The organism is Streptomyces colonosanans (assembly GCF_001866645.1).
Lineage (GTDB): Bacteria > Actinomycetota > Actinomycetes > Streptomycetales > Streptomycetaceae > Streptomyces > Streptomyces colonosanans.
Window position 1 is genome coordinate 1 of sequence record NZ_MLYP01000015.1, and the last position, 46103, is coordinate 46103.

The 46103-nt window shown below is 71.3% G+C and carries 39 protein-coding genes, 1 rRNA gene and 1 pseudogene; 30 read left to right on the top strand and 11 right to left on the bottom strand.

The annotated features are described in order from the left end of the window. Nucleotides 1–113 precede the first annotated feature (113 nt). Nucleotides 114–230, top strand: a 5S ribosomal RNA gene (gene rrf / locus BIV24_RS06690). 1320 nt (nt 231–1550) lie between these two features. Continuing rightward, entirely contained in the window at nt 1551–2342 is a 792-nt protein-coding gene (locus tag BIV24_RS34780; RefSeq protein WP_218149290.1) for a tetratricopeptide repeat protein, read from the top strand. A 78-nt stretch (nt 2343–2420) separates the two neighbouring features. Here the strand turns inward: BIV24_RS34780 and BIV24_RS06700 are convergent, their stop codons facing one another. Beyond that, nucleotides 2421–3710 carry a DUF1015 domain-containing protein gene (locus tag BIV24_RS06700; protein WP_071365236.1) on the bottom strand — a complete coding sequence of 430 codons (1290 nt, stop codon included), beginning with the start codon at nt 3708–3710 and terminating at the stop codon, nt 2421–2423. A 70-nt stretch (nt 3711–3780) separates the two neighbouring features. Here BIV24_RS06700 and BIV24_RS06705 point away from each other — a divergent pair, with 70 nt between their 5' ends. Then, complete coding sequence (locus tag BIV24_RS06705) at nt 3781–4809, top strand: HAD hydrolase-like protein (protein ID WP_071365237.1); 1029 nt, start codon at nt 3781–3783, stop codon at nt 4807–4809. Nucleotides 4810–4911: 102 nt separating this feature from the next. On the opposite strand, the gene BIV24_RS06710 is transcribed toward BIV24_RS06705, so the two are convergent. Next, complete coding sequence (locus BIV24_RS06710) at nt 4912–5259, bottom strand: sterol-binding protein (RefSeq protein ID WP_071365238.1); 348 nt, start codon at nt 5257–5259, stop codon at nt 4912–4914. 147 nt (nt 5260–5406) lie between these two features. On the opposite strand from BIV24_RS06710, the gene BIV24_RS06715 reads away from it, so the two are divergent. The 6 genes from BIV24_RS06715 to BIV24_RS06740 all read left to right on the top strand — a co-directional run bounded on the left by BIV24_RS06715 (nt 5407) and on the right by BIV24_RS06740 (nt 11380). Beyond that, nucleotides 5407–5688, top strand: coding sequence for a hypothetical protein (locus BIV24_RS06715; RefSeq protein ID WP_071365239.1), 282 nt, complete (start codon nt 5407–5409; stop codon nt 5686–5688). A gap of 7 nt (nt 5689–5695) precedes the next feature. After that, the gene (locus tag BIV24_RS06720; RefSeq protein ID WP_071365240.1) at nt 5696–6511 is read left to right on the top strand and encodes a TlyA family RNA methyltransferase; all 816 of its coding nucleotides are present in this window, start codon (nt 5696–5698) and stop codon (nt 6509–6511) included. Continuing rightward, nucleotides 6508–7413: an NAD kinase gene (locus BIV24_RS06725; protein WP_071365241.1), complete on the top strand. Its 906-nt coding sequence runs from the start codon at nt 6508–6510 to the stop codon at nt 7411–7413. Before BIV24_RS06720 ends, BIV24_RS06725 begins: the two co-directional genes overlap by 4 nt. Nucleotides 7414–7772: 359 nt before the next feature. Beyond that, nucleotides 7773–9491: a DNA repair protein RecN gene (recN, locus tag BIV24_RS06730; RefSeq protein WP_071365242.1), complete on the top strand. Its 1719-nt coding sequence runs from the start codon at nt 7773–7775 to the stop codon at nt 9489–9491. 51 nt (nt 9492–9542) lie between these two features. Next, a complete protein-coding gene (locus tag BIV24_RS06735; RefSeq protein ID WP_071365243.1) occupies nt 9543–9932 on the top strand; it encodes a cupin domain-containing protein in 390 nt (129 codons plus the stop codon). Between the two features lie 305 nt (nt 9933–10237). Next, the gene (locus BIV24_RS06740) at nt 10238–11380 is read left to right on the top strand and encodes a glycosyltransferase family 4 protein (protein ID WP_071365244.1); all 1143 of its coding nucleotides are present in this window, start codon (nt 10238–10240) and stop codon (nt 11378–11380) included. 1 nt (nt 11381) lies between these two features. On the opposite strand, the gene BIV24_RS06745 is transcribed toward BIV24_RS06740, so the two are convergent. The 3 genes from BIV24_RS06745 to BIV24_RS06755 form a co-directional block, all read right to left on the bottom strand. After that, a complete protein-coding gene (locus tag BIV24_RS06745; protein ID WP_071365245.1) occupies nt 11382–13022 on the bottom strand; it encodes a PucR family transcriptional regulator in 1641 nt (546 codons plus the stop codon). Nucleotides 13023–13074: 52 nt separating this feature from the next. Next, on the bottom strand, nt 13075–14448 hold the full coding sequence (locus tag BIV24_RS06750) for an FAD-binding oxidoreductase (RefSeq protein ID WP_071365246.1): 1374 nt from the start codon (nt 14446–14448) through the stop codon (nt 13075–13077). 172 nt (nt 14449–14620) lie between these two features. After that, complete coding sequence (locus BIV24_RS06755) at nt 14621–16423, bottom strand: glycoside hydrolase family 15 protein (RefSeq protein ID WP_071365247.1); 1803 nt, start codon at nt 16421–16423, stop codon at nt 14621–14623. Nucleotides 16424–16905: 482 nt separating this feature from the next. Here BIV24_RS06755 and BIV24_RS06760 point away from each other — a divergent pair, with 482 nt between their 5' ends. The 13 genes from BIV24_RS06760 (at nt 16906) to BIV24_RS06820 (ending at nt 32670) form a co-directional block, all read left to right on the top strand. Then, entirely contained in the window at nt 16906–18555 is a 1650-nt protein-coding gene (locus BIV24_RS06760; protein ID WP_071365248.1) for a CTP synthase, read from the top strand. 83 nt (nt 18556–18638) lie between these two features. Next, the gene (locus BIV24_RS06765) at nt 18639–19265 is read left to right on the top strand and encodes an NUDIX domain-containing protein (RefSeq protein ID WP_071365249.1); all 627 of its coding nucleotides are present in this window, start codon (nt 18639–18641) and stop codon (nt 19263–19265) included. A 191-nt stretch (nt 19266–19456) separates the two neighbouring features. Next, the gene (locus tag BIV24_RS06770) at nt 19457–21526 is read left to right on the top strand and encodes a tetratricopeptide repeat protein (protein ID WP_071365250.1); all 2070 of its coding nucleotides are present in this window, start codon (nt 19457–19459) and stop codon (nt 21524–21526) included. Nucleotides 21527–21692: 166 nt separating this feature from the next. Beyond that, nucleotides 21693–22817: an alanine dehydrogenase gene (gene ald / locus BIV24_RS06775; RefSeq protein ID WP_071365251.1), complete on the top strand. Its 1125-nt coding sequence runs from the start codon at nt 21693–21695 to the stop codon at nt 22815–22817. A gap of 410 nt (nt 22818–23227) precedes the next feature. After that, entirely contained in the window at nt 23228–24361 is a 1134-nt protein-coding gene (locus tag BIV24_RS06780; RefSeq protein ID WP_079168049.1) for a ParA family protein, read from the top strand. Next, nucleotides 24346–24918, top strand: a complete 573-nt coding sequence (locus BIV24_RS06785; RefSeq protein WP_071365253.1) for a hypothetical protein — start codon at nt 24346–24348, stop codon at nt 24916–24918. The genes BIV24_RS06780 and BIV24_RS06785 overlap by 16 nt, the downstream gene beginning before the upstream one ends. 20 nt (nt 24919–24938) lie before the next feature. Next, nucleotides 24939–26057 carry a segregation and condensation protein A gene (locus tag BIV24_RS06790; protein WP_079168050.1) on the top strand — a complete coding sequence of 373 codons (1119 nt, stop codon included), beginning with the start codon at nt 24939–24941 and terminating at the stop codon, nt 26055–26057. Then, complete coding sequence (scpB, locus tag BIV24_RS06795) at nt 26054–26725, top strand: SMC-Scp complex subunit ScpB (protein ID WP_071365254.1); 672 nt, start codon at nt 26054–26056, stop codon at nt 26723–26725. The genes BIV24_RS06790 and scpB overlap by 4 nt, the downstream gene beginning before the upstream one ends. Next, nucleotides 26725–27789 carry a pseudouridine synthase gene (locus BIV24_RS06800; RefSeq protein WP_071365255.1) on the top strand — a complete coding sequence of 355 codons (1065 nt, stop codon included), beginning with the start codon at nt 26725–26727 and terminating at the stop codon, nt 27787–27789. The genes scpB and BIV24_RS06800 overlap by 1 nt, the downstream gene beginning before the upstream one ends. Before the next feature lie 177 nt (nt 27790–27966). Next, complete coding sequence (locus BIV24_RS06805) at nt 27967–29472, top strand: arsenate reductase/protein-tyrosine-phosphatase family protein (protein ID WP_079168051.1); 1506 nt, start codon at nt 27967–27969, stop codon at nt 29470–29472. A gap of 4 nt (nt 29473–29476) precedes the next feature. Beyond that, on the top strand, nt 29477–31084 hold the full coding sequence (locus BIV24_RS06810) for a type I 3-dehydroquinate dehydratase (RefSeq protein ID WP_079168052.1): 1608 nt from the start codon (nt 29477–29479) through the stop codon (nt 31082–31084). Nucleotides 31085–31127: 43 nt separating this feature from the next. Continuing rightward, on the top strand, nt 31128–31454 hold the full coding sequence (locus BIV24_RS06815) for a hypothetical protein (protein WP_071365258.1): 327 nt from the start codon (nt 31128–31130) through the stop codon (nt 31452–31454). Continuing rightward, nucleotides 31444–32670, top strand: a complete 1227-nt coding sequence (locus BIV24_RS06820) for an acyl-CoA dehydrogenase family protein (protein ID WP_071365259.1) — start codon at nt 31444–31446, stop codon at nt 32668–32670. The genes BIV24_RS06815 and BIV24_RS06820 overlap by 11 nt, the downstream gene beginning before the upstream one ends. Nucleotides 32671–32717: 47 nt before the next feature. Here the strand turns inward: BIV24_RS06820 and BIV24_RS06825 are convergent, their stop codons facing one another. Continuing rightward, nucleotides 32718–33125, bottom strand: a complete 408-nt coding sequence (locus BIV24_RS06825; RefSeq protein WP_071365260.1) for a Rieske (2Fe-2S) protein — start codon at nt 33123–33125, stop codon at nt 32718–32720. Between the two features lie 216 nt (nt 33126–33341). Between BIV24_RS06825 and aroH the strand changes: the two genes are divergently transcribed. The 5 genes from aroH to der all read left to right on the top strand — a co-directional run bounded on the left by aroH (nt 33342) and on the right by der (nt 37855). Next, nucleotides 33342–33704: a chorismate mutase gene (gene aroH, locus BIV24_RS06830; protein WP_071365261.1), complete on the top strand. Its 363-nt coding sequence runs from the start codon at nt 33342–33344 to the stop codon at nt 33702–33704. Then, nucleotides 33701–34795, top strand: coding sequence for a prephenate dehydrogenase (locus tag BIV24_RS06835; protein ID WP_071365262.1), 1095 nt, complete (start codon nt 33701–33703; stop codon nt 34793–34795). Before aroH ends, BIV24_RS06835 begins: the two co-directional genes overlap by 4 nt. Before the next feature lie 164 nt (nt 34796–34959). After that, nucleotides 34960–35655 carry a (d)CMP kinase gene (gene cmk, locus BIV24_RS06840; protein WP_071365263.1) on the top strand — a complete coding sequence of 232 codons (696 nt, stop codon included), beginning with the start codon at nt 34960–34962 and terminating at the stop codon, nt 35653–35655. Continuing rightward, nucleotides 35652–36311: a lysophospholipid acyltransferase family protein gene (locus tag BIV24_RS06845; protein WP_071365264.1), complete on the top strand. Its 660-nt coding sequence runs from the start codon at nt 35652–35654 to the stop codon at nt 36309–36311. Before cmk ends, BIV24_RS06845 begins: the two co-directional genes overlap by 4 nt. A gap of 62 nt (nt 36312–36373) precedes the next feature. Beyond that, complete coding sequence (gene der / locus BIV24_RS06850; RefSeq protein ID WP_071365265.1) at nt 36374–37855, top strand: ribosome biogenesis GTPase Der; 1482 nt, start codon at nt 36374–36376, stop codon at nt 37853–37855. Nucleotides 37856–37918: 63 nt separating this feature from the next. Here der and BIV24_RS06855 read toward each other — a convergent pair whose 3' ends face one another. Then, nucleotides 37919–38302 carry a hypothetical protein gene (locus tag BIV24_RS06855; protein WP_071365274.1) on the bottom strand — a complete coding sequence of 128 codons (384 nt, stop codon included), beginning with the start codon at nt 38300–38302 and terminating at the stop codon, nt 37919–37921. Nucleotides 38303–38401: 99 nt separating this feature from the next. Further along, on the bottom strand, nt 38402–39175 hold the full coding sequence (locus tag BIV24_RS06860; protein WP_071365266.1) for a hypothetical protein: 774 nt from the start codon (nt 39173–39175) through the stop codon (nt 38402–38404). A gap of 540 nt (nt 39176–39715) precedes the next feature. On the opposite strand from BIV24_RS06860, the gene BIV24_RS06865 reads away from it, so the two are divergent. Then, the gene (locus BIV24_RS06865; protein ID WP_071365267.1) at nt 39716–40402 is read left to right on the top strand and encodes a LysM peptidoglycan-binding domain-containing protein; all 687 of its coding nucleotides are present in this window, start codon (nt 39716–39718) and stop codon (nt 40400–40402) included. A gap of 62 nt (nt 40403–40464) precedes the next feature. Here the strand turns inward: BIV24_RS06865 and BIV24_RS35065 are convergent. Further along, a pseudogene (locus BIV24_RS35065) lies at nt 40465–40695 on the bottom strand (aa3-type cytochrome oxidase subunit I); the annotation flags it as partial. A 546-nt stretch (nt 40696–41241) separates the two neighbouring features. On the opposite strand from BIV24_RS35065, the gene BIV24_RS06875 reads away from it, so the two are divergent. Beyond that, nucleotides 41242–41457 carry an I78 family peptidase inhibitor gene (locus BIV24_RS06875; RefSeq protein ID WP_071365269.1) on the top strand — a complete coding sequence of 72 codons (216 nt, stop codon included), beginning with the start codon at nt 41242–41244 and terminating at the stop codon, nt 41455–41457. 98 nt (nt 41458–41555) lie between these two features. Here the strand turns inward: BIV24_RS06875 and BIV24_RS06880 are convergent, their stop codons facing one another. Together BIV24_RS06880 and BIV24_RS06885 are read right to left on the bottom strand one after the other, a co-directional pair. Beyond that, nucleotides 41556–42581 carry a phosphatase PAP2 family protein gene (locus tag BIV24_RS06880; protein WP_071365270.1) on the bottom strand — a complete coding sequence of 342 codons (1026 nt, stop codon included), beginning with the start codon at nt 42579–42581 and terminating at the stop codon, nt 41556–41558. Between the two features lie 236 nt (nt 42582–42817). Continuing rightward, on the bottom strand, nt 42818–43984 hold the full coding sequence (locus BIV24_RS06885; RefSeq protein ID WP_071365275.1) for a glycosyltransferase family 39 protein: 1167 nt from the start codon (nt 43982–43984) through the stop codon (nt 42818–42820). Between the two features lie 261 nt (nt 43985–44245). Here BIV24_RS06885 and BIV24_RS06890 point away from each other — a divergent pair, with 261 nt between their 5' ends. Continuing rightward, nucleotides 44246–45856 carry an MFS transporter gene (locus BIV24_RS06890; RefSeq protein ID WP_071365271.1) on the top strand — a complete coding sequence of 537 codons (1611 nt, stop codon included), beginning with the start codon at nt 44246–44248 and terminating at the stop codon, nt 45854–45856. Nucleotides 45857–46103: the final 247 nt, after the last annotated feature.

Sequence of the window (46103 nt, forward strand, 5' to 3'; positions counted from 1 at the left end):
CTTGTCCTCAGTTGCTCGCGTCCACTGTGTTAGTTCTGAGACAACGATCCGTTGTCGGTTCAGAGCAGAACATCAATTGAAGAGTGTGCTTGTTCGCTCGAAACCATTAGGGTTTCGGTGGTTATAGCGTGAGGGAAACGCCCGGTTACATTTCGAACCCGGAAGCTAAGCCTTACAGCGCCGATGGTACTGCAGGGGGGACCCTGTGGGAGAGTAGGACGCCGCCGAACAATCTTTGGAGGACCTTTGGTCCCAGCGACTCGCTGGGACCAAAGGTCCTTTTTTGTTTTTCCACTGCGCGCCGGGTACCCGGATGCGCGAGAATGACTTTGCAGTACCGAAGACAGGAGTCACCGATGTCCCCCAACCCTGCCGACGAGCGTCCTGAGCGCGACCAGCGCCGACGGGACAGTGGTGACCGAGGCGGCTACCGCGGGGGGCCGCGCCGCGGCGACGACCGCGCCGGCTACGGGGACCGCGGCGGCTACGGCCGTCGTGACGACCGCGACCGGGGCTTCCGCCGCGACGAACGTCGCGATGACCGCCGCGAAGGCGATCGCGGTGACCGCGGTGGTTTCCGCCGCGATGACCGGTCCACCGGCCCGCGCCGTGACGACCGGGACAGGGGCTTCCGGCGCGACGGCGACCGTCCCTCCTACCGGCGCGATGACGAGCGCGACGGGTACGGACGTCGTGACGACGACCGCGGTGGTCACGGTCGCCGCGACGACGATCGTGGTGGCTATGGCCGTCGTGACGACCGACGCGGCGACGACCGCGACCGGGGCTTCCGGCGCGACGACCGCGGTGGCTACGGCCGTCGCGACGACCGCCATGACGGCGCCCGCGGTGACCGTGGCGGCTTCCGCCGTGAGGACGGCCGTGGCGGCGAGCGCGGTGGTTTCCGTCGCGAAGAAGGCCGTGGCGGCGAGCGTGGCGGTTTCCGCCGTGAGGACGACCGCGGTGACCGTGGCGGTTTCCGCCGCGAAGACGCCCGCGGTGACCGTGGCGGTTTCCGCCGCGAGGACGGCCGTGGCGAGCGCGGTGGGTTCCGTCGCGAAGAAGGCCGTGGCGGCGAGCGTGGCGGTTTCCGCCGTGAGGACGGCCGTGGCGAGCGCGGTGGGTTCCGTCGCGAAGAAGGCCGTGGCGGCGAGCGTGGCGGTTTCCGCCGTGAGGACGACCGTGGTGACCGTGGCGGTTTCCGTCGCGAGGACGGCCGTGGCGGCGAGCGTGGCGGTTTCCGTCGCGAAGAAGGCCGTGGCGGTTTCCGTCGCGAGGACGACCGTGGTGACCGTGGCGGTTTCCGTCGCGAGGACGGCCGTGGCGGCGAGCGTGGCGGTTTCCGTCGCGAAGAAGGCCGTGGCGGTTTCCGTCGCGAGGACGACCGCGGCGAGCGCGGCGGCTTCCGAGGACGTGACGATCGTGGCTTCCGCGGCCCCCGTCGCGACGACCGCGGTGGTCGCCCCGGTGGGTTCCGTGGAAGCGACGACCGGCGCGGCGGCGGCCGGTTCCGTGAGGAGCGGGACCGCGACCGCGAGCCGATCAAGCGGCTGCCGATCCCCGAGGACGTCACGGGCGAGGAGATCGACAAGGACGTACGGCAGGAACTGCAGAGCCTGCCCAAGACGCTCGCCGACGACGTCGCCAAGAACCTGGTGATGGTCGCCAGGCTCCTCGACGAGGACCCCGAGGGCGCGTACGGGTACTCCAAGGTGGCGCTGCGCCTCGCGTCCCGCGTGGCCGCCGTGCGTGAAGCGGCCGGCTTCGCCGCGTACGCCAACCAGAAGTACAGCGAGGCCCTCGCCGAGTTCCGTGCGGCCCGGCGCATGACCGGCGACGTCGACCTGTGGCCCGTCATGGCCGACTGCGAGCGCGGCCTCGGCCGACCCGAGAAGGCGCTGGACATGGCCGGTGCACCTGAAGTGCACAAGCTCGACAAGGCCGGTCAGGTCGAGATGCGGCTCGTCGCGGCCGGCGCGCGCCGCGACATGGGGCAGCTCGACGCCGCCATCGTGACACTGCAGAGCCCGGAGCTGGCCTCCAACTCCGTGCAGCCGTGGACCGCGCGACTGCGGTACGCGTACGCCGACGCGCTCCTCGCCGCCGGACGGGAAAGCGAGGCACGCGAGTGGTTCGCCAAGGCCGTCGAGTCCGACAAGGACGGCAGCACCGACGCTTCCGACCGGCTCGCTGAGCTGGACGGCGTGGAGTTCGTCGACGCGCTCGACGAGGACGCCAACCACGAGAGCACCCAGGACCCGGCCGGCGGAGCCTCGCCGGAAACGGTCACCGAGGACACCGAGGACACCGAGGACGGCGACTCCGACGACGACAAGAGCTGACCCTCACACGTGAACGGGGGGCGGGATCCCGGCCGGGATCCCGCCCCCCGTTCACGTTCCCGGGACGCGCCGAGCACGTCAGGACGTCAGCGCCCGCAACACCAGCCCCGACGCCGGCTTCGGACCGAACGACGTCGACTTGCGCGGCATCGTCACACCCTGGCGGGCCAGCTCCCGTACGACCTCCTCGCGGACCGGGTGCATCAGCACAGCCGTGCCGCCGTCACGCTCCGCCTTCTCGACCGCGGCGGCCGTGTCGTGGATGTAGGCGATGTGCTCCGGCGAGTCCTCGGGGATGCGCCACACGTGCTCCAGGAGCGTGGCGTGCAGGACCGTCGCATCCAGGGTGCGCCAGGCCTCCGGGCGGTCCGCCGGGACCGTACGCGCCAGAAGGTCCGGGCTCGGCTGGTCGACCAGATGGAAGACGCCATCGCCCGCCAGCAGGAAGGCGTTGCCGGTGCAGGCCGCGTCCGCGAGCACCTCCCGGGCCTTCGTGAGCGGGACACGCAGGTCGCGCACACGGAACAGGCCCGTGAGAGCGGACAGCGCGTCGGCCACCGGGAGGCGGTGCAGAAGGCGGTGGATCGCACGGACCCGGAGCGGATAGCGGGCGGTGTCCACCAGGAGGACCAGGCCATAGTCCCAGGGGCTGGGAGAAGCATGCTCCGCGCGTAGACGCAGATAGGTGGCCCAGCGGTGGTGACCGTCAGCGATCAGAGCCTGGTGCCCGGCGAGATCCGTCCGGATCTCGGCCAGGTCGGCCGGATCCGTGACCGCCCACAGGCGATGGCAGAAGCCGTCCTCCGTGGTGGTGCACAGCAGAGGCGTGCCCTCGGTGGTGCGCTCGATGACGGCCCGCGTACCGACGTCGGAACCGTTGCCCCGGTACGTCAGGAGAAGGGGTTCCAGGTTGGCGGAGGTCGCGCGCATCAGGGCCGCCCGGTCCGCGATCACGTGCGGCATGACGTCCTCGTGGGGGAGGACTACGCCGTCCGAGGGCTCCGAGACGCGCAGGGCTCCTATGACACCGCGCTGCAGCAGCCCCTCGCCACGCTGTTCGTAGACGTAGAGGCCGGGCTCGGCGTCGGCCGTCAGGATGCCCTCGGACAGCCAGCGGCGCAGGGTGTCCGCCGCCTGCTGGGTGCGGGCCGCCGGGGTGGTCGCCTGGGGCAGTATCAAGCGGACGATGTTGTACGGGTCCGCCGACTCCAGATGGAGCAGCCCGTCCGGGCGCACGACGACGTCGTACGGCGGAGAGGTGACCGCCGCGAGACTGCCGATGCGACGCGGGTCGTAGCGCAGCCCCCGGAAGGGGGCCAGGTCGAGGCCCGCATGCGCCGATACGTCCCTGGGAGCTGCAGTGTTCATTGATGCATCGTAAGTGTGTCGGTGCCATGAGCGATGATCGAGGAAAGCGAACGAGCGAGGAGCATGCGTAATGAGTCAGACCGTCAGGACGAGCCCCGAGGGAAGCGCCCGGCCCCTGAGCGAGGCGTACGACACGGCGCTGCTCGACCTGGACGGAGTGGTGTACGCGGGCGGGAGCGCCATCGCGCATGCCGTGGAATCGCTCGGCACCGCCCGTGCGGACGGGATGCACCTGGCGTACGTCACGAACAACGCGCTGCGTACACCGGACGCGGTGGCCGCGCACCTCACCGAGCTGGGGATACCGGCGCAGGCCTCGGACGTCATCACCTCGGCGCAGGCCGTGGCCCGGCTCATCAGTGAGCAGCTGCCCGCAGGGTCGCGCATCCTGGTCATCGGCGGCGAAGGGCTGCGCGTCGCCCTGCGGGAGCGGGGCCTGGTGCCCGTCGAGTCCGCCGACGACGATCCGGTGGCCGTGGTGCAGGGGTACGGCGGGCCCGAGCTGCCCTGGGGGCGGTTCGCGGAGGCGTGCTACGCCATCGCCCGCGGCGTGCCCTGGTTCGTGTCGAACACCGACCTGACGATCCCGAGCGCGCGCGGCATCGCCCCGGGGAACGGGGCGGCCGTGGAGGTCGTACGCATCGCGACCGGCGCCGAGCCGCAGGTGGCGGGCAAGCCCCTGCCGCCGATGCACCGCGAGACGATCCTGCGCACCGGAGCCGAGCGGCCGCTGGTGGTCGGGGACCGGCTGGACACGGACATCGAGGGAGCGTTCAACGGCAAGGTCGACTCGCTGCTCGTCCTGACGGGAGTGACCGACGGCGCCCGACTGCTTGCCGCGCCCCCGCACCACCGGCCGACCTACGTCGACGCTGACCTGCGCGGCCTGCTGAGCGGGCAGCCGGAGGTCACCCGGGCCGGCGACGGTTTCCGCTGCGGAGGCTGGACGGCCACGGCGGGGCAGGAGCGGCTGGAGCTGGCGGGCGAGGGCGAGGCCCCGGACGGACTGCGGGCGCTGTGCGCGGCGGCCTGGACAGCGGCCGGCGACGGCTCGTGCGGGCTGGACGGAGGGAAGGCGCTGGCGCGCCTCGGGCTGTGAGACGGCCGCCGGTCCCGGTGTTCGCGGCGAAGCCACGGCACCGGGACCGGCGCACACCCCTGGCGGCGCCCGCCGCACCCAGGGCACGCGCCCGCGTGGTCGCTAAAGGAGTTTCCTGAGCCGGAGCAGATCCCACAGACCGGCCTCCAGCTTCACCCGGCCCGAGCCCCAGGCCCTCGCGAAGCTCAGCTCGCCGTCGACCATCGCCACCAGGTCGTCACCGGCCATGGTCAGCCTTATCTGGGCCTTCTCGGGCGGAGGCCCCGGAAGCGTGTCGAGGACCTCGATCCGGCCGCCCCTGAGGTGGCCGACGAAGGTGATGTCCAGGTCGGTGATACGGCAGCTGAGCGAGCGGTCCAGGGCCGCGGCCGTACGTACGTCCCCGTCGGCACCGGCCAGGTTGTCGGAGAGCTTGTCGAGTGCGCTGCGGCACTCCTCAATCGTCGCCATCGGGAGTGACGGTACCTCAGCGTCCACTGTCGCTGGATGGCGTGAGCGTCGGGATTCCGGCTCGCGGTGCCGCGCGAAGGCGGGGACAGCGTGATCCGGCAACAGCGCGATCCTTCGATCTCCGCCGAGGAGCGATAGCGTCGGGGCATGAGCGAGTCTGTTCCGGAGACCGATCCTTCCCAGAACGCGGCGATGCCGGAGCCCCGGCCCGCCGCTGTGCCCTTGCACGTGCCCCGGACCCCCACGGGCCACGCCGATGTCGACGCCGGGCTGGAGCGGCTGGCCGACGCAGACCACCTCGCCACGGACGGACACCTGGAGGTGTACGAGGATGTACACAGGGGGCTGCGCGACGCGCTCACCGCGCTCGACGCCCGCCCGGGACCTCCGGCGCCCCCACGGCATCTCGGACTCGGAAACAGGAGCTGAACCGAACGTGGCAGGAGTCGCACGCCGCCGTCTCGACGCGGAACTGGTTCGTCGGAAGCTGGCGCGCTCGCGCGAGCACGCCAGCCAGCTGATCGCCGCGGGCCGGGTCACCGTCGGCAAGACCGTCGCGACCAAGCCCGCCACCCAGGTGGAGACCGCGGCCGCCATCGTGGTCGCCCAGGACGACCACGACCCCGACTACGTCTCGCGCGGCGGCCACAAACTCGCCGGTGCCCTGCAGGCCTTCGTACCGCAAGGCCTGCAGGTCGAGGGGCGGCGGGCACTGGACGCCGGCGCGTCCACCGGAGGCTTCACCGACGTCCTGCTGCGCGCGGGTGCCGCCCATGTCGTCGCCGTCGACGTCGGATACGGACAACTCGCCTGGTCCCTCCAGAGCGATGAACGCGTCACCGTCAAGGACCGTACGAACGTGCGCGAGCTGACGCTCGAAGCGATCGACGGGGAGCCCGTGGATCTTGTCGTGGGGGATCTGTCCTTCATCCCGCTCGGGCTGGTGCTGCCCGCCCTGGTGCGGTGCACGAAGCCGGACGCCGACTTGGTGATGATGGTCAAGCCGCAGTTCGAGGTGGGGAAGGAACGGCTGGGCAGCGGCGGTGTCGTCCGCAGCCCGCAGCTGCGCGCGGAAGCCGTGTGCGGGGTGGCCGAACGGGCCATGGAACTGGGGCTCGGAGTGAAGGGCGTGACGGCGAGTCCATTGCCCGGACCCTCGGGCAATGTCGAGTACTTTCTGTGGCTGCGAGCCGGAGCACCCGCACTGGACCCGGCCGACGTAGACCGTGCAGTGGCGGAGGGGCCGCGTTGACACAGAACCGAGCTCGTACTGTTTTCCTGCTCGCCCACACCGGGCGGCCCGCGGCCATTCGCAGCGCCGAACTCGTGGTCAAGGGGCTGCTGCGGTGCGGGATCGGCGTACGCGTCCTGGAGGCCGAGGCTGCCGACCTGCCGCTGCCGGAGGAGGTGGAGCTGGTCAAGGAGGCCACCCCGCAGTGCCTCGACGGGTGCGAGCTGCTGATAGTGCTCGGCGGTGACGGCACCCTGCTGCGCGGCGCCGAGTTCGCCCGCGCCTCCGGGGTGCCGATGCTCGGCGTCAACCTCGGCCGGGTCGGCTTCCTCGCCGAGGCCGAGCGGGACGATCTCGACCGGGTCGTCGACCGGGTGGTGATGAAGGCGTACGAGGTCGAGGAGCGCATGACCGTCGACGTCGTCGTGCACCGGAACGGCGACATCGTGCACATCGACTGGGCGCTCAACGAGGCGGCCGTGCAGAAGGTCTCCGCCGAGAAGCTCCTGGAGGTCGTCCTGGAGATCGACGGGCGGCCGGTGACCGGGTTCGGCTGCGACGGCATCGTGTGCGCCACCCCCACCGGGTCGACGGCGTACGCCTTCTCGGCCGGTGGGCCCGTGGTGTGGCCGGAGGTGGAGGCGCTGCTCATGGTGCCGATCAGCGCGCACGCACTGTTCGCCAAGCCGCTGGTGACCTCGCCGGACTCCGTGCTCGCCGTGGAGGTGCAGCCGGACACCCCGCACGGGGTGCTCTGGTGCGACGGGCGGCGGATGGTGGAGCTGCCGCAGGGAGCGCGGGTCGAGGTGCGCAGAGGGGCGGTGCCGGTGCGCCTGGCCCGGCTGCACCACGCTTCGTTCACCGACCGGCTGGTGGCCAAGTTCGCGTTGCCGGTGTCGGGGTGGCGGGGGCGGCCTCGCTAGGGCTGTGACCGGAAGGGTTCACCGGCTCGCGACGCCTGGCACGGCTCCCCCACGCTCGGCTTCTCCCCCACTCTCGGCTCCGCTCGAGCGGGGGGACCCCCAGCGCGGGAGGGGCCCCCACCGCCGCGTGGTCGCATCACCCGAGTACGTCCAGTACGCGGGTGATGCTCCGCCTTGCGATGTTCCCCCACTGCCTGAAGGGCGTGGGAGATGCCCCCGGCACCGGACGCCGCGAGCTTTCCGGCAATCCTTTCCGGTCACAGCACGAGCTTCGGGGGCCCGGTTACCTCCCCAGGGTGACAAGGGCCGCTCGCACATCCCCCGCCCGACCTCGTAAGGTCTTCTCCGTGTTGGAGGAGATGCGGATACGGTCACTCGGAGTCATCGACGACGCGGTCGTCGAGCTGTCGCCCGGCTTCACCGCCGTGACCGGCGAGACGGGTGCGGGCAAGACCATGGTCGTCACCAGTCTCGGTCTGCTGCTCGGCGGGCGCGCGGATGCGGCGCTCGTACGGATCGGGGCGAAGAACGCGGTCGTGGAGGGGCGGATCGCCATGCGCGAGGACGCCCCCGCCGTCGCACGCGCCGAAGAGGCCGGGGCCGAGCTCGACGAAGGGGCCCTGCTCATCAGCCGTACCGTTTCCGCCGAGGGGCGCTCACGGGCGCATCTGGGCGGGCGTTCCGTGCCCGTCGGCGTGCTCGCCGAGCTGGCCGACGAACTGGTCGCGGTGCACGGTCAGACCGACCAGCAGGGGCTGCTCAAGCTGTCCCGGCAGCGCCAAGCGCTCGACCGGTACGCGGGGGACGCCGTCGCCGTGCCGCTCGCCACGTACACGGAGGCCTACCGACGGTTGCGGACCGTGTCCGCCGAGCTGGAGGAAATCACCACCCGCGCGCGTGAGCGGGTCCAGGAAGCCGACATGCTGCGCTTCGGGCTCGACGAGATCGCGGCCGTGGAACCGCGCGCGGGCGAGGACGTGGAGCTGGCCGAGGAGGCCGAGCGACTCGGGCACGCGGAGGCGCTCGCGTCCGCCGCGACCGCCGCGCACGCCGCCCTCGCGGGCAATCCGGAGGACCCCGAGGGCGTCGACGCGGCCACGCTGGTCGCGGGCGCGCACCGGGCCGTGGAAACGGTGCGATCGCACGATCCGGCGCTGGCAGGCCTCGCCGACCGGATCGGGGAGATCGGGATCCTGCTCGGTGATGTCGCCGGTGAGCTGGCCGGGTACGCCGATGACCTGGACTCCGATCCGCTGCGGCTGGCCGCCGTCGAGGAGCGACGGGCCGCGCTCACCGCACTGACCCGGAAGTACGGGGAGGACGTGGGCGCCGTCCTCACCTGGGCCGAACAGAGCGCCGCACGGCTGACCGAGCTCGACGGCGACGACGAGCGGATCGAGGAGCTGACCGCCGAGCGGGACACCCTGCGCGGCGAACTGGGCGGCCTCGCACAGGCGTTGACGGACGCGCGCACGGACGCGGCCGAACGGTTCGCCGCCGCTGTGACCGCCGAGCTGGCCTCGCTCGCCATGCCGCACGCACGCGTGTCGTTCGCGATCCGGCAGACGGAGGATCCCGACGGCGTCGAGGTCGGCGGGCGTACGGTCGCGTACGGGCCGTCGGGCGTCGACGAGGTCGAGCTGCTGCTCGCCCCCCACCCCGGTGCGCCGGCGCGGCCCATCGCCAAGGGCGCCTCCGGCGGTGAGCTCTCGCGCGTGATGCTCGCCGTGGAGGTCGTCTTCGCGGGGACGGACCCGGTGCCGACGTATCTGTTCGACGAGGTCGACGCGGGTGTCGGCGGCAAGGCGGCGGTCGAGATCGGACGCCGGCTGGCCCGGCTCGCGCAGACCGCACAGGTCGTGGTCGTCACCCATCTCCCCCAGGTGGCGGCGTTCGCCGATCGCCAACTGCTGGTGGAGAAGACGAACGACGGGTCGGTGACACGCTCCGGGGTGAAGGTCCTGGAGGGCGAGGAGCGGGTCCGGGAGCTGTCCCGGATGCTGGCCGGCCAGGAGGACTCGGAGACGGCCCGGGCACACGCGGAGGAACTGCTGGCGACGGCGCGGGCGGATGGGTAGTAGCCCGCCCGGCCGGTCCTCCTGCGAGAGCAGTTGCTAGCGTCCGACCATATGAACGACAGCGTGTACGTGGGCAACGCGGGCAAGGATGCGGCACTGGACCGGGGATGGCTCCTCGGGCACTTCAAGGACACCGACGACCCGCGCCACAGCGAGGACGTGGAGATCAAGTGGGGTGTCCACCCCCGTGGCGATGAGCGGTTGGAGTGGGTGAGGGGCGAGGAGCGCACAGCTCTCCTGGTGCTCGTCAGCGGCCGCTTCCGCGTCGAACTCCCCGGCCGCAGCGTTCTTCTTGAACAGCAGGGGGACTACGTCGTGTGGGGGCGCGGAGTCGACCATTCCTGGTTCGCGGAGGAGGAGTCGGTGGTGCTGACCGTTCGCTGGCCGTCCGTGCCCGGCTACGCAGTGGCAGAGAAGGGTCAGGCGGGACTGCGGACCTGACCGCGAAGGGGGCGACGCCATGTGCTGATCGCGGGGACGCGGACGGTCGTCTCGCAGCCGACCGCTCGGCCGGCCGGAGGGCGTAGTCGGTCGAACTCGTTACGCCCCTCGCCCGTGTGGGTGACCTTGTCCGTCCGGGGCCACCCGGTCCGCTGTCGTCGCGCATCCCGCCGGTGCCGCAACACCCGCGCGTCCTGGCATGCTTGAGTCATCCGCGGAGCACCTCGCGCGGTCCACCCCCACCGCACGATCCTTCTGTACGTTTCTTCGTGACCGTCCGACGCCGAACCAGGAGCCCCGGCCACGTGAGCCTTGCGAGCAGCCTCCCACCGCACGGCCGGTCGCCGCTGCACACCGTGCAGGTGCTCGGCGGGGGCAGCGCGGGCAGCAGCGCGCATGTGCGGTCGCTGGCCTCGGGACTGGTCGCTCGGGGCGTGCGCGTGACCGTGTGCGCCCCTGCTGAGGCCGAGCACATCTACGATTTCACCGGTGCCGGCGCCCAGCACATCCCCGTGCCCCGCAGCACCGAGCCCGTCTGCCTGACCGCACTCCGCTTCGCGTGCGCCGACGCAGACCTGGTGCACGCGCACGGGTTGCACGCCGGCCTGCGCGCCGCCCTCGCGCTCAGCGGGCGCCGCACTCCCCTCGTCGTCACCTGGCACATCCGTGGACACGCCGAGGGCGCCCGCGCCCGTCTCCTGCGCGTTCTCGAACGGCGTGTCGTCAAGGCCGCGTCCGTGGTGCTGGGCACGTCGTCCGACCTCGTCGACCGGGCTCGCCGCCGCGGAGCCCGCGACGCCCGGCTCGCCGCCGTCGCCCTGCCGACGCCCCGCAAAGCCGTCGAACACGACGACCCCGACCGGCTGAGGCCCAAGCTTCGCGCCGAAATCGGCGCCATGGACCGGCCGCTGCTCATGGCCGTCGGCGCCCTGGACCGCCACCGCGGGTACGACGTGCTGCTCGACGCCTCCCGCGCCTGGCGCCACCTCGACCCGGTACCCCTGGTCGTGATCGCGGGGGAGGGGCCGCTGCGGGCGGAGATCCAGCGGCGCATCGAGGACGAGGAACTGCCCGTGCGGCTGCTCGGGCGGCGCGACGACGTCGGTGAACTGCTCGCCGCCGCCGACCTTGCGCTGGTGCCGGGCAGTTGGGAGTCCCGGTCCGTCCTCGCCCAGGAGGCCTTGCACGCGCGCGTGCCGCTCGTCGCCACCACCGTCGGCGGTATGCGCGAACTCGTCGGTGACGCGGCCGAACTGGTCCCGTGCGGGGACGCGGACGCGCTCGCCGGCGCCGTCGTACGCCTCCTCGACGACCCCGTGCGCCGGGACCAGCTGAGAGAGAAGTGCGAACAACAGGCCGCGACCTGGCCGACGGACGACGAGACCGTTGCTCAAGTGCTCAGCATCTACGACGAGTTGACCCGGATGTGTCCGCTTACCCAGGCCTGATCTACGGCACGTGTCGGCGTGCCCGCAGGGCCAGGCTGAGGGCCAGGACCGTCTGCGGGTCGTCGAGGTCCGTGCCCAGCAGCTCCCCGATCCGGGCCAGCCGGTTGTAGAGCGTCTGCCGGTTCAGGTGCAGTTCGCGGGCAGTCTCCGCCTTGCGGCCCGCGTGCGCCAGATACGTCTCCAGCGTGGGCAGCAGCGGCGGCCGGGAGCGGCGGTCGTGGTCGCGCAGCGGGCCGATCGCGCGGTCCACGAACGCCGCCAGGTCCGGGTGGTCGCGCAGCCGCCACAGCAGGAGGTCGATGTCGAGGCGGCGGGCGTCGTACCAGGGCAGCTCCGGCAGTCCCTGCGCCGCCGCCGCCGTCTCCGCCGCGTGCCGCAGCCCCGCCGACGCCGCCGCCCAGCCGCCCGCGACACCGACCACCACGACCGGTGGCGGCGCGCCCGGCCGCTGCAGGCCGGCCCGCTCCACACCCGCCCGCAGCGCAGCGGCCACCCGGTCCGCGACCGCCGAACGCTCCGACTCCGAGCGCAGGCCCAGCAGCAGCGGGACCCGGCCCTCCACCGGACGTACGCCGAGCAGGACCGGTACGCCCACCGACGCCAGCTTCTCCGCGACCGCCCGCGCCAGGACCGCCCAGCCCCCACCACCCGGCGACAGCCCGTCCGCGAGCCGCATCACCACCGGCAGCAACGGGCTGCTGCCCGGCTTGAAACCCAGCACCCGGGCCTGCGCGGGCGCGTCCTCGGCGGCGATCCGGCCCTCGGCGAGGTCGGAGAGGAAGTCGCCGCGCCCGCGCGCCGCCAGCTCCTCCTCCTGCCGGGCCTGCATCAGCACCACGGCGAGGATGCCGGCGGCCCGCTCGGCGGCTATCCGGTGCACCGGCGCCACCGGCGCACTGACCGGCAGCAGCACCAGCCGGGCCCGTACGGAACCCGAACCGGGTCCGCCGCCCGGCACGTCCACGAGGGTCGTCCCGGCGGGCGGCTCGTTCTTGTGCTGACCGCGCAGGCCCTCCCACACCTGGAGCGGGTCCGTGTCCGCCGGACCGGCCCCGGCGGCGTACAGCAGCTGCCCGTCGGCGGTCTCCAGGAACACCGGGTTGCCGCTGAATTCGGCCAGGATGCGCAGGACCTGGGGCACCCCTCCGCCGCCGAGCAGCGCCTGCGTGCAGCGGCGGTGCACCTCCTCGGCCCGTTGGAGCAGCGCGTAGTGGCCGTTGACGATCTCGGTGTGGATCTCCTCGGTGACCGCCACGAACGGCACCTCGCGGTGCAGCTGGACAAGCGGCAGTCCGGCAGTCCGGGCCGTCTCGATGAGGGCGGCGGGCAGCCGGGCGAAGCGCGGGCCCAGCTCCACGACCAGGGCCGCGATGCCGCGCTCGGCCAGCGTGCGGACGAACGCGCGCTGGTCGGCGGGCCGGGTGCCGAGGCCGTATCCCGTGGTCAGGAGCAGTTCGCCGCCCTTGAGCAGCGAGGCGATGTTCGGGACCTCGCCCGCGTGCACCCAGCGGATTGGGCGGTGCAGCCGGTCGGCGCCGGCCAGCACCTCCGGCAGCCCGCTGCGCAGCCCGGGTAGCTCCAGCGCCCGCTGCACGGTGATCCCGGCGCCCTGAGTGCTGTGGGGGTCGAAACGGCTGTCCATGCAGTGACGCTACAACCTGCGCGGATGCCTCGGGTGCACGGGCGGCCGCCGGTCAGCCCGGAGCAATGTTGTGGTTGTACCGGAACACGTTGTCGGGGTCGTACCGCCGCTTCACCCGCGCCAGCCGGTTGAGGCTCTCCGCGTCCAGGCCGCCCACCACCCGGTCCCTTCCCTGGTCCCCGATGAGGGGCATACACACCACGCCGGTGCGCCAGGGCCGGACATCGGCACGCGCGTGCTCGACCCAGCTCAGGACCCGGTCGTCGTCCGACGGGTCCGCCCAGACGCCGCAGGGGTGCACGGCCCAGGGCGCGTCCCCCCGGGGGACGGGGTAAGCGGAGGTGACCGCGCCACCGAACGGGAACAGCATGTACCGGCAGCCGGTGGGGACGGGCATGGTGCGAGCCCGGGCGCAGAAGACGTCGACCAGTCCATCGGGCAGGGCGGTCAGATACTCGGCCGACCCGTGGTTCCGCATCCCGGACGGGGTGTCGAGCAGGCACTGGACGTCCGCGTACGGCAGCGCGGCGATCACCTCCGACTCGTGCGGCAGCTCCAGCAGCGGCCGGGCGAGCCCGCGCAGGCGGTCCGCGCCGCCGACGTACGTGATCACCACCAGGCACAGCAGGGTGCCGACCAGATACCCGGGGACGAACGGCTCGGACCGCCCGGTCAGGTACAGCACGGCTCCGCCGGCCTCCGCCGGGCCGGTGGCGACGACATCGCGGAAGACACGGATCGCGTCGGGGCCCGCCTCGGGCCGGAAGACGACCACGGCGACGGAGAACTCGGGCAGTTCATGCAGCCTGAGCGTGAGCGCGGTGGCGACGCCGAAGTTCCCGCCGCCGCCGTGCAGCGCCCAGAACAGCTCGGGGTGCTCCTCGGCGGTCGCACGGACCGTGGTGCCGTCCGCGGTCACCAGTTCGACGCCGAGGAGGCTGTCGGCGGCGGGGCCGAGGGCCCGCTCCAGCCAGCCGCTGCCGCCACCGAGGACGAAGCCCGCGACGCCGGTCGCGGAGTCACGGCCGCCGGTGGTGGCGAGGGCGTGCGGCTGAGTGGCTCGATCGAGATCGTGCATCAGGGTGCCGCCCTCGACCCGTACCGCGGCGGCCCCGGGGTGGACCGTGACCCCGCGCATCCGGCGCAGGTCGACGACCACCCCGTTGTCGTTGACGCCCATGCCGGCGACGCTGCGGCCGCCGCCGCGCACGGCGATCTTCAGATCCAGATCCCGGGCGAAGCACACCGACCGGACGACATCGGCCTCGCCCGCGCACTGCGCGATCACGGCCGGACGGCGGTCGATCCGCGCGTTGCAGACGGTGCGGGCCACGTCGTAGCCCGCATCGCCGGGAGCGAGGACCTCACCGGCCAGATCGGCACGCAGCGCGGCGAGCGCCGTGCGCGCCTTGGTGAAGGGAGCCATGACAGCTGCCCCCTTCCGGCACGGCAGCGGGGACAGGGCTGCCTTCAGCCTAGTGCTGTGACCGGAAAGGTTCACCGGCTCGCGACGCCCGGCAAACCTTTCCGGTCACAGCGCCAGGCGGGCACGACGCGCCGGTCCTGCTCGGCGCCGGTACGCGGGCGCGGCGCGGTCCTCAGCCCCCGTACGCCCCAGAAGCCGTCAGCCGCAGTGCCGTGTCGATCAGTGGCACGTGGCTGAACGCCTGTGGGAAGTTCCCGACCTGGCGCTGCAGCCGGGGGTCCCACTCCTCGGCGAGGAGGCCCAGGTCGTTCCGCAGAGCCAGCAGCTTCTCGAACAGCTTGCGGGCCTCGTCCACCCGGCCGATCATCGCCAGGTCGTCCGCCATCCAGAACGAGCAGGCGAGGAACGCGCCCTCGTCGCCCGGCAGCCCGTCCACGCCCTCGCTCCCGCCCAAGGTCGGGTAGCGCAGGATGAACCCGTCGGACGTGGACAGCTCGCGCTGGATGGCCTCGATCGTGCCGATCACGCGCTTGTCGTCCGGCGGCAGGAAGCCCATCTGCGGAATCAGCAGCAGCGCGGCGTCCAGCTCCTTGGAGCCGTACGACTGCGTGAAGGTGTTGCGCTCCTTGTCGTAGCCCTTCTCGCACACGTCCCGGTGGATGACGTCGCGCAGCCTGCGCCACCTCTCCAGCGGGCCGTCCACGTCCCCGGACTCGAGCAGCTTGATCGTGCGGTCGACCGCGACCCAGGCCATCACCTTGGAGTGCACGAAGTGACGGCGCGGGCCGCGTACCTCCCAGATGCCCTCGTCCGGCTCGTCCCAGTGCTGCTCCAGATAGCGGATGAGCTTGAGCTGGAGCAGGGAGGCGTAGTCGTTGCGGGCCAGGCCCGTCATATGGGCCAGGTGCAGAGCCTCGGTGACCTCTCCGTACACGTCCAGTTGCAGCTGGTGCGCGGCGCCGTTGCCGACCCGCACCGGCGCCGAGTTCTCATAGCCGGGCAGCCAGTCCAACTCGGCCTCGCCGAGTTCGCGTTCGCCCGCGATGCCATACATGATCTGCAGGTTCTCGGGGTCGCCGGCGACGGCCCGCAGCAGCCACTCACGCCAGGCGCGGGCCTCTTCGCGGTAGCCGGTGCGCAGCAGCGAGGACAGGGTGATCGCCGCGTCGCGCAGCCAGGTGTAGCGGTAGTCCCAGTTGCGCACGCCGCCGATCTCCTCAGGCAGCGAGGTCGTGGGCGCGGCCACGATGCCGCCCGTCGGCGCGTAGGTGAGCGCCTTCAGCGTGATCAGGGAGCGGATGACGGCCTCGCGGTACGGGCCGTGGTACGTACAGTGCTCCACCCACTCCCGCCAGAAGTCCTCGGCCGCCTCCAGCGACTGCTCGGGCTCCGGCAGCGGCGGCGGCTCCCTGTGCGAGGGCTGCCACGAGATCGTGAACGTGATCCGGTCACCCGGCGCGACCGTGAAGTCCGCGTACGTGGTCAGCGCCTTCCCGTAGGTCTCGGCCTGGGTGTCGAACCACACCGAGTCGGGCCCCGCCACGGCCACCGTGCGCCCCTCGTGCTTGTGCACCCAGGGCACCACTCGTCCGTACGAGAACCGCATGCGCAGCACCGAGCGCATCGGCACACGGCCGGAGACGCCCTCCACGATGCGGATCAGCTGCGGGGCGCCGTCACGCGGTGGCATGAAATCGGTCACTCGGACCGTGCCGCGCGGGGTGTCCCACTCGGATTCGAGGATCAGGGACTCGCCACGATAGGAGCGCCGGGTCGCCGCCGGCGGCTCGATGTCCGCCGCATGGGCGGGACCCAGACGCCAGAAGCCGTGCTCCTCTGTGCCGAGCAGCCCCGCGAAGACGGCATGGGAGTCGAAACGGGGCAGGCACAGCCAGTCCACGGTGCCGTCCCGGCAGACCAGCGCCGCGGTCTGCATGTCTCCGATGAGTGCGTAGTCTTCGATGCGCCCGGCCAATGCAACTCCAGTCGAACGGCCACGTCGCCCCGGGGAGGGCGGTTGCTTTTGCGGTCAGGGGGGGTCGATGAGAAGTCGTCGGTCACCGACCCATTCGTGAATGAAGCAGTCGATGTTCAACGAACTGACGAGCCGTTGTTGTTCCGGTGACGGGCGGGGGTGGTGCCGTTCGCCGGGAGTGCTCGGCAGCGAGTTTCCGAGCAGGATACGACGCACCTTGATGATCCGCTTGCTGCTCCGGACAAGGGAAGTGTGCCGAACGAGTGAGCCACGGGGGAAAAGCGCATGAGCATCATGCGTCCGTGGTGACGCGTGTGCGGAGTGTGGCCGGAAGCAGTCTCCCTCCGGCGCTGATACCCTGGTAGCCCGTGGACCGGTGGGCTCGAAACCCCCGAACCGCAGCGACGGCACCCCCGAAGATCCTTCGGAGGACCAGCCGTACCGCACCCCCAGACCGCGACCACGGGAGCCCCCTCTTGGCCATGCCGCCCAATTCCACGACGACCAAGCACATCTTCGTCACCGGGGGTGTCGCCTCCTCGCTCGGCAAGGGCCTGACGGCCTCCAGCCTCGGCATGCTGCTCAAGGCGCGGGGCCTGCGCGTCGTCATGCAGAAGCTCGACCCGTATCTGAACGTGGATCCGGGCACGATGAACCCCTTCCAGCACGGTGAGGTCTTCGTCACCAACGACGGTGCCGAGACCGACCTGGACATCGGCCACTACGAGCGCTTCCTGGACCGCAACCTGGACGGCTCGGCCAACGTCACCACCGGCCAGGTCTACTCGACGGTGATCGCCAAGGAGCGGCGCGGCGAGTACCTGGGTGACACGGTGCAGGTCATCCCGCACATCACCAACGAGATCAAGCACCGCATCCGGCGCATGGCCACCGACGAGGTGGACGTGGTGATCACGGAGGTCGGCGGCACGGTCGGCGACATCGAGTCGCTGCCGTTCCTGGAGACCGTCCGCCAGGTCCGCCACGAGGTCGGCCGCGACAACGTCTTCGTGGTGCACATCTCGCTGCTGCCGTACATCGGCCCCTCCGGTGAGCTGAAGACCAAGCCGACCCAGCACTCCGTCGCGGCCCTGCGCAACATCGGTATCCAGCCGGACGCGATCGTGCTGCGCTGCGACCGCGAGGTCCCGACTGCGATCAAGCGCAAGATTTCGCTGATGTGCGACGTCGACGAGGCCGCTGTCGTGGCCTGCCCCGACGCCCGCTCGATCTACGACATCCCGAAGGTCGTGCACGCCGAGGGCCTGGACGCCTACGTCGTCCGCAAGCTGGACCTCCCCTTCCGCGATGTGGACTGGACGACCTGGGACGACCTGCTCGACCGCGTCCACAACCCCGGGCACGAGGTCACCCTCGCCCTGGTCGGCAAGTACATCGACCTGCCCGACGCCTACCTGTCGGTGACCGAGGCGCTGCGCGCGGGCGGCTTCGCCAACAGGGCCCGAGTGAAGATCAAGTGGGTCACGTCCGACGACTGCAAGACCCCGGCGGGCGCCGAGAAGCAGCTGTCCGACGTGGACGCGATCTGCATCCCCGGCGGCTTCGGCGACCGCGGTGTCTCCGGCAAGGTCGGCGCCATCCAGTACGCCCGTGAGAACAGGATCCCGCTGCTGGGCCTCTGCCTCGGCCTGCAGTGCATCGTGATCGAGGCGGCGCGCAACCTCGCCGGCATCCCCGACGCGAACTCCACCGAGTTCGACGCGGCCACTGCCCACCCCGTGATCTCCACCATGGCCGAGCAGCTCGACATCGTCGCGGGCGAGGGCGACATGGGCGGCACGATGCGCCTGGGCATGTACCCGGCCAAGCTGGCCGAGGGCTCGATCGTGCGCGAGGTCTACGACGGCAAGGAGTACGTCGAGGAGCGCCACCGTCACCGCTACGAGGTGAACAACGCCTACCGCGCCGAGCTGGAGAAGAAGGCGGGCGTCCTGTTCTCCGGCACGTCCCCGGACGGCAAGCTCGTGGAGTACGTCGAGTACCCGCGCGATGTTCACCCCTACCTGGTGGCGACGCAGGCGCACCCCGAGCTGCGCTCCCGCCCGACCCGCCCGCACCCGCTGTTCGCGGGCCTCGTCAAGGCCGCGGTGGAGCGCAAGACGGGCAAGTAACACAAGAGTTGTACGGTGGCCGGGGTGCGCGTCCTGCGGGATGCGCGCCCCGGTTGTCGTAGGTGCGTGGGAGGACAGGGCAGATGACGATCAAGGACACCCCCGAGGAGTGGGAGGTCAGGGCGAGCAGGACCCCGTTCGTCGGCAACAAGACCTCCGTCCGCACCGACGACGTGGTCATGCCCGACGGCTCGGTTGCCCGCCGGGACTACCAGGTGCACCCCGGCTCCGTCGCCGTCCTCGCCCTCGACGACCGGGGCCGGGTGCTGGTCCTCCGGCAGTACCGCCACCCCGTGCGGCACAAGCTCTGGGAGATACCGGCCGGCCTCCTCGACGTCCCCGGCGAGAACCCGCTGCACGCCGCCCAGCGCGAGCTGTACGAGGAGGCGCACGTCAAGGCCGAGGACTGGCGGGTGCTGACCGATGTCTACACCACGCCCGGCGGCTGCGACGAGGCCGTGCGCATCTTCCTCGCCCGGGACCTGTCCGAGGCGGAAGGACAGCGCTTCCAGGTCGAGCACGAGGAGGCCGACATGGAGCTGGCCCGGGTGCCGGTCGAGGACCTCGTCCGCGGTGTGCTGGCCGGCGACGTGCACAACAACTGCCTTGTCGTCGGAGTCCTTTCCCTGGTCGCCGCACGGGACGGCGACGGTCTGGACGCCCTGCGCCCGGCCGAGGCGCCGTGGCCGGCGCGGCCGTTCGCGTCCTGAGGCCGCGTCGGCCCGCTTGCCCGCGGACCCCACACCCGGACGACGCCATCGGTCCTACCATCGCCTGATCCGATCGGGGGATGGGTGCGCCGTGCTCCGACGGGAGCGTCGCAGAGCGTGAACTAGGCTCTGGAAACGACCCGCCCAAGGCCCGGCGGGCCCGTGTGCGCGGTGGGACGGGAGCGTGGCCCGTGACGGATCAGGCGGTGGAGGCAGACGGCAGCGAGCTGCCGCCGGGCGATCGGCGTCCCGCCGTCACGGAGCGTCATTTCCTCGGCCGCACAAGGGAGTTGAAGGATCTGCTGGCCGATATCGAGCGTGCGGGCCTCGACACCCTCACCGGCCGCAAGGCGCCCCGCGCGCGGGTGCTGCTCATCGCGGGCCGGCCCGGATCCGGCCGCACCGCGCTCGCCGAGGAACTGGTACGCGAGGTGGCGGACCGCTATGCGGACGGAGTGCTGCGTGCCCGGCTCAGCGAGCCCGACGGCACACCCGTACCGACCGAGCGCACCGCCCGGGAGCTGCTCACCGCCCTCGGCCTGCCCACCCCGCCCGGAGCCGGCGAGGACGAGCTGGGCCAGGCGGTGCGCGAGGCTCTCCGGGAGCGTCGCGTGCTGCTCCTGCTCGACGACGCGGTGGCCGCCGACCAGGTCGACGCGGTGCTGCCCGAGACACCCGACTGCCTTGTCGTCGCCGTCTCCGAGGGCCCGCTGACCGGCATCACGGACGTGCGCCCGTGCATTCCGGGCGGCCTGGACACCAAGTCCGCGCAGGAGCTGCTCACCCGGTACACCGGCTCGGTGCGCATCACCGTCGACCCGCGCGCCGCCGAGGTGCTCGTCGAGGAGTGCGCCGGCCACCCCGCCTCGCTGGTCCTCGCCGGCGGCTGGCTGGCCGCCCGCCCCAAGGCCGCCGTCGCCGACCTCGCCAAGCAGTTGCGCGCCAGGAACGACGAAGGGCCGCCTGCGGCCCGGGTCTTCCGGCTCTCGTACGAGGGACTGCCGAACGCGGCCCGGCGGACCCTGCGCTTGCTCTCCCTGGCCCCCGCCGGTCTCGTCGACCCGCACACGGCCTCCGCACTGGCGGGCTGCTCGGTGGAGGACGCCCATGGCACCCTCGACGACTTCGCCGCCCTCGGCTTCCTGCGCCGCATGGACTCTCCGCTACCGCGGTACGCGGTCCCCGGATGCCTGCTGCCCCTGCTGCGCGCGCTCGCCGAGGACCAGGACCGCCCGGCCGAACTGCAGTTGGCCCGCGCGCGGATGCTGGAGCGGACCGTGCGGTTGCTGCAGTCCTGCCGTGCGATCACCGAGACCGACAGTCCCCAGGCCCGTGAGAAGCTCGCCGGCCTGCCCCGGGCCCTGCGCTTCCCGAGCCCCAGGGCCGCCGAGGACTGGCTGCGTACCTGGCAGCCGGCGCTGCTGGCCGCGGCCCGGCACGCGGTCGCCGACGGCGGGCTGGACACCCTGGCCCGCCGCCTCATGGCCGCGCTGGTGCGGGCCATGGTCGCCCACTTCGGCACCCGTGCGGCCGCGCCCGAGCTGTACGGCATCCACCGGCTCGTCCTCGACGTCGCCGAGCGCAGGAACCTGCCCCGGGAGCGGGCGGCGGCCCTGCTGAACCTCGCCGACCTGGACGCGCAGACCGGCCGGACTGCCGAGGCACTGGCCCGTTACCGGGCCGCGCTGGACGCCGGACGGGAGGCGAGGGACCCGTATGCGACGGGCCGCGCGATGGAATCCGTAGGCGGCGCCCACCAGGAACTGGGGGACTACGACCGGGCCGCCGACTGGTACGGCCGCGCCCTGGCCCAGCGTCTCGCCCGTGACGAGCGCGCGGACGCCGCCCGGCTCTACGGCCGCATCGCCACCGTCCACACCTACGCGGGCCGCTACGCGGAGGCACTGCGCAACTGGCGCGCGGCGGCCGCCGAGCACCGCAGATACGGCGATGTGGCCGCCCACGCACGGGCGTTGAGCGAGCTGGCCCGGATCCAGGAGTACGCGGGCCGGCCCGAGGAGTCGCTGCGCACCGGCCAGGAGGCCCTCGAGTGGGCGCAGCGCGCGGAGGACGTGCGGCTGCAGGCGGCGCTGCGGCTGCGGCTGGCCGACACCCTGGAGCACCTCGGCGACCCGGCGTCGGCCCGGCTCCACCGGGAGGTCGCCGAGCGCCTGCGGGGAGAGGAGTGCCAGGACCGGGTGATTGCACCGAATCAAGACACGAAAGCCTACGAAATCCGCAGTGCATCCGATGAGGATTAATGCAATGAAAGGCTAGACAGCTCGAAATCCTTCATTAGACTGGCCCCACCGCCGGTTCTCCTGCGGTGTCTCCCGGTACGTTCCCCTGTGCCCGGGTATGACAAGCATTGACCGGGCTTGCACTGCCCCGGCATGCACAGCCCCAGAACCCTCTGAGTCAAGGACCGTGATCGACGTGAAGGTCGGCATCCCCCGCGAGGTCAAGAACAACGAGTTCCGGGTGGCTATCACCCCCGCCGGCGTGCACGAGCTGGTGCGCAACGGACACCAGGTCGTCGTCGAGCGGAACGCCGGCGCCGGCTCCTCGATCCCGGACGAGGAGTACGTGGCCGCCGGGGCCGAGATCCTGGAGACCGCAGACGAGGTCTGGGCCGCCGCCGACCTGCTGCTCAAGGTCAAGGAGCCCATCGCCGAGGAGTACCACCGGCTCCGCAAGGACCAGATCCTCTTCACCTACCTGCACCTGGCCGCCTCCAAGGAGTGCACGGACGCCCTGCTGGAGTCCGGCACCACGGCCATCGCCTACGAGACGGTCGAGCTGCCGAACCGCGCGCTCCCGCTGCTCGCCCCGATGTCCGAGGTCGCGGGCCGTCTGGCCCCGCAGGTCGGCTCCTACCACCTGATGCGCGCGGCCGGCGGCCGCGGTGTGCTGCCCGGCGGTGTCCCGGGCGTGCTCGCCGCCAAGGCCGTGGTCATCGGTGCCGGCGTGTCCGGCTGGAACGCCGCGCAGATCGCCATCGGCCTGGGCTACCACGTCACCCTGCTCGACAAGGACATCAACAAGCTCAAGGAAGCGGACAAGGTCTTCGGTACGAAGATCCAGACCGTCGTCTCCAACGCCTTCGAGCTGGAGAAGGCCTGCCTCGAGGCCGACCTCGTCGTCGGTGCCGTCCTCATCCCGGGTGCCAAGGCCCCGAAGCTGGTCACCAACGAGCTGGTCTCCCGGATGAAGGCGGGAAGTGTCCTTGTCGACATCGCGATCGACCAGGGCGGCTGCTTCGAGGACTCCCGCCCGACCACGCACGCCGAGCCGACCTTCAAGGTCCACGAGTCGGTCTTCTACTGCGTCGCCAACATGCCCGGCGCCGTCCCCAACACCTCCACCTACGCGCTGACGAACGCCACGCTGCCCTACATCGTGGAACTCGCCAACCGCGGCTGGGTCGAGGCGCTGCGCCGTGACTCCGCGCTGGCCAAGGGCCTCAACACCCATGACGGCAAGGTGGTTTACCAGGGCGTCGCCGACGCCCTCGGCCTGGAGCACGTCGAGCTGGAGACCCTGCTCGGCTAGTCCTGCCGAAGGCCCGGGTCCGAACTCCCGGCGCCGCAAGGCGACAGGTCAACCCGCGTCGTCAACACCACATGCCCGGCCGGACCTTGCCCGACAAGGTCCGGCCGGATGTGTGTATGGTCACTTTGCGACACTCGTTCAACTCGCCTCGAACGCAACCCTTCCACCGTTTCGCACACCGGTGAAACCCGGCGAACGACGCCCGGGCACCCTTGACAGCGGCATGGTTCATTGCCGACACATCGGGCCGGGTCCGGCGGATTGTGTTGCTGCGGACCGCCGACACGCCATAGAGTCGCCAACCGTCGGCATGGTGCCACGCTGACCTATCTAGAAGTTTCCTGGTCACCAAGGAGGTAAGACGACTTGTGAATGAGTCGACATTTACTCCCGGGGGTGGTCAACCAGGAATGCCTGCGCGGGCCACGGGCCCCACGGGGCTCGAGGCTGTCGGCTCCGTCGCTGTCCGTACCTTCGCAGCCCACCAGAGCCAGAGCCCCCACCTGGCTCCGACAGCACACCAGAGCATGGATGGCCCACACGTGAACGCCATGGCCGGCAACGGGAGAGGCGGGGTCCACAACAACTTCGCCGACTACGACGAGCTGCCCGAAGGGCACTTCTACGACCCCGACGCCGAATACGAGCCCGATCCCGAGTACGCGGCGACGCTCGCGCCCGACGCGGCCCGCCAGCGCCGTGAGCGCATCGGCCCGACCGGCCGCCCGCTGCCGTACTTCCCCATCCCGGGTCCGCTGACCAACCACGGCCCCGCGAAGATCATCGCGATGTGCAACCAGAAGGGCGGCGTCGGCAAGACGACGTCGACCATCAACCTGGGCGCCGCGCTCGCGGAGTACGGGCGCCGGGTGCTGCTCGTCGACTTCGACCCGCAGGGCGCGCTGTCGGTGGGCCTCGGCGTCAATCCCATGGAGCTCGACCTCACTGTCTACAACCTGCTCATGGAGCGGGGCATGTCCGCGGACGAGGTCCTGCTGAAGACGGCGGTCCCGAACATGGACCTGCTGCCGAGCAACATCGACCTGTCCGCGGCCGAGGTCCAACTGGTCTCGGAGGTCGCGCGGGAGTCGACCCTGCAGCGGGCCCTCAAGCCGCTGCTGCCCGACTACGACTACATCGTGATCGACTGTCAGCCCTCGCTCGGCCTGCTCACCGTGAACGCGCTCACCGCGGCGCACAAGGTGATCGTGCCGCTGGAGTGTGAGTTCTTCGCGCTGCGCGGTGTCGCGCTGCTCACCGAGACCATCGAGAAGGTCCAGGAGCGGCTCAACCCGGAGTTGGAGCTCGACGGCATCCTCGCCACGATGTACGACTCCCGGACCGTGCACAGCCGCGAGGTCCTCGCGCGGGTCGTCGAGGCGTTCGACGACCACGTCTACCACACGGTGATCGGCCGGACCGTGCGCTTCCCGGAGACCACGGTCGCCGGTGAGCCGATCACCACGTACGCCTCCAACTCCGTCGGTGCCGCCGCCTACCGCCAGCTCGCCAGGGAGGTGCTCGCCCGGTGTCACGCCGAGTGAGTCTGCCGGGGGCCGACGAACTGTTCCGTACCACCGGGGGAATGGCGCTCCAGGCGTCCACTCCCAGGCGCCAGGCGGGCGGCGAGGCCCGGGTGCCGGGTCCCGCGGGCGAGAGCGACGCGACGGTCGCGGAGGACGCACCGCCGTCGGTGCCCGTGCAGGGCGGTGACGGCGAGGGCGACGAGCACGTCGCGGCGGACGCCGCGCAGGCGGAGGCGGGGGAGTCCCGCACACGGGCCGCCGCGGCGGAGCGGGCCGCGCGGCGCCAGGCGGCGCAGGAAAGTTCTGCTGGTACGTCCGCGGCCCAGCCGCGCAAGCGGGGGCGTGCGGCCGGGCGGCGGCCCAGCGGGCGCGAACGGCACGACGAGAAGATCACCGTGTACGTGTCCGCGGAGGAGCTGATGGATCTGGAGCACGCCCGTCTCGTGCTCCGGGGCGAGCACGGGCTCGCGGTCGACCGCGGGCGTATCGTGCGCGAGGCGGTCGCCGTGGTGCTGGCGGATCTGGAGTCCCGCGGGGACGCGAGCATTCTCGTACGTCGGCTGCGCGGGCGGTAAGCAGGTAGCCTGCGACGGCCATGACCTCGTACGACGGCTCCGCTCCCGCTACCGGCCCCTCCGGCTTCGGCGGCCGTCGGCGTGCGCTGGGGCGCGGGCCCGGGGCTGCGTCCCGGCCTGCTCCGCCTGAGGCGACGAGCGAGTCTCCGGTCGCGGGCCAGGGGCATGACGTCGGCGAGAGCGACGACCGACAGCCCGGTCCGCAAGCCGCCTTCGAGGAATCCGAAGCCGTGCCGGACCCCGCGTCCCACGGGCCCGGGGCTGCCGTGACCTCGGACGAGACGGCCAAGCCCCCGGGGGAGCCGGAGCCCGGTGACGGAGTGTTCAAGGTCCGGCTCGCCAACTTCGAGGGGCCGTTCGACCTCCTCCTCCAGCTGATCTCGAAGCACAAGCTCGATGTCACCGAAGTCGCCCTGTCCAAGGTGACCGACGAGTTCATGGCGCACATCCGCGCCATGGGGCCGGACTGGGACCTCGACCAGACGACCGAGTTCCTCGTCGTCGCCGCGACCCTGCTCGACCTCAAGGCCGCACGGCTGCTGCCCGCCGCCGAGGTCGAGGACGAGGCCGACCTCGCCCTGCTCGAAGCCCGGGACCTGCTGTTCGCGCGGCTGCTGCAGTACCGCGCGTACAAACAGATCGCGGAGATCTTCAACCGGCGGACCGAGGACGAGGCCCGGCGCCACCCCCGTACCGTCGGCCTCGAACCCCACCATGCCGACCTGCTGCCCGAGGTCGTCATCAGCATCGGCCCGGAGGGGTTCGCCAGGCTCGCCGCCAAGGCGATGCAGCCCAGGCCCAAACCGCAGGTCTACGTCGACCACATCCACGCCCCGCTGGTGTCCGTGCAGGAACAGGCCCAGATCGTGGTCGTCCGGCTGCGCGAGCTCGGCGAGACCAGTTTCCGCGTGCTCGTCCAGGACACGGACGACACCCTCACGGTCGTCGCCCGCTTCCTTGCGCTGCTGGAGCTGTACCGCGAGAAGGCCGTGGCACTGGAACAGGAGGCCGCCCTCGGCGAGCTGGTGGTGCGCTGGACCGGCGGGGACGGCGACGGGACACCCACGGTCACGGACGAGTTCGACCGGCCGCCCGAGGATCCCGCCAAGAACCGCACGACCCCACAGGAGAAGGCGTGAGCGAGGAGACCGCCGAGGTTCCGGCCGGCCAGAGCACCGTGGCCGGGCTCGACCTCAAGCCCGCCCTGGAGGCCGTCCTCATGGTCGTGGACGAGCCCGCCACCGAGGAGCACCTCGCGAAGATCCTCGAGCGGCCCCGGCGGCAGATCGCCGACGCGCTGCGCGAACTCGCGGACGAGTACACCGTGCAAAGGCGCGGATTCGAGCTGCGGTTCGTCGCGGGCGGCTGGCGCTTCTACACCCGGGCCGCCTACGCCCCAGCCGTGGAGCGCTTCGTGCTCGACGGGCAGCAGGCCCGGCTCACCCAGGCCGCCCTGGAGACCCTCGCGGTGGTCGCCTACCGCCAGCCGGTCAGCCGCACCCGCGTCTCGGCGGTCCGCGGAGTGAACTGCGACGGTGTCATGCGCACCCTCCTCCAGCGCGGTCTGGTCGAAGAGGTGGGCACGGAACCCGAAACAGGTGCGATCCTGTACAGGACGACGAACTACTTCCTGGAGCGGATGGGCCTGCGCGGCCTGGACGAGCTCCCGGAGCTCGCGCCCTTCCTCCCGGAGGCGGAGGCGATCGAGGCCGAGACCCAGGAGGGCGTACTGTCGTTCGACCCGGACGCCCCCGATGCTCCGGACGCAGACGATGATCACACGACGAACACGACGACGGAACTTTGATGCGAAGCAGCGGCAGCGGCAAGAGCGGCGGGCGCGGTAACTACCGCGGTGCCGGTAACGACAGGGACCAGAAGCAGGGGCAGGGCCGCCCCCGCAGGCCTCGCCCCGAGGAGCGCCGCTACGACGTGGGCCCGGGCGCCTCTCAGGACGGCCCCAAGTCCGGGCGGGGCTCGAGCGCGCGTGGCGGCGCCAAGGGCGGACCCAAGCAGTCCCAGCAGCGCGGCGGCCGTTCGGCGCCCGCGCGCTCCCGTGAGTACGACGCGCGCGCCGAGGAGCGCAACCGCGATCGGTACGCGGGCAAGAAGGACCTCAAGCTGCCCAAGACCTTCCCGGGCGCCGAGCAGGAGGGCGAGCGGCTGCAGAAGGTGCTCGCGCGGGCGGGTTACGGCTCCCGGCGGGCCTGCGAGGAACTGATCGAGCAGGCCAGGGTCGAGGTCAACGGCGAGATCGTCCTCGAGCAGGGTCTGCGGGTCGACCCCGAGAAGGACGAGATCAAGGTCGACGGGCTGACCGTGGCCACGCAGTCGTACCAGTTCTTCTCGCTCAACAAGCCGGCCGGCGTCGTCTCCACCATGGAGGACCCGGAGGGGCGTCAGTGCCTCGGCGACTACGTCACCAACCGCGAGACCCGGCTCTTCCACGTCGGCCGGCTCGACACCGAGACCGAGGGCGTCATCCTGCTCACCAACCACGGTGAGCTGGCCCACCGGCTGACCCACCCGAAGTACGGCGTCAAGAAGACCTACCTGGCGCACATCGTGGGCCCGATCCCGCGCGACCTGGGCAAGCGTCTCAAGGACGGCATCCAGTTGGAGGACGGGTACGCACGCGCGGACCACTTCCGGGTGGTCGAGCAGACCGGCAAGAACTACCTCGTCGAGGTGACCCTGCACGAGGGCCGCAAGCACATCGTGCGCCGCATGCTGGCGGAGGCCGGGTTCCCGGTGGACAAGCTGGTGCGGACGGCCTTCGGCCCGATCACGCTGGGGGACCAGAAGTCGGGATGGCTGCGACGGTTGTCGAACACGGAGGTCGGGATGCTGATGAAGGAAGTGGACCTGTAGGGCGTTGAGCATTTCCCGGGCGTGCAGCGCCGTTCTGCGGTGGCTGCACGCCCGGGTGCGGGGTATTGTCGTGAAAGGTGCAAATGGCCGAACGTAACGACTCGAAAAGCTTGAAGCGGGTCGTTATGTAATCGATGACCGAATGCGCGAATTTTTGCGCATTTTGCCTTTCATGCAATGGCAGGTCTTCATATGGGCTGGCTCACCTTCGGTTACTTCATCTCGTACATTCCGTACGCCATGTTGGTGAAGGCGCTGGCCAGCGGGGTGACTCCGCTATCGAGCCAGCCGGTCGACGGCTTCGAACTGCTGCCGGCGTCCGCTCTCGGCCAGATTGCCGTGATGCCCGTGTTCCTGCTCTTTTCCGGGCGATGGCGGCATATGCGCGTCGGTGGGATCGGCGGGCGTCGGATTCGGGCGGTGGGTCCGGAAACGTTGGCGGCCGGGTTTTTCGCCTCCCTCATTGTCGGCAGCACCACAATGAACTACACCTTTTCCGGTGTCTCGATCCTCTTGATGCTGCTGCTGATGCGCGGCGGAGTTCTGGTCATGTCCCCGCTCATCGACAAGGCCCGTGCACGGCGGGTGGCGGCGGCCTCCTGGACGGGGCTGCTCCTCAGCCTCATGGCGGTGTCGGTGGCTCTGGCCGACGTCCACAGCTATCACCTCACGCCGCTCGCCATGGCGAGCGTGCTGACGTACCTCGTCGGATACTTCGGCCGGTTCGAGATCATGAGTCGGGCGGCCAAGAACGGGCTGCTCGCGACCGAACGGTGCTTCTTCGTGGAGGAGCATGCGGTCACACCGGTCTGCCTCACCGTGCTGCTCGCGGCCGGGGCGCTGGCCGGGCAACCACAGTTGCGCGTCGGCTTCACCTCGTTCCTCGGTACCCCTCTCGCAGGGGCGGCCGCGGCGATCGGCGTGACCTACGAAGTGCTCTTCGTCTTCGCTTCCCTGATCTACCTCGACCGACGCGAGTACACCTGGGGTGTGCCGGCATGGGCCTTCGCGAGCCTGATGTCGGGGCTGGTCGCCTCCTACGCGCTCACCTGGCTGGCCGGGGTCCGAGCTCCGGGGGTCGGCCAGCTCGTCGCCCTGGCCTTCGGTGTCGGTGCGGCTGCGGCGCTCTCCTGGCCGTCGGCCGTGTCCTGGTGGCGGACCCGCCCGAACAGCACCGGAGCGGTGTTCCGTGTGCTGTTCGTCTGCGGCGGCAACACCTGCCGGTCATCGATGGCCGAGATCATCGCGTGGGCGCAGGCTGCCGAGGCGGGAGTGGCGTACGCCATCCGGTTCACCAGCGCAGGTGTCGCCGTCACACACCCCGGGAGCCCGATGGCTCCCCGGGCCCGGACCGCGCTCGCCGAACTGGGGCTGCACCGCCCGCCGGGCCGGGGCAACCCCCGTCACCACCGGTCACGCCCGCTCACGCCGGGTCTGTGCGGCGTCAGCCACATCATCTACTGCATGACCCGGGCCCACCGCGACAAAGTGATCGCCCTCGCTCCCGAGGCCAAGGGCCGCACCATGTGCCTGGACCCGCGTGGCGACATCCCGAGTCCTGAAGGGCAATCCCTCGAGGCGTATCACCGGTGCGCCCGGCATCTGCAGCAGACCGTCCACGCCCGCCTGTGCGAACTCATCGGTTCGGACGTCGTGGAGGCTTCCCGAGGGAAGAGGGGATGATCCGATGACACCTGTGCCCCGCATGGCGAGAAGTGGATACGACGGTGGTCACCCGCGCCGAGCCCATGTGGTCGCGGTGATCGCCGAACCCGAGGAGCTGACCGTGCCCCGCCTGCACGGCCTCACGGCGGTGGCCGACGCGTTGGAGGTACGCGCCGACCTGGTCGGTGACCCCGACCCGTACCTGCTGCGCCGCTACTTCAAGGGGCCACTCGTCTACGGCCTGCGCTCCTCCCGCCACGGTGGCGGTTCGCGCGCCGGCCCGATCGAGCGGCGCACCCGCCTGTTGCGCGCGGCGGCCCACTACGACCTGGTCGATCTGGAAGCCATGGACGACCTGCTCCCGGAAATGCTGGCGCGCATCCCGGCCCGCCAACGGCGGATCTCCTGGCACTCACCCGAGCCCGGCCGACCCGGACCGTGCGTCGACGACGACCCGCTGGAGGCCGCACGGGCGCTGTGGTGGCGGTTCGTCGTCATGGCCGCCACCCCGGCGGCGCTGTATCTGATCGAGTCGTCGGCCGCCTGCCACGGATCCGCCTCGCCACAGTTGCTCACCGGGGTGAAACGCGCTGATGTGACCGCGTTCGCGTCCGGACCGGCCGGTACCTGGACTCGGGTGCTGGCGCCGTGGCTGGGCGCACCCGTCGTCTTCGGGCGGGTCGGTGCGCCGGGAGCGGACGGAATGCCGAGCATTGGCCAGCTCCTGGCCGACTACGGTCTGCCCGCTCTCCCCCCGCTTCGCTTCCTGCTCGGCATCGCCGGCAGCGCCCCCGGACGTTCGCTGTCGCCCCGGCTGCACAACGCGGCGTTGCGTCACCTGCGGTTGCCCGCTCTCTATCTGCCGTTCCAGGTCGACTCGCTCCCGCGTTTCTGGCAGTGGGCCACCGGTCTCGGTGCCCCCGCCGCGCTCCCGCTGCGCGGACTGACCGTGACCGCTCCCCACAAACAGAACGCGGTCGACGTGGCCGACGTCGCTGACCGGGAGGCGCTGCGGAGCGGCGCGGCCAACCTGCTCTGGTACGACGGCGAACGGTGGCGAGCGGCCACCACCGACCCGTTCGCCGCGCTGTCCGCGCTGGATCTGGCGGGGGTCGATCCCGGCGGCCGCAGCGCCGCGGTCATCGGATGCGGAGGTGCGGGGCGGGCTGTCGCGTCGGCCCTGCGCGGGGCCGGAGGCCGGGTGACGCTGGTCAACCGGGGGGAGGTGAACGGGCGCGAGGCCTCCGCACGCCTCAGACTGCCGTACGTGCCGTTGTCCCGGTTCTCACCGGCGGGGCACACCCTGCTCGTGCACGCCACCCCTCTGGTGGAGCAGGAACCGTTCCCGGTCGCGGACGTCGAACCGGACGCGGTGGTGATGGAGATGGCCTACCGGGACCGGCCGACCGCTCTCATGAGCGCCGTCCGCGCGCGTGGACTGCTCGGCATCGACGGCTGGGACATCCTCTTCGCCGAAGTGCGCGAGCAGTTCCGGCTTCTGACCGGTCATCCGATGCCCGAGGAGCTGCCGCTGCGCTCCCTGTGCCCTGGCCCGCACCCACCGGACGTCCTGGCCCTGACATCCCCCGCCCCACAACCGGCACGACCGTCCAGCGGGGAGGCACCATGACGACCCCCTCCGCGCCGCGTTCGGCATCCACCAGGTCGACACCGTGGCCGACGGCGGCCGGCTCATGCTGAGCATCAGCGAGCGCGGCGGCTCGGATCCGGCACCCGAGGTGTCAGCACCGGCGACGCCGGTCACCGGAGCCGCCCTCCGTGCCGTCCCGCTGGCCGATGACATCCACGCCACTCAGGCCGTGGCCTTCCTCGCCGAAGGCCCGCTCGGCTCCCGCCGGGTCCTGCTGTGCGGCTACCTCAACCGCGGGCTGCTCACCATCGACGTCCACACGGTCCACCCCGCCGATGCCGTATTGCCCAACGTGATGTACCGCGCCCACTTCTACCGTCGCGAAGGGCCACACCGCCATGACCTCTGAACTGGACCACGTCACCGGGGCGACCCGCGATCCGGCGGTCGAGGGCGACCGAGCCGTGATCGACGCCGTGGCGAAACTGGCCCGGGACGACTTCGCGCCCCGGGCCGAGGAGTACGACAGCAGGGCCGCCTTCCCCGCCGAGGACTTCGACGATCTGTTCGCCGGCGGGTTCCTCCCCGTCACCGTGCCCCGCGCGTACGGCGGCCTGGGCTACGGGCCCCAGCAGCGCAACACCCTCCCGTTGTGGGAGATGACCACCGCGCTGGCCAAGGCCGATCTGTCGCTGGCCCGGTGCTGGGAGGGGCACGCCAACTCCCTTGTGCTCATCGACGCCCTGGGCACCGCCGAGCAGAAGCGACGCTGGTTCGCCGGCGTCGTCGAGCGTGGGGAGAGATGGGTCGCCTGGAGCGGCGAACCGCAGACCCAAAAGCCGGGCCAGAACATGCGCTTCGGCACCACGCTGACCCCGGTGGACAACGGTTGGACGCTCAGCGGTACGAAGGTGTTCGCCACCAGCGCCACAGGTGCCCAATGGGCGATCCTGCTGGTCGACCCGGCCGGCCCCGGCGGAGCCCGGCACGCCCGGGACGTCTGCGGGAGCCTGCTGCTGTTCGCCTGCGATCTGTCCGATCCCACCGTCTCGCTGGACACTTCCTGGTGGGACCCGATCGGCATGCGTGCGACGGTCAGCCACATGGTGCGGTTCGACGACACCTTCCTGCCGCGCGAGCACCTCATCGGCGGACCCGGCGGCTACTTCGAAGGACATTGGCAGACCGCCTTCGTCCCGCACTACGCCGCCAGCTTCCTCGGCGCCGCGCTGGCTGCCTACGAATACGGGCTCACCTACCTGCCGCGGCAGGGCAAGGGCGTTGACCCGTATGTGCAGCAGCGGGTGGGCAGCATGGCGATCGGCATCGACACCGCCCGCTTGTGGCTGCGGCACGTCGCCGGCCTGTGGGACGAGGGCAGGCTCGACGAGGCCCGCGTCGCCGGCAGCAGGGCCTGGCACGTGATCGGGCGCCTGGCGGAGGAGACGGTCCACCACGTCGTCCGCGCCTGCGGTGCCCGCAGTCTGATCCGGCCGAGTCCGGTGGAGCGGATCCTGCGCGATCTGACCTTCTACGAACTCCACGACAACGCCGACCACGTTCTCGCCACCATCGGCCGCGCCGCCCTCGGGGAGCAGCACGATCTGTCGTTCCACAAGCCCTGACCGGCACCACTTTCGGAGCGCGGACCAGGTCACACCAGCGGACCAGGTCACACCAGGCGGATCATGTCCCCCTTCACCGTGATCGTCTTCGCGGGCAGCGGGCGCTTGGCCGGGCCGTGCACCACCGCCGCGTCCGTGATGCGGTACCTGCTGCCGTGGCAGGGGCAGTTGATCGTGCCGTTCGCCACGGTGCCGACCGTGCAGCCCAGATGGGTGCAGATCGCCGAGAAGGCCTTGAACTCGCCCTTCGTGGGCTGGGTCACCACGACCTTCTGTTCCTTGAAGATCTTGCCGCCGCCGATCGGGATCTCGCTGGTCTTCGCCAGTTCCCGGCCGGCCGGTGGGGAGGACGGCGTCGGGGAGCCGGTGCTCTGGGTGCCTTTGGCGCCGCACCCGCCCAGGAGCACGGCCGCGCCCGTCACCAGGACCGTGCGCCGCGTCGAGCGGATCGTCATGTCGTCACTCCGTCCAGCCGGGCAGCCGCTCGGCAGTATGGGTATTTTTGTACGAAATGTCCTGAAATATTTTGGCATCGAATACCCTGAAGGCGCGCGGCAGCGGCACCCGCGTCTCGGGAGACGGGCGCTGCGCACCCGTGATCCCCTGGCTGACTAGGCTGGTGCGACAAGAAGTTTCCGTAGATCAGCCGTAGACCAGCGAGGAGCATCACCGTGGCGGTACGAGCGGTCCGGGGCGCCGTCCAACTCGAACGGGACGAGGCCGGGCACATGGACGAGCAGGTCGGCGCCCTGCTCACCGCCGTCCTGGAGCGCAACGAACTCACCACCGACGATCTGATCAGCATCTGGTTCACCGCCACGCCCGACCTGCACAGCGACTTCCCGGCGGGCGCGGCCCGCAGGCTGGGCATCGTCGACGTGCCGCTGATCTGCGCGCAGGAGCTGGACGTCGAGGGCGCGATGCCCCGGGTCGTCCGCGTCCTCGCCCACATCGCGTCCGACAAGCCGCGCGCCGACATCACGCACGTCTACCTCGGCGCCGCGGCCGCCCTCCGCAAGGACATCGCCCAGTGAGGACCGCACTCGTCATCGGTACGGGGCTGATCGGCACCTCGGCGGCCCTGGCGCTCGCCGCACGCGGGGTCACCGTGTACCTCGCCGACCACGACCCCGAGCAGGCCCGTACGGCCGCCGCGCTCGGCGCCGGAACCGACACGGAGCCCGAGGGGCCCGTCGACCTGGTGATCGTCGCGGCTCCGCCCGCGTATGTGGCCACCGCGCTCGCCGACGCCATGCGACGCGGCCTCGGGCGCGGCTATCTCGACGTGGCCAGCGTCAAGGGCGGCCCGCGCCGCGAACTGGAGGCGCTCGGCCTCGAGGCGTCCCTCCTGTCGAAGTACATCGGCACGCACCCCATGTCGGGCCGCGAGAAGTCCGGACCGCTGGCGGCCACCGGCGACCTCTTCGAGGGGCGCCCATGGGTGCTGACCCCGACGCGGGAGACGGACACCGAGGTGCTGAACCTCGCGCTGGAGCTGGTCTCGCACTGCCGCGCCGTGCCGGTCGTCATGGACGCCGACGCCCACGACCGGGCCGTCGCGCTCGTCTCCCACATGCCCCATCTGGTCTCCAGCATGGTCGCCGCGCGCCTGGAGCACGCGGAGGAAGCGGCCGTACGACTGTGCGGGCAGGGCATCCGGGACGTGACGCGGATCGCGGCGTCCGACCCCCGGATGTGGATCGACATCCTGTCCGCGAATCCGGGCCCGGTCGCCGACCTGCTCTCCGAGGTCGCCACCGACCTCGACGAGACCGTACGGGCCCTGCGCGCCCTCCAGTCCTCCGACGAGGCCAAGCGGCGCGAGGGCACCGACGGCGTCGAGAACGTGCTGCGCCGCGGCAACGCCGGCCAGGTCCGGGTGCCCGGCAAGCACGGCACCGCTCCGCAGGTCTACGAGATCGTGGCGGTACTGATCGACGACCAGCCGGGGCAGTTGGCCCGCATCTTCGCGGACGCGGGCAAGGCGGGCGTCAATATCGAGGACGTACGCATCGAGCACGCCACCGGACAGCAGGCGGGTCTGGTCCAGCTGACCGTGGAGCCGACGGCGGCGACCGTGCTGACGGCGGCGCTGCGGGAGCGGGGCTGGGCGATCCGGCAGTAGCCCGGGGCCGTCCGCCTGAGCCGCGCCGGGCGGTACGGCGACCGGGTGACGGGAGGTCCGGCCGTCCGCCCGTCATAGCGGGTCCGGGGAGCCAGTAACCTTGTGCGGGGCGCCCTCGCGTCCCGCCCACATCCACCACCCCGCACCAGGAAGGTGTCTCCACCGTGGAAAACGGCGCCGCCCGGACCGCCCCGGCAGTGATTGTCGCCATCGACGGCCCCTCCGGCACGGGCAAGTCCAGCACCTCGAAGGCCGTGGCCGCGCAGCTCGGGCTGAGCTACCTGGACACCGGCGCCCAGTACCGGGCGATCACCTGGTGGATGGTGAACAACGGCATCGACATCGCAGATCCCTCGGCGATCGCGGCGGTGGCGGGCAAGCCGGAGATCGTCTCCGGCACGGACCCGGCCGCGCCCACCATCACCGTGGACGGTACGGACGTCTCCGGCCCGATCCGCACCCAGGAGGTCACCTCCAAGGTCAGTGCGGTCAGCGCGGTGCCCGAGGTGCGGACCCGGATCACCGAGCTGCAGCGCTCCCTCGCCGCCTCCGCCCAGAACGGGATCGTCGTCGAGGGGCGCGACATCGGCACGACCGTGCTGCCCGACGCCGACCTGAAGATCTTCCTCACCGCCTCCCCGGAGGCGCGTGCAGCGCGCCGCAGCGGCGAGCTGAAGGGCGCGGACCTCCACTCCACCCGTGAGGCGCTGATCAAGCGGGACGTGGCCGACTCCAACCGCAAGACCTCCCCGCTCGCGAAGGCCGACGACGCGGTCGAGGTGGACACCACCGACCTCACCCTCAAGCAGGTCATCGAGTGTGTCGTCACCCTCGTCGAGGAGAAGCGGACCGGACAGTGACCGAGGCTCCTTCGGCACGGCGTGCCGAGGTCGGGCGGCGCATCGGCGTCCCCCTGATGTACGGGCTGTGGAAGCCGCGCGTCCTGGGCGCCTGGAGGGTTCCGGCGAGCGGCCCGGTCATCCTCGCGGTCAACCACTCCCATGTCGTGGACGGCCCGATGGTCATGGGCGTGGCGCCGAGGCCGGCGCACTTCCTGATCAAGAAGGAGGCGTTCGTCGGCCCCCTGGACCCCTTCCTGCGCGGCATCGGGCAGCTGAAGGTGGACCGGGCGACCACCGACCGCACCGCTGTGACCCAGGCACTGGGCGTGCTCGATAACGGGGGAGTCCTCGGGATCTTCCCCGAGGGCACCCGCGGGGAGGGCGACTTCGCCTCGTTGCGCGCCGGGCTCGCCTACTTCGCGGTGCGCGGCAATGCCCCGATCGTGCCGGTCGCGGTGCTGGGAAGTGCCGAGAGGCGCGGACGGTTGATACAGGGGTTGCCTCCGCTGCGCAGCCGGGTCGATGTCGTCTTCGGGGACCCGTTCGAGGCGGGCGACGGCAGCGGGCGGCGTACGCGCAAGGCGCTGGACGAGGCGACCGTGCGCATCCAGGAGCAGCTCACCGCACACCTGGAAAACGCCAAGCGCCTTACCGGGCGTGAGAGCGACACTTGAGTAGTGGATCACCGTAGGAGCGGTGCTCCACCGATCACCACGATGAACGAGGTACGGACTTCATGAACGACCAGATCCAGCCCGACGGCTCGGCCGAGCACGAGTACGACCACGGGGCGCTCGGCGACGCCGAGTACGCGGAGTTCATGGAGCTCGCCGCGGAAGAGGGCTTCGACATCGAGGACGTCGAGGGCGCCATCGAAGAGGCCGGACACGGCCCGCTGCCCGTCCTCGCCGTCGTCGGCCGCCCCAATGTCGGCAAGTCGACCCTGGTGAACCGCATCATCGGCCGCCGTGAGGCGGTTGTCGAGGACAAGCCCGGGGTCACCCGCGACCGCGTGACCTACGAGGCGGAGTGGGCGGGCCGCCGCTTCAAGGTCGTCGACACCGGCGGCTGGGAGCAGGACGTCCTCGGTATCGACGCCTCCGTGGCCGCGCAGGCCGAGTACGCGATCGAGGCCGCCGACGCGGTCGTCTTCGTCGTCGACGCCAAGGTCGGCGCCACCGACACCGACGAGGCGGTCGTACGACTGCTGCGCAAGGCCGGCAAGCCCGTGGTGCTGTGCGCCAACAAGGTCGACGGCCCGAGCGGCGAGGCCGACGCGGCGTACCTGTGGAACCTCGGCCTCGGCGAGCCGCACCCCGTCTCGGCGCTCCACGGCCGTGGCACCGGCGACATGCTGGACGCCGTCCTGGAGGCGCTGCCCGAAGCACCCGCCCAGACCTTCGGCAGTACCGCTCTCGGCGGTCCGCGCCGCGTCGCCCTGATCGGCCGCCCGAACGTCGGCAAGTCCTCGCTGCTGAACAAGGTCGCGGGCGAGGAGCGCGTCGTCGTCAACGAACTCGCCGGAACCACCCGCGACCCGGTCGACGAGCTGATCGAACTCGGCGACAAGACCTGGAAGTTCGTCGACACGGCCGGTATCCGCAAGCGGGTTCACCTGCAGCAGGGCGCGGACTACTACGCCTCGCTGCGTACCGCGGCGGCCGTCGAGAAGGCTGAGGTCGCCGTCGTGCTGATCGACGGCTCCGAGACCATTTCGGTCCAGGACCAGCGCATCATCACCATGGCCGTGGAAGCGGGCCGCGCGCTCGTCCTCGCCTACAACAAGTGGGACACGCTGGACGAGGAGCGCCGCTACTACCTGGAGCGGGAGATCGAGACCGAGCTCGCCCAGGTCACCTGGGCGCCGCGGGTGAACGTCTCGGCGCGCACCGGACGGCACATGGAGAAGCTGGTCCCGGCGATCGAGACCGCCCTGGCGGGCTGGGAGACGCGTGTGCCGACGGGTCGGCTCAACGCCTTCCTCGGTGAGCTGGTGGCCGCACACCCGCACCCGGTCCGCGGCGGCAAGCAGCCGCGCATCCTCTTCGGCACCCAGGCGGGCACCAAGCCGCCGCGGTTCGTCCTCTTCGCCTCCGGCTTCATCGAGGCGGGCTACCGCCGGTTCATCGAGCGGCGGCTGCGTGAGGAGTTCGGCTTCGAAGGGGCGCCGATCCATATCTCCGTACGCGTGCGCGAGAAGCGCGGCAAGAAGAAGTAAGGCGCAACCGCGTCACGCGCGAGGGGCGGTCTCCATGGCGGAGCCGCCCCTCGCGCGTTCTGCTCACAGTCCCCGGCGCGGCGCGGGCGGCAGGGCGGGGAGGTGGTGCATCCCCCTGGCGTGGCGCGCCACTTGCTCCCAGGCGGCGGCTGCCGTGGACGTGTGGCCGTGCTGGGCGGCCAGGTGTCCGGTCGCGTGCTGGGGGGTGCCGTGGCCTGTTCCGTACCTTCCGGTGTCGTACGCAACCCTGGTGTACGGGGAGTTGGAGAAGGCGGTGAAGGCCAGCTCCTCCTCGCCGCTGCGATCGCCCGGGCACGCCCGGAACGACTTGACGTACTCGTCGTAGAGCGCGTCGTAGATCGGCGTGGCCGATGCGCCGTCCTGGGTTGCTCGCCCGTAGGGGACCGGCGAATAGGACTGGCGGCGGGAGACGTCATATGCGTGCACGTAGGTGCCAACGACCCCGCCGCCCAAGAGATGCGGTCGATTAGGCCGCTTTGGCAGCCCGCGTCCGGCCCGTGGCCCGGAACCGCCCTCGGTGAGGGCTCACGTGCCCGCCAGCGGCAGGGCGGCGGCCACCAACTGCCCGTTCGCCGCCGCCTTGTCCAGCGCATCGCGCAGCAGGTCCTCCCGCGGCTGGCGGCCGATCGAACCCACCGGCGCCGCGAACATCAGTACCTGCTGGTGCTTGTTGGCGGCCGCGCGCCATCCGTCGGTGACCTGGAGCGGCTGGTGCGCCTGCCACCAGGCCACCGGCTGCCCGCCGTTCGTCCCGGGCTGCAGCACAGCGTGCAACTGGCCCATCGCGAGCAGGACCGACCAGCCGTGCAGCACGGGCGGCATCGCCTCGATCGTGGTCAGCGGCATGAAGCCCTGCTCGATGAGCAGGGGCAGGAAGTCGTCGCCGACGCCGACCGTGCCCGGGCGTGCGATGGGCGCGGTCGGCTCCACGACGAGCGCCGGGTGCAACTCCCCGGCGATCAGGGCGAGTCCGCTGGTGACGCCCAGCACCGCCTGCTCGGGGACGCCCCTGGCGTGTCCCTCGTCGGCGGTGATGGAGCGGACGGCGCCCTGCAACTGCTCCTCGGTGACCTGGACGACCTGGGAGGGCAGACAGGTGGCGTGGGCGAAGGCGAGGACGGCTGTCTCCTCGCCGATGAACAGGACGGTGCTGGTGCGCTCCTGCTCGGAGTCGCCCAGGGTGCGGCAGGAGGTGCAGTCGTAACTGCCCGGGGCGTTCTCTCCGGCGAGCAGCCGGTCGGCTTCTTCGTCGCCGATCTCGGCGCGTACGGCGTCGCTGACGTCGAGCATGCGCGGCACGGGTGGCTCCCTCGGGATGCGGTGCGTGACGGTACCGGGTGGCTCCCGGCCCATGAGCCCGGGGGTCCCCGGCTCATGAAGATGACAACGGGCGATCTGTGGCCGGAGTCACGCCCGGAAGAGAACGGAATCGAACCATCCGGAGCGCAGGGTGAGAGTGCGTGCGGAATCGGTTACTCAGCGCCAACTGAACGGATCATGGGGCAAGTTGACGCCGTGAAGTAAGTCACATGCCGAAGGGGTGGTTGGTCGAAATATCCGGAAATCAGCGAATGAAGTGGGTGGCCGAAAATCGCCGATACCTCGGGTAACGGCGAACTGGCCTGGAATGACAAGGAGTTGGTTGATACCGGGCCGTCGGCCTGCCTAGATTCCTCCGCCGTGTGCAACGAGCACCGTCCGGGTACGTCCACCGGCCGCGCCGCACCATCGGCGCGCAGCACCATCTCCGGCGGACGGGGTGGCGTGCGACGACCGCGTCCCACACGCGGACCGACGCGCCCCGCCTGGGGGATCCCGGATCCGTGGAGAGGGAAATGCATGTCCGAATGTGCCGACAGCGCCCGTAAGGCGTGTACGACCCGTACGACCCGTACGGCCCGTACGACAGCGGTCCTTGCCGGGGCGGCCCTGCTCGCCCCGATCGGACTGCTCGCCGTGACCGGCGACGCCGCCGCGGCCGACGGCGGAGTATGGGACCGCATCGCCCAGTGCGAGAGCGGCGGGAACTGGCACAGCAACACCGGCAACGGCTACTACGGAGGACTGCAGTTCTCCGCCGGCACCTGGCGCGCCTACGGCGGCTCGGCCTACGCCCCGACCGCCGACCGGGCCTCCCGAGGGGCGCAGATCGCCGTCGCCGCCCGGGTGCAGCACGCGCAGGGATGGGGCGCATGGCCCGTCTGCTCGGCGCGTTCCGGAGCCGACGGCAGCGCGGCCGCCGCGTCGGGCGCCGGGGCGGCCGCCCACGCGTCCCCAGGTTCCGGCACCACCAGGTCCGCCCCGTCGAAGCAGCCTCCGAAACAGTCGTCGAAGGCGCCGGAGCGCTCGACGGGACACGCGGGCCGTAGTGCGTCGCGCGGCGACTACACCGTCCGCGGCGGTGACACCCTCGGTGGCATCGCCGAGCGGCACGGGACCACCTGGCAGCGGCTGTACGCGCGCAACAAGGCGGTCATCGGCGGTGATCCCGACCTGATCATGCCCGGGCAGCGGCTCGACATCTGAGGCCGCTCTCAGGGCCGCTTCCCATGGGGCCGGTGTCCGGTGCACCACACCGGACACCGGCCCTACGGGCTCCGAAGCCTGCCGAACCGACCGGGACGGACGGGCGGGGCGGACTTCCACTCGTTCAACGGGTGATGCAGGTCGAACGCCGGGGACTCGGAGCGGATCCGGGGCAGCGTGACGAAGTTGTGCCGCGGCGGCGGGCAGGAGGTGGCCCGCTCCAGGGAGCGGCCGAAGCCCCAGGGGTCGTCGACCTTGACCTCGGTGCCGTACTTGGCGGTCTTCCAGAGGTGGCCGACCTTCCTGTGGTCGGTAGTGGTCGGTAGTGGTCGGCCAGTCGACGACCAGCCGCCCCGGTCGCCTCCGCACGGCCTCCACGGTTGCCCGCGCCGTGTCCGTTGCCCTCGCTTGTCCCTTCGCTCATCACGGCCGGGCCGGTCGCAGCCCGTGGACCGGCTGTCCCACGGGCACATGCCAGGTGCGCCCACCGTCCCGCGTTCCGACAGGGGCGTACGGGGATTCTGTGCCGAAGCCGTGCGTTTCTTATGCGGAGTCAGGCGGCGCGAGGTATCCCGGAATCGGAATGGAAAAGGGCGGCGTGAATCCGGGCAGGGCCTATTTCGCGGGGTTATCCGGAGCCACGCTCTCGCGTCGGCGAGCCGGTCCTGAATTTCGTTCGAGGAGCTGTGCGACACATCCGGAACCCCTCGTTCGTGTGACTCCGTTGGGGCGAAACGGGTGTCGTGATTCCGTGACAGAAGTGTGACCGGAGGGGGGTGAGTGGCACGGGTGGCGGGCTCGGACTTCCGCGGCGGGGGTCCGCGGCCTAACGTGGCGGCATGGCACCCATTCCCACCCCGGGCGCAGAACCCGAGGACTCCCCGGAGGCGTACGTCGGCCTGGAGGCCCACCGTGCCGAGCGGCTCGCACGAGAGCGCGGCTGGAGCACGGTCCGCTCGCTGCCGCCGGGCGCGATCATCACGATGGAGTACCGCGCCGGACGGCTGAACTTCGAGGTCGTGAACGGTCAGGTCAGGCGCTGCTGGAAGGGCTGACCGGCAGGTGACGGCCCACGTCGAAGGCCCCGACTCGTGCGAGTCGGGGCCTTCGACGTGCGGAAAGGTATGCGTACCAGAGCCCGCGTGTGGACCGCTCAGCCGCCCGCCACGGGCCGGGCCGAGGCGGTGCCGCGCGACACCCGGTCCGAGTGCGGCGGCCGGCGGCTGCCCGCAGGGGTGACCGGAGTGCGCTCCGAACGGGTCGTATGCGGGCCGGGGGCCAGGTAGGCGGGCGACCGGGCCGCACGGGCGGCGGCCACCGGCTCCCGGTTCTGCATCTCCTTGTCCACGGCCACGGCCGCGCGCGGGGAGACGACCGGTGTGGGTGTACCGACCGGGGCCGGAGCCGGCACCGGGACGGCGCGGCGGCTGCGCCAACGGTCCCGCAGCGTGAAGATGCCCGCCTCGGCAAGGGCGATCAGCGGCTCGAACCAGGGCAGCGCCAGCAGGATGAGCAGCCCCGCGGCCCAGCCGAGGAGTACGTCGCTCAGCCAGTGCGTACCGAGGTAGACCGTGGTCAGGCCGACGCCGAGGGAGGTCACCGCGGAGAGCGCGGACAACCACCGTCTGGCCCGCGGCGTCGAGGCCAGATAGGCCAGGATGCCCCAGGTCACCACGGCGTTCGCGGTGTGGCCGGAGGGAAATATATCGCCGCCGCGCCACATCTCGTTCGACCCGATGACGGTCGCGTAGTGCGGCCCGAGACGGCCCATGCCGTACTTCGCGGCACCCACCGTGGCGTTCAGCAGAAGCAGCGCCGTGCCCAGCGTGAGCAGTGGGCGCAGGGTGTGCTGCCGCCAGGAGCGCCAGCCCAGCCAGGACGCGACCATCACCGCGGTCGGGCCGCGCTGGCCCAGTACCACGTAGTAGTCGAGGAACGCGTGGATCTGAGGCCACTGCTGGTACGGCCGGAAGAACATGACCTGCCAGTCGAGCCGGACCAGCCAGGAGGAGACGACCACGGCCCACACGATCGCCGTGTAGAAGGCCAGAGTTGCCGAGAAGAGAACCACCCGGTGCCGGCTCATCCTGGGCACGTCAATGTGGGCCGGTCGTTCCGGCTCACGGTCCAACCGGGCGAAGACCCGGTCCAGACGGCTCAGCTTTGGTTCGGTACACACGTCAATCGACGTTACAGCGGGTGAGCAGCGGGCCCGGCCGAATCAGCGGATTTGTGATGACGATGTGATGTGGGATTCCTCTCAACAGGAAGTCGATTTCCGGGAATTCATCAGGAATGAGATCGAGCCTGCAAGTCCATTGACCATCATGGGCCCCCGTTTTGTGTTCCTTATTTATTCTTTAGTTGAATGCCGGGGTGGAATTGTCCGGCCGCCCACCGGCCCGGCGGTGCGGATCATGGCGGACCGGAGCCGTTCAGCCAGAACGCCCCGTAGAGGGCCGACACCGCCGCGACACCGCCGAGGATCACCGCCGACCTGGAGGGGCGCACCCGCGCGAGTGCCCGGGCGAGGGGCAGCAACAGGGGGAAGGCGGGCAGCAGAAGGCGCGGTTTCGAGCCGAAGTAGCTCGTCGCGCCCAGCGCGAGGGCGGTTACCAGGCCCGTGTACACGAGCAACGGCAGCGGTTGGCGCTGCCGTACGCCCACCACGTACAGCCAGACGATCAGCGCGACCCCGACGATCAGACCGACACCGGCCAGGGCAGACGGGAAGGACGTGAACTTGCCGGCGATGAAGCGGGCGAAGGCGTAGCCGCCGTCGAAGCCGTTGCGCCAGCCCGCCTGGACGTCCAGATAACCGAAGGGGCCCTTGCCGGTGCGATGGCCGACCCACAGGACGTAGCCGGCGGCGCCAAGGGGAGCGACGAGCATGCCGATGGCACGGCGGAAGGGCGGCACACCGCTCGCCGGGTGCGCGCGCCGGTCCCGTATGTGCGAGGCGAGGGCGGCCGCCCACACGGCCGCGACAACGGCGGCCCCCACCGGACGGGTCAGCCCCGCCAGCGAGGCGAGCACGCCCGCCGTCACCCACCGGCCGGCCAGGACCGCGTACAGCGACCAGGCGGCCAGTGCCGTGAACAGGGACTCGCTGTACGCCATCGACTGCACGATCCCGACCGGCAGCACCGCCCACAGCAGGACCGCGCACACGCCGACCCGGCGGTCGTACACGTGTTCCGCGACGGCGAAGATCCCCCAGGCCGCGGCGAGGGAGGCGAGCGTGGCGACCAGGAGGCCCGCATCGGCGTACGACAGCGGGGTCAGCGCCGCGCCCGCCCGCTCCAGCCAGGGCAGCAGCGGGAAGAACGCGAGGTTCGAGTGCACGTCGCCGTTCGGGAGGCGGACCTCGTAGCCGTAGCCGAGTTCGGCGACCCGGGTGTACCAGAGCGAGTCCCAGCGGGCGGTCAGCAGGGTGTGCGGGCTGGTGCCCCGCGCCGCGCTCCACAGCGCGAGCGTGACAAGGCCCACGGCACGGACCGCCGCGTAGCCCGCCAGGGCGGGGGCGGCCCGGCACACGGCGCCGGTGCGGGGCGGCGTCGGGCAAGTTCCAAGATCGGTCACGCGCTCGATTATCGACGCCGCAGGAAGCCGGAGGTGCTCCTCGGTGATGGTGGGCCGGGGGAGGCGTGGTGTATGCCACACCGCGTTCCCGTTGAACATGAGAGGTCCGCCACGCGACGGCCATCGGAACTCGCGTACGCTGGCGGCTCACTCGCATCGTTGCGTGGGCCATGGGAGTACCGCTTCTCCCGGCCGCAGCCGCGGGGAAGTCCCCATCCCCGTGGATCCGCCGAAGCGAGGGATCATCTGGGAGGTACGTACATGTCCGGGACGACCACGGCTGCCACTGCGTCATGCCGTCGGGAGACCGGCGACGGTGCGCGCCGCTGGGTCGTCCTCGTCGTCCTCTGCGTGAGCCTGCTGCTCGTCGCCGTCGACGCCACCGTGCTGCATGTCGCGGTGCCCGCAGTCACCGAGGACCTCAAGCCGAGCGCGATAGAACTGCTCTGGATAGTCGACACCTATCCGCTCGTCTGCGCCTCGCTGCTGATTCTCTTCGGCACGCTCGGCGACCGGGTCGGCCGCAGACGGGTCCTGCTCGCCGGATACGCCCTCTTCGGCGTGGCCTCCGGTGTCGCGGCCCTCGCCCAGGACGCCCAGGTGCTGATCGCGGCACGGGCCCTGCTCGGCGTGGGCGGCGCGATGATCATGCCCGCCACGCTGTCCATCCTGCGGCACGTCTTCCCCGACCGGCGCGAACGGGCGCTGGCGATCGGCATCTGGAGCGCGGTGGCCGCGGTGGGCGCGGCGATCGGGCCGCTGCTGGGCGGCTTCTTGCTGGAGCACTTCTGGTGGGGATCGGTCTTCCTCATCAACATCCCGTTGATGCTGGTCAGCCTGCCGATCGGACGGCTGCTGCTGCCGGAGTCGAAGGGCGACCGCGACGGTCCGTGGGACGTGGCCGGGGCGCTGATGGCGGCGGCCGGTCTCTTCGCACTGGTCCTGGGTGTGAAGCGGCTCGGCGGCAAGGAGTCGTTCGGCCTGTGGACGCCGCTGTTTCTGCTGACGGGCGCGGCCCTGCTGGCCGCGTTCGTACGCCGTCAGCGCCGTCGGACGCACCCGCTCGTCGACCTGCGGATGTTCGCACGGCCTGCGTTCAGCGCATCGGTGGGGTGCATTGTGCTGGCCATGCTGGCGCTCGTCGGCCTCGAACTGATCGCGGCGCAGTATCTGCAGCTGGTCCTGCACCTTTCCCCGCTGCAGACGGGGCTGCGGCTGCTGCCGCTGACGTTCGCGGCGATGGCGGCGGGCCTGGCCGGCCGGAACATGCTGCAGCGCTTCGGCCCGCGGCGCATGGTCGTCTTCGGCTTCTGCCTCACGGCCGGATCGGTGACCGTACTGACCGCGATGGGCGGGCACGACAACCCGACGCTGCTGCTGTCCGTTTTCGTCCTGCTCGGCTTCGGACTGGAGACGACGCTCTTCGGGGCGTACGAGTCGATGCTGAGCGAGGCGCCGCAGACACAGGCCGGCGGGGCGGCGGCGATCGGAGAGACGTCGTACCAGCTGGGTGCGGGCATCGGGATCGCACTGCTGGGCAGCGTGATGAACGCGGCGTACGCGCCCGGACTGGCGTCGGTGCCGGGCGTTCCGGCGTCGGCGTCCAGGGCCGCCGGCCACTCGCTGGGAGAGGCGTACGACGTCGCCGACCGCCTGGGCGGCACGCAGGGTGCGGCCCTACGCCACGCCGCCCGGGAGTCGTTCGTGCACGGGCTGCATGTGACGCTGTTGGTCAGTGCGGGGCTGCTGCTGCTGGGGGCGCTCATGGCGCTGCGGCTGCCGCGGGTCATGAACTGTGAGCCGCCCGTGCCGGGCTCGGCGAACGCGGTCCCGGCACCCCGGGAGACCACGGACTCCCGCGTCTCGGCGTAGCGGCGGCGCGCCCCCCGGCACTGGACGCACGGCGCGGCGCCCCGTAGCGTCGGCCCCGTCCCATCCCGGTTAGCGCTGCTAGTGCCGTGGCAGGCAACGTTTGCCCGTTAAGGAGCGGCGTCCGGTGCGTGCTCTCGGCGTGGCGGACGGAAGCCCTCGTACTGGACGTACTTGGGCTTTCGTCTGGCGCGGCGAGAGTGCGTGCCGGGCGTCGCGACGGGGCGAACGTTGCCTGCCGCGGCACTAG

Bases quoted from the DNA above. Each gene is read 5' to 3' on its own strand.
- BIV24_RS06700 (WP_071365236.1), bottom strand. From the start codon at position 3,710: ATGAACACTGCAGCTCCCAGGGACGTATCGGCGCATGCGGGCCTCGAC.
- BIV24_RS06705 (WP_071365237.1), top strand. From the start codon at position 3,781: ATGAGTCAGACCGTCAGGACGAGCCCCGAGGGAAGCGCCCGGCCCCTG.
- BIV24_RS06710 (WP_071365238.1), bottom strand. From the start codon at position 5,259: ATGGCGACGATTGAGGAGTGCCGCAGCGCACTCGACAAGCTCTCCGAC.
- BIV24_RS06715 (WP_071365239.1), top strand. From the start codon at position 5,407: ATGAGCGAGTCTGTTCCGGAGACCGATCCTTCCCAGAACGCGGCGATG.
- recN (WP_071365242.1), top strand. From the start codon at position 7,773: ATGCGGATACGGTCACTCGGAGTCATCGACGACGCGGTCGTCGAGCTG.
- BIV24_RS06735 (WP_071365243.1), top strand. From the start codon at position 9,543: ATGAACGACAGCGTGTACGTGGGCAACGCGGGCAAGGATGCGGCACTG.
- BIV24_RS06745 (WP_071365245.1), bottom strand. From the start codon at position 13,022: ATGGACAGCCGTTTCGACCCCCACAGCACTCAGGGCGCCGGGATCACC.
- BIV24_RS06750 (WP_071365246.1), bottom strand. From the start codon at position 14,448: ATGGCTCCCTTCACCAAGGCGCGCACGGCGCTCGCCGCGCTGCGTGCC.
- BIV24_RS06760 (WP_071365248.1), top strand. From the start codon at position 16,906: ATGCCGCCCAATTCCACGACGACCAAGCACATCTTCGTCACCGGGGGT.
- BIV24_RS06765 (WP_071365249.1), top strand. From the start codon at position 18,639: ATGACGATCAAGGACACCCCCGAGGAGTGGGAGGTCAGGGCGAGCAGG.
- BIV24_RS06780 (WP_079168049.1), top strand. From the start codon at position 23,228: ATGCCTGCGCGGGCCACGGGCCCCACGGGGCTCGAGGCTGTCGGCTCC.
- BIV24_RS06790 (WP_079168050.1), top strand. From the start codon at position 24,939: ATGACCTCGTACGACGGCTCCGCTCCCGCTACCGGCCCCTCCGGCTTC.
- BIV24_RS06800 (WP_071365255.1), top strand. From the start codon at position 26,725: ATGCGAAGCAGCGGCAGCGGCAAGAGCGGCGGGCGCGGTAACTACCGC.
- BIV24_RS06805 (WP_079168051.1), top strand. From the start codon at position 27,967: ATGGCAGGTCTTCATATGGGCTGGCTCACCTTCGGTTACTTCATCTCG.
- BIV24_RS06810 (WP_079168052.1), top strand. From the start codon at position 29,477: ATGACACCTGTGCCCCGCATGGCGAGAAGTGGATACGACGGTGGTCAC.
- BIV24_RS06820 (WP_071365259.1), top strand. From the start codon at position 31,444: ATGACCTCTGAACTGGACCACGTCACCGGGGCGACCCGCGATCCGGCG.
- BIV24_RS06825 (WP_071365260.1), bottom strand. From the start codon at position 33,125: ATGACGATCCGCTCGACGCGGCGCACGGTCCTGGTGACGGGCGCGGCC.
- der (WP_071365265.1), top strand. From the start codon at position 36,374: ATGAACGACCAGATCCAGCCCGACGGCTCGGCCGAGCACGAGTACGAC.
- BIV24_RS06865 (WP_071365267.1), top strand. From the start codon at position 39,716: ATGTCCGAATGTGCCGACAGCGCCCGTAAGGCGTGTACGACCCGTACG.
- BIV24_RS06875 (WP_071365269.1), top strand. From the start codon at position 41,242: ATGGCACCCATTCCCACCCCGGGCGCAGAACCCGAGGACTCCCCGGAG.
- BIV24_RS06890 (WP_071365271.1), top strand. From the start codon at position 44,246: ATGTCCGGGACGACCACGGCTGCCACTGCGTCATGCCGTCGGGAGACC.